The 57,671-nt window shown below is 41.0% G+C and carries 33 protein-coding genes and 7 pseudogenes; 26 read left to right on the top strand and 14 right to left on the bottom strand.

Annotated features, from left to right (window positions below):
* Positions 1–44: 44 nt before the first annotated feature.
* Positions 45–587, bottom strand: a complete 543-nt coding sequence (locus ACYRY3_RS12275) for an SH3 domain-containing protein (protein ID WP_460201948.1) — start codon at positions 585–587, stop codon at positions 45–47.
* A gap of 107 nt (positions 588–694) precedes the next feature.
* The gene (locus ACYRY3_RS12270; RefSeq protein WP_460201947.1) at positions 695–2,209 is read right to left on the bottom strand and encodes an AAA family ATPase; all 1,515 of its coding nucleotides are present in this window, start codon (positions 2,207–2,209) and stop codon (positions 695–697) included.
* Positions 2,210–2,354: 145 nt separating this feature from the next.
* Between ACYRY3_RS12270 and ACYRY3_RS12265 the strand changes: the two genes are divergently transcribed.
* The 3 genes and pseudogenes from ACYRY3_RS12265 to secA all read left to right on the top strand — a co-directional run.
* Positions 2,355–3,644, top strand: coding sequence for an ATP-binding protein (locus ACYRY3_RS12265; protein ID WP_460201946.1), 1,290 nt, complete (start codon positions 2,355–2,357; stop codon positions 3,642–3,644).
* The gene (locus ACYRY3_RS12260) at positions 3,644–4,714 is read left to right on the top strand and encodes a tetratricopeptide repeat protein (protein ID WP_460201945.1); all 1,071 of its coding nucleotides are present in this window, start codon (positions 3,644–3,646) and stop codon (positions 4,712–4,714) included. Before ACYRY3_RS12265 ends, ACYRY3_RS12260 begins: the two co-directional genes overlap by 1 nt.
* Positions 4,707–5,312: pseudogene (gene secA / locus ACYRY3_RS12255) on the top strand (preprotein translocase subunit SecA); the annotation flags it as partial. The gene ACYRY3_RS12260 and the pseudogene secA, both read left to right, overlap by 8 nt.
* Positions 5,313–6,073: 761 nt before the next feature.
* Here secA and ACYRY3_RS12250 read toward each other — a convergent pair.
* On the bottom strand, positions 6,074–8,713 hold the full coding sequence (locus ACYRY3_RS12250; protein ID WP_460201944.1) for an NACHT domain-containing protein: 2,640 nt from the start codon (positions 8,711–8,713) through the stop codon (positions 6,074–6,076).
* Positions 8,714–8,858: 145 nt separating this feature from the next.
* Between ACYRY3_RS12250 and ACYRY3_RS12245 the strand changes: the two genes are divergently transcribed.
* Complete coding sequence (locus ACYRY3_RS12245) at positions 8,859–9,050, top strand: hypothetical protein (RefSeq protein WP_460201943.1); 192 nt, start codon at positions 8,859–8,861, stop codon at positions 9,048–9,050.
* Positions 9,051–10,294: 1,244 nt separating this feature from the next.
* Here ACYRY3_RS12245 and dnaG read toward each other — a convergent pair.
* Positions 10,295–12,256, bottom strand: a complete 1,962-nt coding sequence (dnaG, locus tag ACYRY3_RS12240) for a DNA primase (protein WP_460201942.1) — start codon at positions 12,254–12,256, stop codon at positions 10,295–10,297.
* Between the two features lie 154 nt (positions 12,257–12,410).
* On the opposite strand from dnaG, the gene tftA reads away from it, so the two are divergent.
* The gene (gene tftA, locus ACYRY3_RS12235; RefSeq protein ID WP_460201941.1) at positions 12,411–13,682 is read left to right on the top strand and encodes a hormogonium tapered terminus morphoprotein TftA; all 1,272 of its coding nucleotides are present in this window, start codon (positions 12,411–12,413) and stop codon (positions 13,680–13,682) included.
* On the opposite strand, the pseudogene ACYRY3_RS12230 reads toward tftA, so the two are convergent.
* Both ACYRY3_RS12230 and ACYRY3_RS12225 read right to left on the bottom strand, forming a co-directional pair.
* Positions 13,609–14,169, bottom strand: a pseudogene (locus ACYRY3_RS12230) (cytochrome P450); the annotation flags it as partial. The gene tftA and the pseudogene ACYRY3_RS12230 sit on opposite strands and share 74 nt — an antisense overlap.
* Before the next feature lie 155 nt (positions 14,170–14,324).
* Positions 14,325–15,005, bottom strand: coding sequence for a hypothetical protein (locus tag ACYRY3_RS12225; RefSeq protein WP_460201940.1), 681 nt, complete (start codon positions 15,003–15,005; stop codon positions 14,325–14,327).
* 879 nt (positions 15,006–15,884) lie between these two features.
* Between ACYRY3_RS12225 and ACYRY3_RS12220 the strand changes: the two genes are divergently transcribed.
* From ACYRY3_RS12220 to ACYRY3_RS12175, 10 genes and pseudogenes are all read left to right on the top strand, one after another.
* On the top strand, positions 15,885–17,252 hold the full coding sequence (locus ACYRY3_RS12220) for an alkaline phosphatase family protein (protein ID WP_460201939.1): 1,368 nt from the start codon (positions 15,885–15,887) through the stop codon (positions 17,250–17,252).
* A gap of 655 nt (positions 17,253–17,907) precedes the next feature.
* Positions 17,908–20,109, top strand: a complete 2,202-nt coding sequence (locus ACYRY3_RS12215) for an anthranilate synthase (protein WP_460201938.1) — start codon at positions 17,908–17,910, stop codon at positions 20,107–20,109.
* Positions 20,110–20,228: 119 nt separating this feature from the next.
* Positions 20,229–21,068, top strand: a complete 840-nt coding sequence (trpC, locus tag ACYRY3_RS12210) for an indole-3-glycerol phosphate synthase TrpC (RefSeq protein ID WP_460201975.1) — start codon at positions 20,229–20,231, stop codon at positions 21,066–21,068.
* 117 nt (positions 21,069–21,185) lie between these two features.
* Complete coding sequence (gene trpA / locus ACYRY3_RS12205; protein ID WP_460201937.1) at positions 21,186–22,004, top strand: tryptophan synthase subunit alpha; 819 nt, start codon at positions 21,186–21,188, stop codon at positions 22,002–22,004.
* A 73-nt stretch (positions 22,005–22,077) separates the two neighbouring features.
* Positions 22,078–22,410: pseudogene (locus ACYRY3_RS12200) on the top strand (tryptophan synthase subunit beta); the annotation flags it as partial.
* Between the two features lie 42 nt (positions 22,411–22,452).
* Positions 22,453–23,175 (top strand): molybdopterin-dependent oxidoreductase, encoded by a 723-nt coding sequence (locus ACYRY3_RS12195; protein ID WP_460201936.1) that lies wholly within the window; start codon positions 22,453–22,455, stop codon positions 23,173–23,175.
* A 219-nt stretch (positions 23,176–23,394) separates the two neighbouring features.
* Positions 23,395–24,831, top strand: coding sequence for a bifunctional orotidine-5'-phosphate decarboxylase/orotate phosphoribosyltransferase (locus ACYRY3_RS12190; RefSeq protein WP_460201935.1), 1,437 nt, complete (start codon positions 23,395–23,397; stop codon positions 24,829–24,831).
* Between the two features lie 166 nt (positions 24,832–24,997).
* Entirely contained in the window at positions 24,998–26,092 is a 1,095-nt protein-coding gene (locus tag ACYRY3_RS12185) for an AI-2E family transporter (RefSeq protein ID WP_460201934.1), read from the top strand.
* Between the two features lie 178 nt (positions 26,093–26,270).
* Positions 26,271–27,791: a rhomboid family intramembrane serine protease gene (locus tag ACYRY3_RS12180; protein WP_460201933.1), complete on the top strand. Its 1,521-nt coding sequence runs from the start codon at positions 26,271–26,273 to the stop codon at positions 27,789–27,791.
* Positions 27,792–27,914: 123 nt separating this feature from the next.
* The gene (locus ACYRY3_RS12175) at positions 27,915–28,745 is read left to right on the top strand and encodes a hypothetical protein (RefSeq protein WP_460201932.1); all 831 of its coding nucleotides are present in this window, start codon (positions 27,915–27,917) and stop codon (positions 28,743–28,745) included.
* 18 nt (positions 28,746–28,763) lie between these two features.
* Here ACYRY3_RS12175 and ACYRY3_RS12170 read toward each other — a convergent pair whose 3' ends face one another.
* Both ACYRY3_RS12170 and ACYRY3_RS12165 read right to left on the bottom strand, forming a co-directional pair.
* Positions 28,764–29,825 carry a DNA cytosine methyltransferase gene (locus ACYRY3_RS12170; protein ID WP_460201931.1) on the bottom strand — a complete coding sequence of 354 codons (1,062 nt, stop codon included), beginning with the start codon at positions 29,823–29,825 and terminating at the stop codon, positions 28,764–28,766.
* A 113-nt stretch (positions 29,826–29,938) separates the two neighbouring features.
* Complete coding sequence (locus tag ACYRY3_RS12165; RefSeq protein WP_460201930.1) at positions 29,939–30,184, bottom strand: hypothetical protein; 246 nt, start codon at positions 30,182–30,184, stop codon at positions 29,939–29,941.
* A gap of 123 nt (positions 30,185–30,307) precedes the next feature.
* Here ACYRY3_RS12165 and ACYRY3_RS12160 point away from each other — a divergent pair, with 123 nt between their 5' ends.
* Positions 30,308–30,526: a hypothetical protein gene (locus tag ACYRY3_RS12160; protein WP_460201929.1), complete on the top strand. Its 219-nt coding sequence runs from the start codon at positions 30,308–30,310 to the stop codon at positions 30,524–30,526.
* 214 nt (positions 30,527–30,740) lie between these two features.
* Here ACYRY3_RS12160 and ACYRY3_RS12155 read toward each other — a convergent pair.
* A pseudogene (locus ACYRY3_RS12155) lies at positions 30,741–31,229 on the bottom strand (ATP-dependent Clp protease ATP-binding subunit ClpC); the annotation flags it as partial.
* 11 nt (positions 31,230–31,240) lie between these two features.
* Between ACYRY3_RS12155 and ACYRY3_RS12150 the strand changes: the two are divergent.
* From ACYRY3_RS12150 to ACYRY3_RS12135, 4 genes are all read left to right on the top strand, one after another.
* Positions 31,241–32,911 (top strand): condensation domain-containing protein, encoded by a 1,671-nt coding sequence (locus tag ACYRY3_RS12150; protein ID WP_460201928.1) that lies wholly within the window; start codon positions 31,241–31,243, stop codon positions 32,909–32,911.
* Entirely contained in the window at positions 32,908–33,972 is a 1,065-nt protein-coding gene (locus ACYRY3_RS12145) for a TauD/TfdA family dioxygenase (RefSeq protein ID WP_460201927.1), read from the top strand. The genes ACYRY3_RS12150 and ACYRY3_RS12145 overlap by 4 nt, the downstream gene beginning before the upstream one ends.
* A 56-nt stretch (positions 33,973–34,028) precedes the next feature.
* Positions 34,029–38,645, top strand: a complete 4,617-nt coding sequence (locus ACYRY3_RS12140) for an amino acid adenylation domain-containing protein (protein ID WP_460201926.1) — start codon at positions 34,029–34,031, stop codon at positions 38,643–38,645.
* Positions 38,646–38,733: 88 nt separating this feature from the next.
* Entirely contained in the window at positions 38,734–40,056 is a 1,323-nt protein-coding gene (locus ACYRY3_RS12135) for a condensation domain-containing protein (protein WP_460201925.1), read from the top strand.
* On the opposite strand, the pseudogene ACYRY3_RS12130 reads toward ACYRY3_RS12135, so the two are convergent.
* Positions 40,053–40,304, bottom strand: a pseudogene (locus ACYRY3_RS12130) (hypothetical protein); the annotation flags it as partial. The gene ACYRY3_RS12135 and the pseudogene ACYRY3_RS12130 overlap by 4 nt on opposite strands.
* A gap of 946 nt (positions 40,305–41,250) precedes the next feature.
* Here ACYRY3_RS12130 and ACYRY3_RS12125 point away from each other — a divergent pair.
* The 3 genes from ACYRY3_RS12125 (at position 41,251) to ACYRY3_RS12115 (ending at position 45,725) form a co-directional block, all read left to right on the top strand.
* A complete protein-coding gene (locus tag ACYRY3_RS12125) occupies positions 41,251–44,028 on the top strand; it encodes a TonB-dependent siderophore receptor (protein ID WP_460201923.1) in 2,778 nt (925 codons plus the stop codon).
* Between the two features lie 314 nt (positions 44,029–44,342).
* Positions 44,343–45,104 carry an iron-siderophore ABC transporter substrate-binding protein gene (locus tag ACYRY3_RS12120; RefSeq protein WP_460201922.1) on the top strand — a complete coding sequence of 254 codons (762 nt, stop codon included), beginning with the start codon at positions 44,343–44,345 and terminating at the stop codon, positions 45,102–45,104.
* 159 nt (positions 45,105–45,263) lie between these two features.
* Positions 45,264–45,725 (top strand): DUF1636 family protein, encoded by a 462-nt coding sequence (locus ACYRY3_RS12115; protein WP_460201921.1) that lies wholly within the window; start codon positions 45,264–45,266, stop codon positions 45,723–45,725.
* Between the two features lie 328 nt (positions 45,726–46,053).
* On the opposite strand, the gene ACYRY3_RS12110 is transcribed toward ACYRY3_RS12115, so the two are convergent.
* The 3 genes and pseudogenes from ACYRY3_RS12110 to ACYRY3_RS12100 form a co-directional block, all read right to left on the bottom strand.
* Positions 46,054–47,865, bottom strand: coding sequence for an ABC transporter ATP-binding protein (locus ACYRY3_RS12110; RefSeq protein WP_460201920.1), 1,812 nt, complete (start codon positions 47,863–47,865; stop codon positions 46,054–46,056).
* Positions 47,866–47,884: 19 nt separating this feature from the next.
* Entirely contained in the window at positions 47,885–48,694 is an 810-nt protein-coding gene (locus ACYRY3_RS12105; protein WP_460201919.1) for an ABC transporter ATP-binding protein, read from the bottom strand.
* Positions 48,691–48,870: pseudogene (locus tag ACYRY3_RS12100) on the bottom strand (iron chelate uptake ABC transporter family permease subunit); the annotation flags it as partial. The gene ACYRY3_RS12105 and the pseudogene ACYRY3_RS12100, both read right to left, overlap by 4 nt.
* A gap of 2 nt (positions 48,871–48,872) precedes the next feature.
* Here ACYRY3_RS12100 and ACYRY3_RS12095 point away from each other — a divergent pair.
* A pseudogene (locus ACYRY3_RS12095) lies at positions 48,873–49,571 on the top strand (class I tRNA ligase family protein); the annotation flags it as partial.
* A gap of 142 nt (positions 49,572–49,713) precedes the next feature.
* On the opposite strand, the gene ACYRY3_RS12090 reads toward ACYRY3_RS12095, so the two are convergent.
* Entirely contained in the window at positions 49,714–50,655 is a 942-nt protein-coding gene (locus tag ACYRY3_RS12090; RefSeq protein WP_460201918.1) for a ParA family protein, read from the bottom strand.
* A gap of 641 nt (positions 50,656–51,296) precedes the next feature.
* Here ACYRY3_RS12090 and ACYRY3_RS12085 point away from each other — a divergent pair.
* Together ACYRY3_RS12085 and ACYRY3_RS12080 are read left to right on the top strand one after the other, a co-directional pair.
* On the top strand, positions 51,297–57,293 hold the full coding sequence (locus ACYRY3_RS12085; protein ID WP_460201917.1) for a hybrid sensor histidine kinase/response regulator: 5,997 nt from the start codon (positions 51,297–51,299) through the stop codon (positions 57,291–57,293).
* A gap of 8 nt (positions 57,294–57,301) precedes the next feature.
* The coding region (locus tag ACYRY3_RS12080) for a response regulator (RefSeq protein WP_460201916.1) at positions 57,302–57,671 on the top strand (370 nt) is incomplete at its 3' end.

Here is a 57,671-nt window from a genome sequence, read left to right as displayed (position 1 = left end):
AATCAACAGAATAATATTGCAGTTAGAAGTCTACTGCAATTTGCTTATTGTTGTTGTGTTTGTTCCTCTTGCTCTGATTGCTCGGACTCTTCCTGTGGGTCAGCTTTTCGAGTATTCCCCGTTTTCACCCAACCTTCTTGATCGCTCCCTTCTATACGAATCTTTTGCCAAGCGCGATCGCTGCTTTCTTGCAAAACGATAACTCTAGAATTAAAGCCAACTCCACCAATACGTTCAGCTTCTGACAGTGGTTCTGCCCGCAAACTCAAGCCTTGAGGCCAGGTTACACGGGCATTGTAAGCTCCTGGCGGTAATTCTTTTGGTGATTCAGTAGGAGATGGAGTTGGTTGAGCAGGCGCTTCAGCTTTAGACTCAAGCGTGGAGTTTGGTTTTTTGGCTGCGCTTTTAGAAGCCACTGCTTTTGGCTTTTTCCCTTGCACTGGAGGAAAATCGTTGGCAAAAGTGGGTTTTGGCGGTGGTGCGGAAGTTCTGTTCATGAAATACAAAGCAGTAGCAACACCACCTCCCACCAGAATGGTGAGCGCTAATAAAATACCAAGTATAAATTTCAGTATGTTACCAATCATACATACACCCTCAAGGTCAATAGTTACTAGTCATTTGTCCTTTGTCATTTGCCCTTTGTCAAGACTAATGACCAACGACAAATGACTTATGACAAATGACTCATCTATTATTGCAGCTGGCGTTGAATGCGATTGCTCAAAGGACTGTGTTTGGAAGCCAGTCGCGCCCTACCCGCAGCAGCCCATTCTTGCAGTTTCTGAATTTGCTCAGTAGCGGTTCGAGCTAAGGGAATGATTTGGCTGGCGGACTCTAAAATATCATCGGTTGTAAAATCTCGGTTTTGACTAAATCCAATGTGCATGGCTTCAATCAAAGTTTGCTCAATTTCTGCCCCGGAAAAATCAGGTGTTTCATAAGCCAGTCTGTCAATATCGTAATTTTTTAAGTTATGGGGACGCAATCGAGATAAATGCACGGTAAAAATTGATTTTCTCTCGTCTTGGGTAGGAAGACCAACAAAGAAAATTTCGTCAAACCTTCCTTTTCGCAGCATTTCTGGTGGGAGTGCTTGGATGTCGTTAGCAGTAGCGACAACAAACACGGGTGAGGTTTTTTCAGCCAACCAGGTAATAAATGTCCCAAAAACACGACTGGTTGTTCCTGCATCACCTTTACTACCAAGCCCGGAGAATGCTTTATCTATCTCATCTATCCAGAGAATACAGGGAGCAAGGGCTTCTGCTACTTGTATCATTTGTCGCGTGCGGGATTCAGATTCACCCACCAAACCCGCAAACAATCTTCCTACATCCAAGCGCAGTAGAGGTAAATGCCAGTGATGGGCGATCGCTTTAGCTGTTAGGGATTTGCCAGTCCCCTGAATCCCCACTAACAACAAACCTCGGGGGTGGGGTAAACCGTACTGTCGCGCTCGCTCGGTAAATGAACCACCACGACGCAGCAGCCAGTCTTTGAGGTTATCCAATCCGCCAATATCGGAAATTTGCTCTGTTGCAGGGTAAAAGTCGAGAATTTGGGTTTGGCGAATAGTTTGGCGTTTTTCTTCCAAAACCAAGTCCACGTCTTCTGGTAAAAGTTCGCCGTGAGTTGCGATCGCTCTTGCCAAAACTCTGCGAATACGCTCCATTGATAACCCTTGGCAAGAACGCACCAAATCATCCATCACTTTACCAGTAAGAGAGTTACCAGTTGCTCCTAACAAGCGTTCTATTTCCCCTCTAATTTCAGTAGCTGATGGTAAGGGGAATTCCACAACTGTTAAAACTTCTGTTAGGTCGTCAGGAATCGCAATTCTGGGTGACAGCAAGACGATATTTTTTGGTTGTGACTTGAGAAGTCGGGCGAGGTTGCGGAGTTTGCGAGCGATGGCCACATCATCTAAAAATCGATGATAGTCTCGTAGAATAAATACTCCGGGTGCGGATGCAGGTATTTTTTCCACAAATTCCAAAGCTTGCAAGGGATTGCGACGACCAAATCCCGCGTCGTTGGGATTACCTTGGTAACCATCCACAAAATCCCAAGTATATACAGGTCGATTACCCTGATTTGCTGCTTCTTCGCGGATAGTGGCTTCTACCCGTTCCTCCTCATAGGTGGGAATGTAGAGTAGGGGATAGCGGGCACGTAGCAGCAGTTTAAACTCATCACGAAAGGTCATAGGTAACAGTCATGAGTTATTGGTTATGTAGTCATTAGCCATTAGTTGAGAGTCAAAAGTCAAGAGTCTAAAGACAAGAAAATGATTTGCTTGAAGGAAATGTGGGCTCGGATATGATATTTTAAGAGTCTCTGGAGGTAAAAATTTGGACAAAAGTTTGCTGGAAAAGTTTCGTAAAGCGTACCGGGATTTGGAACTCTTCCCGCTTATTACTTGGGAACAGATTGAAGCATTCCGGGTAGATTTTGCCAATGAGACCATTGCCCGTTTAGAGCAAGCTGTGGAAGATGCGCCCTCAAACGGCAAAATCATTTTTGCTGGGCACCGGGGTTGTGGCAAATCGACTCTACTGGCAAAATTTTCTGCAAAAATGATGGAGCAAGGCTATTGTGTTGCTTTTTTTTCGGTGGCTGACATGATTGAAATGTCAGATGTTAATCATGTTAACATTTTGTATGCGATCGCCCTCAATCTACTAAGCCAAGTTAAAAAAGTTGGAGTACAAATACCCCAAGCAACTGAACAATCCTTATTGGACTGGTTCACAACTACTCAAACAGAAACCGTGACCAAAGACTTGAAGTCTGAAGTAGGAGTGGGTGGTGACTGGTTTAAAATTATCACTGCCAAGTTGAAGAACGAAGCTACATTTCGCGAAGAAATCAAAAAGACGTATTCACGTAAAGTTTCCGAACTTGTCAAAAAAACCGATGAAATTGCCGGAATTATTCAAGCCTACACAAAAAAAGAAGTTTTAGTTGTTATTGATGATTTAGATAAACTAGATTTAGGGTTAGTTGAAGAAATTTATAAAAATAATATCAACTCTCTGTTTTTACCTAAATTCCGAATCATTTATACTATTCCTATTTCTGCAATCCGCAATAATGAATTACTGGCAACTTTACAATCAGTAGCATCCCGTGTTTATTTAATGAGCATCTGTAAATTCTTTAAAAAAGGAGATAGCCATAAAGAAGATGGAATTCCAAAGGAACAGGCAGTAAAATTATTTCTAAATATTCTGAAAAAGCGTGTTCCGGAAGAATTAGTTGAGCCAGATATTGCAAGGCAACTTGTTCTTAAAAGTGGCGGTGTTGTGCGAGAGTTAGTCAGAATTGCCAGGGAATGCTGCTCTCAGTGCTTGCTATTAATTCGTGCTGAACCAGAACGAACGGACATAAAGATTAATGAAGAAATTTTGCAATTAGCTGTTAAGGACTTGCGAAATGAGTTTGCTCGTCCTTTGGGTGAAAATTTGTTTAACATATTAGTAACAACATACGAAAATCATACCCCTAAAGATGCCAAGAGTGAAGAATTTCTCTCTCTGCTGCACGGATTATACGTGCTGGAGTATGAAAATGATGATGTTTGGTACGACTTGCATCCAATTGTGGTGGATTTACTTAAACGCAAGCAGTTGATTGCATAATGTCAACAATTGATGTCAAAGCTGAAAATCAACGTAATTATCAGAAGTTAATGGTTGCCTTGGAAGCAAGCCAGGGTATTTTAAACTTGCTGATAGCAGTTTGTGATGACCGCAATTTGCGCGAAAACCTCATTCGGCAATACGAAACGGAACTTCGACAGCAGGGCTTTCTTACCTATAGGGTGCGGGTACGCAGTCAAGATCCCAGTTTACGCTATGCTCTAGGGCAATTGGTAGAAAAAGAACCAAATTTGCAGCAGGGACAGCCAGCCGCAATCACGGTGTTGGGAATAGACGAGCTACTGTCAGTGAAGTTAGATGCACCCAAATCAGAGCAAGACAGGTTTTTTGGCTACCTACAGTGGACAAGGGAAGCACTGCGACAATTCCGCTTTCCCATTGTGCTCTGGTTAACCGAGCCAATATTGGTTCGTTTAGAAGAACGGGCACCAGATTTTTGGAGCTGGAGGGGTGGAGTCTTTTGGTTTAGGAGTGAGTTACCTTCTGTAGAAATACGGAATACTGCAATATCACCATTGCAGCACACAACTGCATCAGAGAAAACTAGCGGTTTACCGTTGGAAGAAATATTACGGCTGATTGAGGAAATTGAGGCACAAAATCAGGAATCTCCTTTACTAGCAACACTTTACGATAGTTTGGCACAAGCCTATAGGCAACGCTATGACAGCTACCAAGACCGTGAATGGGCAATTCAAGCATATGAGAAGGCAATTGCGTTACAAGAAAAATTAGGCTTAAAAGCTGACTTAGCCAGTAGTTTAGAAAGTTTAGGAGACCTTTATTTTGAACTGAAAAAACAAGTTAAATTAGCTGACGATTACTATCAACGGGCTTTGGAAATCTACCGTCAGATCGGCGATCGTTTGGGGGAAGCAAACACCCTCATAGCCATCGGCGATGTGTTGCAGTTCCTAGACCGCCGCGATGAAGCATTAGAACGCTACGAGCAAGCATTGGATTTCTACCGTCAGATCGGCGATCGTTTGGGGGAAGCAAACACCCTCAAAGCCATCGGCGATGTGTTGCAGTTCCTAGACCGTGTTTGAGTACGACGAAGTTATGAATAACCAACGTCGTGCTATCTACGCCGAACGTCGTCGGGTTTTAGAAGGTCAAGACCTGAAAGAACAGGTTATTAAGTACGCTGAAAAAACGATGGATGACATCGTTGACTACTATATCAACCCCGATTTACCTTCCGAAGAATGGGAATTGGATAAGTTGGTAGATAAGGTGAAAGAATTTGTCTATCTGCTAGCTGACTTGCAGCCAACTCAACTAGAAGATATGTCAATGGGTGAAATTAAAGCTTTCTTACACGAACAAGTAAGAATTGCTTACGACTTGAAGGAAGCCCAAATTGACCAAATTCAGCCTGGGTTGATGCGCCAAGCAGAACGGTTCTTTATTCTGCAGCGAATTGACACTTTGTGGCGGGAACACTTACAGCAAATGGATGCATTACGCGAATCCGTTGGATTGCGCGGTTACGGTCAGAAAGACCCGCTGATTGAGTACAAGAGTGAGGGTTACGAATTGTTCTTGGATATGATGGTTAACATTCGCCGAGATGTCGTTTACTCGTTGTTTATGTTCCAGCCCCAGCCTCAGCCAATGATGCAAACATCATCTGAGATGGTTTAAGGTTGTAGAGATATCATGTAAAGACGCAAAGGTATCTAGTATCCCTTTGCGTCTTTGTTTTAGGATAGGGCTATTTCATTCTAAATACAGCAGATTTCAACGCGGAGGAGGTACAGATTGTTGTAAGGGCGAACGGTCGAGAGCCCCTACGGGTGTACTTCATTTACCTGAAATGTGCTGTAAGTCCTTTTAGGATAATGAAATAGAATAAGTGTTTCCACTAAATAATAGCCACCAAAATTTTTGACTGGGTCTAGCTAATAGCAAATCCAAAAATAAACCGGGCACCTCTGAAGAAGAGGTCCCCGGTTTGGGTTGATATTTAGATTGATTTCCCAAAATTCTAGGTAATAGATAACCGCTCCGTCAAGAGAGCAATTAGTTAAGCTTTGTAAAAATTAAGAATTAAGCCCACTATCTATTTTCTTCTGACTTCTGCGTGAAGCCCTCAGGGGATGGTACGGGATACCCCATGCGTACTATTCCTTAACAGGCGGGTGAAGTCATATGCAACCGCAGAAGAGAACAGTTCTTTTCACAACCACGAGAAATTAAGACTTTGAGCCACTTATTCTACGAAATGGCTCTTATGTCGTTCTGAATATTTTCATTAAATAACAACAACAATGATGTTTTGGCAATTCCACCGTTTGAAAAGTGAGCTTTTGATTTTGGATATATAACTCTGACTTGCATTCCTCATTCTTACACTGTTGTTATCCGTGCCTTCAAGAGTATCAGAATCCTCGACTGAATAATTTCTAACTACTTATTTTTCTTCTCATCGTTAGCATTCTCTCCTGAACTGCCTCCCACTTCTCCCGAGACACTCTCACTGCTTCTACTCTGCATTTGACTATAAGTTCATTGACATACAAGTAGTTTGTTAGTGCCTTTATATCTTGTTTTGAAAAATTAGTCATTTGTGTAGTAAGGTTTAAGCTCTTTAGTAATTTCTGACGAATTCTCTCTACAAATGCTGGATTTACACCATATGAAATAACCTGAGTTCCCAAGTTTTTCTGCCTCCTCATAGCTTTTAATAACGAAATTCGTAATGCTTGCAATTCCCGATTCAATAAAGACGTAATATCCGAATTGAATATTGCTGATTCATTAATCATATAACTAAGTACACTAGCAATGTTACCAGTTAAATTACTCGAAGATTCTACGTTTTCAAGGCAAAGTCCAATTCTTTCTTTTGAAAGATTACGAATATTATTTATAGCACCTGACACAAGTAAATCAGAGTCGGACACAAGTAAATCAGAGTCGGATATTAATACTTGCTTGTTTTCATCATCAATTACTTCATCATCAATTACTTCATCATCAATTACTTCATCATCAGTTACTTCATCATCAATTACTTCATCATCAGAAGTATATTTAAGAATATATAAAAAAGCTTTGACATCTTTGCTAAAAGTAGAAAATGCTTGAGCCAGTGAATGAATTAGAGAGTGAATTTTCAAGCTATGACGAGCAAGGAAACTAGCAATACCATTAGCGTGGATAAAAGCTTCTACACTAATAGAGTTTTCGGCAACATATTCATTATCAACTTTAGAAACAAGTAGTAAGAAAGCAATAGCTAAAGAACGTCTAACAATAGGTTGAAAAGGACTATTTAAAATCTTTGTAGATTCGTCTGCCCAGTTGATAATATTCCTAATCAAAGAAGAGTTAATAATATACTTTTGTGATTCTACTTCCATCCATTCTATTAACTTATCTGCGTTACTTACTGACCCCGCAATTAGAAGAAAAACTTCTTGCCATCGCTCTGTTGTTAAATATTGCCCTAGTAACTCTTTGCTATAATCTGAGTCTTGACTAATATACTGAGCTGTCAAATATTCTTGAACAGTCAAATGTGAGAAAGAAAAAATATCTTCTGCTCGTTCCACGAGAATACCTTGTTGAATAGCAATAGCATTTAAGACGGCCTCACCGTCTAAGTACTTAGGTTTATCAACTGTATCTGCTAGGAACGTTTTTATCTTATCTATTATCTCTTCTTGTGTAAAAAAGAGTTGGTCGTTAATAAAACCTTCATGAGCTATTTCTGAAAGTAAAACCTTTTCCAGGTCCGGGTTTAGCCCTTGGTAAATTTCATCCCGGTAAACCCGTTTCTCCGCTGCCCACTCCTCCAACAAAATATCTAACGCCTTCTTGTATAATCTTCCCCGATTGATAGGGAAGCCTTGTGTGCGGTCATAGACCATGCAAAGAAATGTCAGCAACAGTGGGGTCTGTGCTAGTTCTTTAGCAGCAACATTACTACGATTATTTAAAGTTTCCCAGCATTTCTCAGCAGTTCCTGTTTCCCGATCTAGTTCTGATTGAAACCAGTTACGAATGAATTCCTGTATCTGCTCATCATCAAAGTCTGCCAGTTCAATATCACGGAAGCGATGCCATGTGCTGCGGTGGGCAGCGATGCGGCAAGATGCAATGTAGCGATTTTGATCGTAGCGAGTGACAAAGTCTTGAATTGCATTAATAACCGCAATCAAGTTTGCTTTGGGAACTTCATCTAGTCCATCTAGCAGGATCAACAGCTTACCCTGTTTTAGAAAATTAATGGCAAACTTTTGAGAAGAAGGGAAGCCAAGGTTTTGCAGTTCCTCGGCAATTACCTTATTCAAATCAATTATGTTAGAATTTAACCTTTTAAGCTCTACATATACAGGGATAGAGCGATGCTGGTATTTGCTCATCTTACCTTTCAGAGCTTCCAGCCCAATCCTTCTTAAAAAGGTGGACTTGCCTGCTCCAGGTCCACCTAATACCATCAGATACTGATATTCGTTAGCAACAGTGAAGCCATCAAGTGTTGCTAGCTCTTTGGTTTGGAAACGACGTTTCCGACCTTCTCGATAAGTTTGCTCCAGGGCTTCCAAAGAAATAAATTGGCGAATGCTTAACTCATCTAAAAATCTAACCTTTGTGTAGATGGATTCTAAAGAAGCATCCTGCTTCATACCTAAAATACGGATGCTACCATAGCGCGCAGTATATCGATTAGCATATTCGTTAAAAGTAGTAACATCTATTTGTATCTGGGCATCGATTTTTTCTTCAAGAGGGTAAGTTGAGCTAATTTTTTCAATTGGAAGTGCAGAAATATTGGCACTAACACTTGCTTTCTCTGGTGAACCAATTGAATCAGTTGATTTTTGACCAGTAATTTCTTGCCAATCTAGCCCTAACTTCTTACAAATCCTAGTAAAGATATCACTACTTACTGGTTTACCTTTAAAGAATTTATCAACTGGTTGACGGCTTACCTGTAGTTCTTTCGCTAATTTTTGCTGGCTCCACCCTTTGCCAGTAAGAGATGTTTTTGCCTTTTCTATCCCTACAGCACATGCTTTTAGCGAATTCTGTGGCATGGTTAAATTACGTTCATATAGAGTGAAAAGCTAAAGTCATACCAAAAGTATACAATAGTTATTCATTTCTCTAGCCATGTAACTGCTGAACTTTAAGTATCAAATTAGGAGACTGAGAGTGTAGTGATTCAAGGACAAACAGTCTATGAAAAACAGGACTCTACTCTCATCTTCAACCCCTAACCACCCCAGCGATAGTGAACCCAAAAAGCCCAGCGAGAAGAAACCCCAACATTGGAACTGGCGAACACTATTTAGAATCATGAGGGATGTTGGCTCGGTTCTTTCAGTCATTACGACATTCTTGAAAATTCTTCAGGAATTAGGTTTGTTGTAAATTGATCTGAACCAACTTACGGGTTGTGGGGGCTTACAAAAGTATCCTATTTTACAGATACCTTGACAAGCTCCCGACTTAATGTCCGAAACACTAGCTTATATCCCTTGGGTTCTTTTATGAAATAACCAGATGAACTTAAGATGCATACGATGGGCTTAACGCGCTACTGCATCATAGCTACCTTTACAGTACTTTCCCACTTATATAGATAAGCCAAGTAGTGTACAAGAATTTTAGTGATAAATACTTACTCACCACTTCGCTAGTTATATAAGGTCAATTGTTCCTGATTGGGGTGCAAGGAAAAATAAAAATTGATGAAGGAGCTTCAACGTTTGAAGTGTTGATTTGGATGATTAATCAGTCTATTGCCGTACTTCAACAGATTAATTGCCAGAAGAAAGAACAAAACGTGAATAACCACAAATAGATTTAATTCCTCTGTTCCCATCTGCTCAAGCCAAGCCCTTTCCTCCACGAAAGAGCCACAACGTGGAATAGGTGGCTCAAAGTACTAATTTCTTGTGGAGTGGCGTCACCAATCTTGAGTGTTTTGCCACTTAGGGTCAATTGTTGGTATTTGATCTGTGGCGAGCGCAGATTGTAATAGCGAAAATTAATCTTATGTCGCTTATAACGTCTAGAAAACAAACAAGGCAAGCGTTTTACGCTGTTACAATTTTCTACAGCGTTACCTTATTGGGTGAGATTCTACAACGATGTTCTTAACCTTAAGTGGTTCTGCGCTGTGAAAACTATACTTTAGTATACGTTGTTTATTTAACAAATATAAACAATTAACAACGTCATAGAATGCCCAAAATTTACAACGCTGTTGTTGTTGTTTTTATTTAGATTTTAATAAGACATAATGTGTCTTTTCGATATTTACAACACAGCATCGGTACAACACCTGGTGCAAATATGTTTCTTTTGTCAACAAAACAACTGTCAAACAATGTATGACAAGGAAGTGAGCGTTCTTGCCGACTCAATTCCTGTTGTTTTACAAGTATTTGTGTGCGATCGCCCTGAGTCAAGTGAGAAGACGTTGAACGGCGGCTAGAGTAAGCGGCTCTCCCCTTTCTCCAACGAAAACGTAGACATTTTGTGGAGCGCAAAGTTGTTTGAGTTTTGATAAAGCTTCAATTTCGTCTGGTGGCAGGGGGTGGGCTCTGTCATCACTGCCTTTTTTACGGGTACTTCCCAACTTTTCTAAATATTTTTTAAGGAATTAACGGTTACAACAATAAATCTGCTATTGTAAATTGCCGCTGACGGTCTAATTCTTGAAGCCGCATTTTTTCAGCGTAGAAAGCTTGATAATAGGATTGCCATTTTTCCGGCTCTACCTCAGGATCGGTGCGATCGAAAAGTTCTCGGAAGTAGCGGTAGCGCTTTTCTCTCATCACGGCTTCTATAGAGGCGGTCGCTGCCTGAATTAATTTCTCATGACGGAAGAAAATTTCTTTCTGAGTTTTTTCATTTAAATGAAATAAGTGAGCAACTAATTCTATTTCTTCAGGAAATTCCAGACATCTATCTTGTATTGTTGATAACAAATTTTGCTCTATTTCAGATGGAACTTCTAAAACCTGTTGCCATAAAAACCGATGATGGGAAAGGCTAAATTGTAAATCTCGCTCATCTAGTACTGTAGCGATCGCTTGACGATATTGTGGATAGTGTAAGTAAATTCGCAGTAACAAAGACTCTGCTTGTTCTAGAAGAATTTGTTCTGGTTTTGAAGCAGTAGAAACGTTGTCCTGAGTGTCTGTACTTTCTTGTAGATATGATTCTTGTCTTTGCCTGTATTGCGGGTTGCGTAATAGAGGTTTTACTGATTTTTTGGTAGATGAAGAAGGAATTTGAGACAGCAGGTTTTCTACTCTCAGCGGTACTAATCTGGCATCCCCTTGAGCTAGAATTTCCGCACAATAGGAAACATAATGATTTAATGTATCGCTATTACCGATATTCTTTAGTAATTTTACAAATTGTTGCGAAACCTGCTGAAAATCAGTCGCTTTTTTTAAGTCGCGGTCTTTGATAATTTGCTGAATTTGCCAATCAAGCCAAAGGGGTGCATTTGCTAGCAGCTGTTTGTAGTCCTCCGGGCTGCTTTTAAGTAAGTATTCATCAGCATCTTTACCATCAGGAATATTAAGAATCTTTAGCTGCACTTCGCCGGTGTATGCCAGTTCTGCAATTTCCCCAATTGCTTTTTCTGCGGCATTTGTTCCCGCTGCATCAGCATCAAAGTTGAGAATTAATTGTTTGGATTCCGTATAGCGCAAACAAGCGCGGACTTGTTCCATGCTTAAGGCTGTGCCGAGGGAAGCGACAACGTTAGTGATACCAGCAGCATGGAGGGCAATGGCATCAAAATACCCCTCTACAACCACAACGCGATCGCACTGGGAAATCGAGGCTTTGGCTTTGTCAAGGGCAAATAAAGTTTTCCCCTTGAGAAAAACTTCTGTTTCTGGGGAATTGAGGTACTTTGGTTGGTCATCTCCTAAAGTTCTGCCCCCAAAACCAATGACACGCCCGAGGACGTCGCAGATGGGAATCATCACGCGATCGCGAAACACATCATAATAACCGCTTGATTCTTTACGCGGTTTAATCAAACCTGCTTTTTCTACCAGTTGTACCGGGTAATTTTTATCGTTCACCAAATAACGGTAAACAGTTTCCCAACCAGCAGGGGCATATCCAAAACCAAAATGCTGAATAGTTTCTTCTTTCAGTTGGCGTTTGGATTGCAGATAGTGCATTGCTGCCTCGCCACTATACTTGAGAGCGTGCTGATAAAACTGCGCTGCTACCGCCAGAACTTCATACAGCTGCTCGCGCAAAGAAACCTGACGCTGTAATTCTTGCCATTGTTCGGGTTCTTGAGTCTTAACTGGCACTTGGTAACGGCGTGCTAAATCGAGCACCACTTCAGCAAAAGAACGCTTTTCCAAGTCCATCAGGAACTTAATGGCATTTCCCCCAGCTTGGCAGCCAAAACAGTAGTACATTTGCTTAGTCTGGCTGACGGTAAAGCTGGGACTTTTTTCTGAGTGGAAAGGACACAAACCTACATAATCTTTCCCGCGCTTCCGTAGAACGACGTGTTCTGAGACGACATCGTAAATATCAGCTCTATGCTTAACTTCGTCAATGGTATCTGGATGCAGGCGGGGGATGTGCATTGAGAAATAGTTAGTGGTTAGTGGTTAGTGGTTAGTGGTTGACTAATAACAATTAACTACTAACCACTAACTCCTGTATGGATATTATATTCATTGGTGCAAAACCGCGCTTAGTACAAAAACAAATTATCGTTATATAGGAAAATAGCTAAATATGGGACGTATTTTTATTTCAGCAGCTCACGGAGGCAAAGAAGCAGGAGGCATAGATCCCGGTTCAATTGCCGGTGGTACCAATGAAGCAAAAGAGATGATTCTCCTGCGAGATTTGATTGTTTCCGAACTAAGGGCACGTAGCTTTGAAGTTTTCGTGGTTCCCGATGACTTAAGTGCTCAGCAAACCATAACCTGGATAAATTCCCGTGCTCGTCAAAAAGATGTTGCCTTAGAAATTCATGCTGATGCAGCGAGCAATCCTTCTGTCCGTGGCGCTAGTGTTTTCTATATTACTAACAATGAAGACCGCAAGAGCCATGCCGAACTACTGCTTGTAGGGCTGCTGCGTCGTGTTCCCCAATTGCCTAACAGGGGAGTCAAATCAGATGCAACATCGGGTATGGGCAGTTTAACATTCTGTCGGCAAACATCTGTTCCTTCTTTGTTAATGCAAGTTGGCTTTCTCTCCAGCCCTGACGATCGCACTTTGCTGCAAACTCGCCGTCGTGACTTCGCTTTGGGAATTGCTGATGGGCTTGCATCTTGGAGTCGAGCTATTGACTCTGGTTCTGATGGTGCTCAAGTGACCTATCCATCTATCAACATCAACATCAACGGGCAAAATTATTCAGAGCAAGGAATACTGATTAACGGTAATGCTTATATTCCCATTGATTTAGTAGACCGTTTGCGGATTGATTTATCTAAAGCATCTAATGTCCGCCGCTTAAGCTATCGCCGAGTCGTGTATGTAAAAGCTGTTGAACTCCGGGAGTTTAATATTTCTGTCTCTTGGGATGCTAGTAATCGTACTCTATCTTTGCGCTCAATTTTACAAATTTGCCCCGGTCAAATTGACAGGATTATGTCACATGGTAATGCCTCGGAAGTGCAATTACAGCTATTTCTAAGAAATAATAACGACAATGCTATAGTACAGTTTCCCGACCTTCCAAAACTCTATCGAGAAGAAGCAACTATTGAGGGGGTAAATTATGATATTGCTTTCTGCCAAATGTGTTTGGAAACAGAATTTTTACGGTTTGGTGATGATATCAGACCCGAACAAAATAATTTTGCCGGTTTAGGTACTATTGGCGGAGGTGCAGAAGCAGCATCTTTTGAGAGTGCTAGAATTGGTGTGTTCGTTCCCGAACGAGCTCGTAAATCATTTCATCAATTTGTTGTAGCAGACGTACAACGCGACCCCAAGGACTCCAAGAACCTAAATCTTTCTGTAAAAATTGCAGAAATAAAGCTGCGAACATGAGGGGGGAATCCATAGAGTCCAGGAGTGAGGCAAGTAACCGTCGGATTTCTTCCAAACGCGGTCCCTCATCAAAGCCAAATACCACCCGCAAGATGACGCGCAAGGTGATTTCTTGCATCGACACATGAATACTAAAGGGCTTGCCAATCTCCCAAGAGTTGCTAACCTGCTGCGTAATTTCCCCGATAGTTTCACCGTAAGCCCGCATACGTTCACCATGAAAGGGAGGGGCTAACAGTTGGCGTTGGCGCTGGTGGGAATTGCCATCAAGTAAAAGTAGGGAATTCGCTCCCACCATAAATTTTAAAATCGTATTTCCCTTGCCAGCTTCTAACTGATTGGAATCAGCAGTAAAAATTTGTTGCAGTGCTTGGGGGTGACTGAAGTACACCTTGTGGGAATCATCTTGACCCCAGATGGTAAAGTTATCGCCATAGATTTTTGCAAAATCTTCCACGTATTCCAGTGGCTGAAAAATAAATTTCATCCACCGCAGAAAGACAGGCATTTTGGGACCATCTGGCAATTCACTAGTTGCTTTCATATGATACTTGGCTGGTGCTGTACAAAGGTTAGGCATTGCCTATGAAAATATGGTGGGCAGTGCCCACCCTGAGTTTTATGGGGTTTAAAGTCGCGAGGTTAAAAACCTCGGAGTCTCAACTTACGGTTCAGCCTCCGACAATACTGTCCCAGTAAGAAACTCAATCCAACAAATCCCATACCAATCAGCCCTGCAGTTGAGTTTGGTTCCGGAACGGATTTAGGCGTTTGTACGGAAAACTTCAGGACAGCTTTACCCTTAAACGGCGCTGTCAAATCCGTACTGGTCAATCTATCGTTTTGGGTAAAAGTTATCTGCCCAGTTGCACCCTTAAATATGCCTTCGCCACCAGTGAGGGTTATAGTTCCACCACCTTGTACTGTTCCATTGACAAAGTCAAATTGGGCTTGGTCGTTGGCAGTTCCATATAACTCATTGCTACCGCCAAAGTATCTGTCGCCTAGAACTGGTTGACCTTCTAATCCAAAGGTGGATGCATCTGCATTGAAATAGGAAATATTTGTGGTGGGGTCAAATCGACCGTAAGTATTGCTGAGGAAGTTACTCAGACCATATGGGGCGTCAGCACTTTCTCCTGTGATAGTTGCCCTAGTAATACCTAAATCTGGTCGGAAGGAGGGGTCAATGGTGACGACTGTATCGTAAGTGGTGCTAAACTCGTAAGTTGTTTGTGCGTTAACTCTTGTTGTAGTTAGTCCGACACTAACTAAGGTGACGGTTGCTGAAACTAACCCTAAAGCGTATGAACGTGAAATCATTGGCATCCCTTCTTTTACAAACTTGGATAAATATTGACAAAAATAAATTGACTGCTAAATAAATTGATACAAAATTGATACAAAATAAAGTTAACTGGTGATTTGTCATTGGCCATTGGTCATTTGTCTTAAGCAAAAAACAAATAACTAATGACTTTCAACACAGTTATATTTAATTCTTTTCTCAAGACGTAGGGTGGACACTGCCCACTAGCAAAGAACGTGCGGCGCAACCCTACATACAAAAATTGGTAATTTGAGAGCGGAAAAGGAGTAAGCTCTGGAGAGAAAGTCAACGCACTGCCTTCTCAATTTATTGACAGGGTTTACTTTATACTTCATACTTAATCCTTCATCCTTTGGTTGCCTCAATTCAAAACTTTTGCTACTTCTTATATAGAAAGGTTGTTTGGGGTTGGAGAAACGCAAGACTCATGATTTTCATCCTTCTTGAAAAGTGCGATCGCGAATCAAGAAATATAGAACGCGTTCCGATAGCTTTTACCTGTATAGCTGCGCTCTCAATCACCAAGTACAAGATACAAGCTTGATATTACAATGTTGAGAAGATTTACTTAGCTTAACCAAGTATCATCTCCTGTATAAACCTTTACGATAAAACTATAAGATATGTGAATTATAGAATGAATGAACAATTTTTTGATATATTTGTTAGTTCTTTAGCTATCTTTGACGTCTCAGGAAGAAAAATAGACAAAGGTAAGACATATGAATCTGTGTGATTTTATGGTTTCCTATATATTAGAGATAGTTGTTAAAAAATATTAAATCTGTAGGTGCATGACATTCAAATGCAGCGCTCTATGCATCATTCGTCATTTTAAACTTATCTAAGCGTCAAAGGATTTACACCAAATCATGCATAAAACTGTCGTTCTCAACGTAGTCGGATTATCACCCAGCCTATTGGAATATACTCCATTTTTATCAAAATGGGCTGCTTCTGGGAAAGCTGTTCCGATTGCCCCCGTATTACCAGCTGTCACTTGTACGGCCCAAGCAACCTATCTCACTGGAAAAATGCCCGATGAACATGGCATTGTTGCCAATGGATGGTATTTTCGTGACGATTGCGAAATCAAGTTTTGGAGACAATCAAATAAACTTGTTCAAGCACCCAAGGTCTGGGATATGGCCCGTTCTATAGATTCATCCTTTACCTGCGCCAATTTGTTCTGGTGGTACAATATGTACTCCACAGTGGACTATGCAATTACTCCTCGCCCCATGTATCCGGCGGATGGTAGAAAAATTCCTGATATTTACACATATCCACAAGAATGGCGTTCAGCACTTCAAACTGAATTTGGTCAGTTTCCCCTCTTTCATTTCTGGGGTCCCAACACCTCCATTCGTTGTAGTGAGTGGATAGCCTCTTCAGCTAAGTGGGTGGAACAAAAGTGCAACCCCACATTAACGCTCATTTATTTGCCTCATTTGGATTACTGCTTGCAAAAATTCGGTCCGCAAGACAATAGAACCATTAAGGATCTCCAAGAAATTGATGCGGTTTGTGGCGATTTGATTCAATACTATGAGAATCGAGGCGCTCAAGTTATTGTTCTGTCAGAATATGGTATTACACCCGTGTCTCAACCCGTCCACCTGAATCGGGTACTTCGGGAACAAGGCTGGCTAAGCGTGCGAGAAGAACTGGGGCGAGAACTGCTCGATCCTGGAGCAAGTAAAGCATTTGCTGTTGCTGACCATCAAATTGCTCATGTTTATGTTAACGACCCATTTTATCTACCTAAAGTTAGAGCACTGTTAGAAGCAATAGACGGTGTTGCTTCTGTTTTGGGTGATGAAGAAAAGTCAGTCTACCATCTCAATCATTCCAGAGCGGGAGAGTTAGTGGCGATTGCTCAACCAAACTCTTGGTTTAGTTACTACTACTGGCTAGATGACAATCTTGCTCCCGATTTTGCCAAAACAGTAGATATCCATCGCAAACCTGGTTACGATCCTGTAGAACTTTTCCTCGATCCTCAAATTAAGCTTCCCAAACTTAAGATTGGCATAAAACTGCTAAAAAAACAGCTTGGTTTTCGTTACTTAATGGATGTTATTCCTTTAGATGCATTGTTAGTGCGTGGGTCTCATGGTTGTACAACTGTCGCTCCAAAATATATGCCATTGTTCATAACTCAACAAACTCAATTGCTGGAGCCCGAATCAATAGAGGCAAGGGATGTTTGCCACCTCATTCTCCGACATCTTCATTAAGACATAGTAGATTTTAGCATAGATATAATATATACTGATAAAGTAGTGTAAATACCTAATCAAAAACCGCCATCACACAATATGACTCAAGCAGGAAAAAATTTCTAACTCATGGTGGAAGAGGGAATCACCTTCAGCCACTGTCTGGGCTTTCACTGAGAGCCGAAAGTAAAGAGCAAAAAAATTGACACATCTTACGAAAAAATGTTCATGTATCATTCCTTAACATTTAGTAGGCTAAACTCATACCAAGTAGCGTTCATTTATAAGTTTTTACAAGGTTTTGGCTGTTGACAGCAGACTGTTAGCGGTCAGAAGTCATCAGTCTAGCCTCTTACCTGTAGGCACGCTGGTATGGTATCAGAACATGATTTCCCTGCTAGTTTGTCTTTGACAATATGTGTAATCACGTTCAAGAAGGGCGACAGCATCCTTACAAATAAGTTCAATACCTCATATTTAGTTGCCCCGAATCGTATCATTCATGAATTGTCTAACTATGGTAATTCACGGTTAGCGATCGCGTATACTCTGTGCTTTAATGTCAGCTTTATCTATCTAGCACTCTGACTTAGTTTAAGTTGCGGTGTCTGCAGTCAACGGCAGCACCCATTAGATGCGATTAAATACCCCCTCAAAATTAAAAACATTGCCCATGATTGTTGATTCTCACTCATACAAAACTCTTGGCGGTATAGGTGTATCTCGCTCCATCACTGAAGTAAAGATGGACACAGCCCTGGCCGATATTTCGTTTAAGATGGACTCCCAGCGTGGAGGTTTGTTGAATAGCAGCTATGAATACCCAGGGCGGTATAAACGATGGGCGATTGGGTTTGTGAATCCACCATTAGAACTGACAACACGGGAGAGAGCTTTCACGCTGAGAGCGCTGAACAATCGAGGCAAGGTGCTTCTACCGATACTGTTAGTGCGCCTTTCCGCACATACTCAACTTCAGGAAGTCAACCTGGATGGCGACTATATTACTGGTTATGTAAAGCCGACAATGCAATTGTTTGCAGAAGAAGAGCGCAGTAAACAACCTTCTGCATTCACCGTTATTCGTGAAATTCTTTATATATTCTCTAGCAATGAGGACGAGCATCTGGGGTTGTATGGTGCCTTTGGCTACGACTTGTTATTTCAGTTTGAGCCAATTCCAAAGCGTCTGGAGCGTCCTGTAGACCAACGGGATATAGTGCTGTACCTGCCCGATGAATTGGTTGTTGTAGACTACTACCTGCAACGTGCCTATCGAGTTTGTTATGAATTTGAAACAGCGCAAGGCAGTACCCACAACCTTCCACGCACAGGTGAGTCTATTGACTATAAGGGAAAGTGCCTTGTTCCAGCAAAAGCTTCTGACCATTCACCCGGAGAGTATGCAAGCCAGGTAGAAGTAGCACTAGATTACTTCCGCCGTGGAGACTTGTTTGAAGTGGTTCCTTCCCAAAGCTTTTTTGAATCGTGCAACCAGCCACCCAGCCAACTTTTCCAAACCCTACAGCAAATAAACCCCAGCCCCTATGGTTTTATTTTCAATCTGGGCGGGGAGTATATAATTGGAGCTTCTCCAGAAATGTTTGTCCGGGTTGAAGGCAGAAGAGTAGAAACTTGCCCGATCAGTGGTACTATTAGCCGGGGACAAGATGCCCTGGATGATGCCGAACAAATTCGTCAACTTCTGAACTCAGGTAAGGAAGAAGCAGAGTTGACCATGTGTACTGATGTAGACCGTAATGATAAATCCAGAATTTGCGAACCGGGCTCAGTACAAGTGATCGGTCGTCGTCAAATAGAATTGTACAGCCACCTAATCCATACAGTGGATCACGTTGAGGGATTGCTGCGAGAGGAGTTTGATGCTCTAGATGCATTTCTTACTCATACCTGGGCAGTGACGGTGACAGGCGCACCCAAGCGCTCGGCAATGCAGTTTCTAGAAAAGCACGAACGCAGTGCCAGACGCTGGTATGGTGGAGCAGTGGGCTACCTCAACTTTAATGGTAATCTCAATACTGGATTAATTCTCAGAACAATCAGGCTGCAAGATTCAATTGCTGAAGTAAGAGTCGGTGCTACTGTTCTGTATGACTCCTTGCCATCAGCAGAAGAACAAGAGACAATGACAAAAGCTGCAGCGTTATTTGAAACAATTCGTCGTGCAAATCAAGGAATTACAACGAGCAACTGCAGACCAGAAAAATTGAGCAACTGTGTTCCAGATGTCGAGCCAGGGAAGCGTATTTTGCTTATCGACTATGAAGACTCATTTGTTCATACATTAGCAAACTACATTCGTCAAACTGGAGCAACAGTTACTACCCTACGTCATGGTTTCTCGGAATCCTTGTTTGACACTGCACGTCCGGACTTAGTTGTCTTATCTCCCGGTCCTGGCAAACCCAGTGATTTTAACGTTCCAGAAACTGTTCGCAGTTGTGTACGTCGCAATATCCCTTTGTTCGGAGTCTGTCTGGGATTGCAAGGTATTGTTGAAGCTTTTGGAGGACAACTAGGAGTTCTTCACTATCCCCAACACGGTAAGTCCTCACGTATTCTTGTGAGTGAATCTGAGTCAGTTCTCTTCAAAGGCTTACCGCAATCCTTTTCAGTGGGTAGATATCATTCATTGTTTGCCTTACCACAAAAGTTGCCAGCAGAATTGAAGGTAACAGCTATTTCAGACGACGAAGTGATTATGGCACTTGAGCATCAGTCACTTCCCATAGCTGCCGTACAATTCCACCCAGAATCCATCATGACTCTGTCAGGAGAAGTTGGGCTGGCAATCATCAAGAACGTAGTCCGTGCATATACTCAAATAAAAGAGTCATTAGTCATTAGTCACTAGTCATTAGCAAGGAGTCAGAAGTGGCGAATGAGGAATGGTCTTTTCCCTCACTCCCCCACTCCCTCACTCCCTCACTCCCCCACTCCCCCACTCCCCTCCAATCATCTCTTACAGACTTTATGAGCTACTCATCTGTTAGTTCTGGTGTCCGTCCTCGCCACATACTTGAAGAAATTGTGTGGCATAAAAGGCAAGAAGTTGCACAAATGCGGCAAGAAATGCGCTTGGCTTTACTGCAACAACAGTTAAATGCTGCTCCTGTAGTCAGAAATTTCTTAACGGCTTTGCAGCAAAACCCTCATGTACCCAGTCTGATTGCAGAGGTTAAAAAAGCCTCGCCCAGTCGCGGGGTGCTTCGAGCTGACTTCGAGCCCGTGGCGATCGCCACCGCTTACGAGCGAGGTGGAGCAGCTTGTTTATCCGTTCTCACTGACTCTAAGTTCTTTCAGGGTAGCTTTGATAACCTGCGTGCTATTAGGCAAAAAGTAGCATTGCCGTTACTGTGTAAAGAATTTATCATTGACATCTACCAAATTTACTATGCACGGGTTGCAGGTGCAGATGCTGTACTTTTGATAGCAGCTATCTTGACAGATGAAGAAATTCAGGATTTTGCACGCGTTATCCACGATCTAGGGATGAAAACTCTAGTAGAAGTCCACACCTTGGCTGAACTGGATAGAGTCCTCAAATTAGACAATATACGCTTAATCGGTATCAACAATCGCAATCTAGAAGACTTCACAGTAGATATCAAAACAACGCAAGAACTTTCACTCATTAGGCGATCGCAGTTGCAAAGCTACGGCATCACTCTTGTTAGCGAGTCTGGCTTGTATACACCTGCAGATCTGGCTAAAGTAGCTCAAGCAGGTGCTCGTGCGGTTTTGGTGGGAGAATCTTTAGTGAAACAAGCCGATTTAGAGCAGGCAGTAAAAAGCTTACTTAATGTAGGTTGATTGTTAGTAGTTAGTAGTTAGTAAGAAATGCAACTAAGCACTAACCACCAACCACTAACCATCAACGACTAACCACCAACGACTAACCAATAACCATATATTAGGTGCATTAATCACATGGCTTCTATTTCTGAACGTTTTCAATCTTTAAGAGATCGCAATCAATGCGCTTTAATTCCTTTTGTGACAGCAGGAGATCCAGACCTGGAAACAACAAAGGAAGCTCTGCGCGTATTAGACCGTAATGGTGCTGATTTTATTGAGTTAGGTGTTCCTTATTCCGATCCCCTTGCTGATGGTCCTGTCATTCAAGCAGCTGCCACTCGTGCTTTGTCTAAAGGAACTAAGCTCGAACAGGTGCTAGAGATAATTGCAGAAGTTAGCCCCAGCCTGCAAGCTCTTATTATTCTATTTACTTACTACAATCCAATTTTAAATCAGGGTGTTAAATCGTTTTTAGCGCAAATTGCAAGTGTTGGAGTTAGAGGGTTGGTTGTTCCAGACTTACCTCTAGAAGAAGCAGAAGAGCTGATTAACGTGGCTGCTGAATTTGGAATAGAAGTTATTTTGCTTGTGGCTCCTACAAGTTCCAAAGAAAGAATTGAGGCGATAGCAAGAGCTTCACGCGGATTTATTTACCTTGTGAGCGTCACTGGTGTGACAGGTGTACGTTCTGGGTTACAAGATCGTGTGAAGACTTTGCTGGGATCGATGCGAAGTGTAACCGATAAACCAATTGGTGTTGGCTTTGGTATTTCAGGAGCGGAACAGGCACGTCAGGTGAAAGAATGGGGCGCAGATGCCGTTATTGTTGGTAGCGCTTTTGTTAAACGGTTAGCCACTGGTAGCCCAGAAGAAGGGCTCCAAGCCATTGAAGAACTTTGCCAAGAACTAAAAGCAGCGATCTCAGCTGCATCGCTAGTTGCTAATTGCTAATGGCTAATTAGTCAGCAATTACTAACCACTAACCACTAACTACTAACCATTAATAAATAAGGAGTTTTTACCAGTGGTAAGCATTTCAGATAGAAACAATAAAGTTGCATCTGTTACCGCAGTTCCTGACTCTTTGGGAAGGTTTGGACGGTTTGGAGGTAAATACGTCCCTGAAACCCTAATGCCTGCTTTAAGTGAACTAGAAGCAGCCGCCGAGCAATATCGCAATGACCCAAGTTTCCAAGCAGAGTTAAACGAACTACTACATGACTATGTAGGACGTCCCAGTCCTTTGTATTTTGCTGAACGTCTGACTGCACACTATGCTAGACCTGATGGCACAGGACCACAGATCTATTTAAAACGTGAAGATTTAAATCATACAGGTGCTCATAAAATTAAGAGCAATAACAAATGAAAAATGACAAATGACAAATGACTAAATCCTATGAATCTAATTCGCGTAAATCGTCCCCAATTAACACGCCGCCAATTCCTAAAAGTTTCTGGAGTATCCAGTATCGGTTTTCTTTTAGGAGGTTGTGGTACACCCTTATTTGAAGATGTTGTAGGTAAACTTTCTGAACCGTTGAATCAGAAAGTTGAAGGCTTAATATTTAATCCGCAAAAGCCGGTACCAGAATTTTCTCCTAGTGAGATTCAACCAGAAGCATTATTAGTCAATAGCTTTAGGTTTACTCCAGTTATTGACCAAGCAAAGTTCCGCTTAATTGTTGATGGTGAAGTGAACAATCCTCTCAGCCTGAGCATGACGGATATTCAATCTTTGCCTTTAACTTCTATGATTATTCGCCATGTTTGTGTAGAAGGTTGGGCAGCGATCGTGCAATGGGCAGGTATTCGTTTGCGAGAAATTATTGCCCTTGCTCAGCCTCAGTCAAATGTCCGATATGCTTACTTCAAATCAGCTGATGGTTATTATTCTAGCTGGGATATTGCTTCAGCGTCCCATCCCCAAACTTTGTTAGCTTATCAAAAGAATGGTGAGGCTTTGCCAGTCGAAAACGGCGCACCTTTGCGGTTGGCTTCTCCAGTGAAACTTGGTTACAAGCAGAGTAAGTGGGTGACTCAAATTACGTTAGTTAGTCAGTTGTCGCTTTTTAAGGGGTATTGGGAAGACCAAGGTTATGAATGGTTTGCCGGGTTGTAGCGCCCCGGAGGCTTCTATCCTAGGACTACACGAACAAAGCTCGTCTGCATGGGGTATACAGCGGTTTTCAATTGCATCAATACAGTACTAATTTATTGTAGGATTTACTTCGTGAGGGTAGTTCCTTTGTTCTGAAAAACCTGCATAATTTTACTTTATATCCAAAAGCCAACTAAGAGAACAGCAAAGGCTTGGTAAAATTAGGCAAAAAAAGCAAATATGAACTTTTTTGATAAAATAAATGGGGCGATCGCACAAAATCAAAGTCTACTCTTTGTAGGGCTTGACCCTAATCCAGAAATGATGCCTGCTCGATACCAATCTCAAGATATCATGACTCGCCTGTGGGATTGGTTGCAATTTATCATTTCTGAAACTGTCGATAAAGTTTGTGCGTATAAGCCTACACTAGGCTTTTATGAAGCTTTGGGGATTCCCGGTTTAGAATTGCTCCACAAAACTCTAGAAATTATCCCCACCCACATTCCTATTATCCTAGATGCCAAACACAGTGACTTGAACACAAGTAGTATCTTTGCCCATACTGTGTTTGCAGAATGGAATGTTGATGCCATCACTTTGAGCCCTTATGCCGGACAAGACCATGTTGCACCGTTTTTAGTTTACCCGGACAAAGCTGCTTTTATTCTGTGCTGTACTTCCAACCCTGCTGCTATGAAGTTACAGCAATACCCTACAGATGAATCACCTTTTTATTTACAGGTGGTTAAGGAATCCAAAAACTGGGGAACTCCAGAACAACTGGGTTTGGAGGTGGGAACCACAAAGCCTGAAGTGTTAGCGCGGATTCGTGCAGCTGCTCCCGAACGTATTATTATAACTCGTAGTATCTGGGCAGAAGAAAACAACCTCAACCAAATTTTAGCCGCAGGTCTCAATGCAAACGGAGATGGTTTGTTGATTCCAGTTCCCCAAGATATGTTGGCACGGGAAGATTTATCAAATCAAGCCCTGTCTTTACAAAAGGAAGTCAATCAAGCAAAAACTGAAAGCAACCTGAATGCTTCTAGTTGTTCTATCTGGTTACCTGATGTCAGTTTGCTCAATCGCCATCCCCTACAAGATTTGATTTTGCAACTTTATGATATTGGCTGCATTATGTTTGGCAACTACGTACAAGCTTCGGGTGCCTCATTTCCTTATTACATAGATTTACGCACAATCATTTCCAATCCTCAAGTTTTTAATCTAGTTCTCAATGCTTATGAGGATATTTTAAAAACACTAAAATTTGATAGAGTCGCAGGTATTCCCTACGGTTCTTTACCTACAGCAACTGGTTTAGCTCTACGTCTCCATTGTCCCATGATTTTTCCCCGTAAAGAGGTAAAAGCACACGGGACTCGAAGGTTAATTGAAGGTGAGTTTTATCCCGGCGAGACGGTTGTCGTTGTTGATGATATTCTTATCAGTGGCAAAAGTGCAATCGAAGGAGCCGAAAAATTAAAATCTGCGGGGCTAAACATCAACGATATTGTGGTCTTTATCAATCACGAACAGGGCGTTATGGACAGACTGCAAAAAAGTGGTTACCGAGGTCATGCAGTTTTAACAATATCGGAAATTACAGAAACCCTGTACAAAGTTGGACGTATTAATCAGGAGCAATTGTTAGCTTTGAATGCCACAGAGTAGGTTTGTAGTTGCGCTTTAGCGCCATTCATCTTGCAAGATACCGCTGGGGGTGTGAATAAGTTCATACCCTCCTTTATAACTAAAGGGGGTAGCTTTTTTAGTATTATTAACATACTTAATACTATTAACAGGCATTGCTAAACCTATAGATTTTACTGAAAAGAATATGACTGTTTCACTTCAAAAATTACTACAATTGCTAGTTTTGACACTCATATTTCCCCTAATCTTCCTCAATGGATGGTTGGCGTTTCAATTATTTCAATATTTCCAACCTCTTGTTACAACTCTGATTTTGGCAACTTTACTAGCCTTCATTTTAAATTACCCTGTTTCTATTCTTGAAAAACGAAAAATTAAACGTAATTATGCAGTTGCGGTAGTTTTTATAGTGACTTTAGTCATTTTAGTAGCTTTCGGTTTAACATTGGTTCCTATTATCGCACAGCAATTTCATGAGATGGCTAAATTACTTCCAGATTGGATAAATTCTAGCAAGCAACAATTAAAAATCTTAAATAATTGGACAGTGAGCCACGGTTTCAGATTTAATTTTAATCAAATTTTTAATCAAGTAACAAATAGTTTGCCTAAGGAATTAGAGTATTTTGCAGATAAACTTTTTAGCTTTGTTATAGAAACAATTGATAGTATCTCTGAAAGTTTAATTACTGTAGTTATTACTTTTTATCTTTTATTAGATGGTAAAAGAATTTGGGAGGGAATATTTAAGAAGTTACCTTTGAGTTTTAGCCAACAGTTGCAAAAGTCTGTTCAGCAAAATTTCCAAAATTATTTAATTGGTCAGATCGCTTTGGCTTTACTGATGGGGGTTTCACTGACCGTAGTATTTTTACTTCTGAACGTTCCATTTGCTCTGCTGTTTGGTTTGGGAGTTGGAATTTTAAGCTTAATACCTTTTGGTGATGTTGCCAGTCTTGCCATAGTAATTTTAATCATAGCGTCACACAACTTTTGGCTAGCAGTTAGGGTTCTAGCTGTCGCTGTGGTTGTTGACCAGTTGATAGACCAAGCGATCGCTCCCCGTCTCTTAGGTAGTTTTACTGGGCTGAGACCAATATGGGTATTAATCTCTTTACTAGTAGGAACATATATTGGTGGAGTCCTGGGGTTATTAATTGCTGTTCCTGTAGCTGGCGTCATTAAAGATGCTGTTGATGGTTGGTCTTTGATATCTGATTATTCTCAGAATTCTGTTGAAGGTAAAGAATTAGCAGAAATCAAGGAGCCAACACTTTAAGAATAGTTAGTGGTTGGTAGTTACTGGTTAGTAGTCTTCCACTAACCACCAACCACTAACATCAAAAAGCAATCTATCATAGAAGTCGCTGTACCTCCAGGATTGCCTAATTAATAAAAATCCTATGGATCTCAATCACCTACTGATTTGGTTAGTGTGTTTATCATGTGTTTCAACCATGATAAATGCAGCGCTTATCTCTGTTGACAACAATCGTGGCTGGATTTTCGTCTCAGGGCTCATTTTGGTTGTTACAGCAGTCACTGCCCGCTTTCAACTCCCTATAGCTGGCTGGGTTGGTGGATGTCTGTGGGTAATTTTAGTGGTAGCACCCAATATTGGTAACAGAAAAGTTGACCGACTTACTACGCAACAACGTTTCGGTCAAGCCAGGAAGTTGGCTAAATTAATTTTTCCGCTACATCCAGCGGATGGTTGGCGCGAGCGACCAGAATTGTTACGTGCTCTAGAATTGGTTCAGAATGGGGACATAGCTAAAGCGACTGCAATTCTAGAAAGTTACAAAAACTCTAAAACACCCACAGGTCGATCTGCGATCGCAACACTATACCAAATTGAAGCTCGTTGGGAAGATCTGCTGATATGGATACAAAATAATCTGTCACCAGAAACATTGCGCCAAGATATTGATATCCTGAATTGCTACCTCAGAGCACTAGGAGAGACTGGCAACTTAAATGGTATGCTTCTAGCTTGGCAGCAATACGAACGTACTCTTGAGAAAACACTCAATCTCAGAACAAGGAACGTAGCACGTCTGTTTGTGTTTGCCTTCTGCGGTCAAACAAAATATGTCACAAGACTACTCAGCGGTCCACTTGTCAACTATTCTGACACCATCAAACTCTTTTGGTTGGCAACAGCTGACCAAGCGGCTGGGAAAGACACCATAGCCCGCGAGCAGTTCTTAAGTATAAGTGATAACAGCGATATTCGCATCCGCAATGCAGTCGCAAATCGTTTGTCAAAGCCTGTCGTGACTGCTGAAACAGTTTTAACTGAGAGAACCAAAGCGATTCTATTGAGTATCAGTACTGAAATGGAATCTGAGGCTACATATCACGGTACAATCAGCCTGAAGCCACGCAAAGCAATTGCCACATACCTGATTATCGGTTTGAATTTGTTTGTCTTTGCTCTTGAAGTGAGACTTGGGGGAAGTACCGACCTTGATAATTTATACCGTTTAGGTGCATTAGTTCCAAAAGAAGTCGTTGCAGGAAATTGGTGGCGTTTGTTAGCGGCTGCCTTTCTTCACTATGGATACTTGCACCTCTTATTCAATATGCTAGGTCTTTATTTGTTTGGTCGTTTGGTGGAATTTGCCCTTGGAGTCCCTCGATTTCTCCTGTTGTATTTTACAAGTGCGATCGGTTCAATGTTGGCTGTTACCTTTATGTCAGTTAAAGGTTATTCTCAGGCAAACTTTGCAGTTGGTGCCTCTGGATGCGTGATGGGTCTTATTGGCGCTTTTGCCGCTATTTTGTTACTCGACTGGCAAAGGAAAAAAACTCGCATTGCTGCTAGAAGTTTGCGAGGAATTGTAACATTAATTATCCTGCAAGCCATTTTCGATCTAAATACACCACAGATTAGTTTTGTTGGGCATACTTCCGGATTAATTGTTGGATTTGTTGTGGGGTTTCTTTTAAAGAATAACTGGTGGGGTAGAGGTTGAGCGAATTGTCTTCGTACATTGGCAAAATTCTTTTTTTCAATTACTCGTAGTATCAATGTTAAAAATTCAGTTAATTAATTTAATTAACTATTAGGGTCTCTACTATTATTTTGGAATTTTTTTATGCCAAATACTTCTAAACCCGTACAATTAGAAAATGCTATTGTGGCTTCTGCCAAACCAGGTACTTATCTGCCTAATGTATTACCTGAATGGATGAATAAACTAGGTTTCATACCTAGAGATATAATTGTTAGCTCCAATAGAATTGGAACTAAAAGCACAACTAACAAAACTGATGTTATCATCAAACTTAAAAACTCACCATCTCTCAAGATATCAGCAAAGTTAAGTAATGCAGACTATTTTGGTAATTGGTATGGGCATAAAAGATTTGTTGAGGAGTTTGGCGATAATGCTTTTGTAAAAATGACAGCTAAAGTTACGTCATGGGCAAATGATTGGGCTTATAGTCCAAACGCAAATCTCTTTGTAGGAGTTAGCATTTGTTTTGGATATAGAACTGGTAATACAGCCATTCCTTTTTTGGAAGTTTTTAATAATGTGGCAGAACTGATTAAAATTGTAGCAGGATTTGGGGAAGGAGAGGGCACTGCAAATTGTTTATATATTTCTGACGAACAACCATCAACCGTTAGAGATTTGATAGATAAACTTTTACCTATAGATTCTCAAGCGATCGTAGCACAAAGTGAGAAGATTAAAGTCATTTGCAGACCTGTCAATCCCATGACAGAAAGAAGTAATAGAGGTAAAAATGTTTACACAAAATTTCATCCCCATGAACGTTTACCTAATTTGATAACTGTACAAAAATTAAAAGACTTAATGACATTAGGTAAATTTACAGAGATTGAACCTAATAAAATTAACCACAACCATATTTTGAAAACATTAAAGGAAGATTATAATATTGAAATTCCTTGCAAGTAGACAGCATATTGGTCAATTCTAACTAAATACTAGGCTAAGTTGAGTAAACTCCTCTTTTTGAGGTTGCTTACTCTTTTCTTGCTTTTTCTCAAATAAATCTGTATAGATAGCTTGTGCTATGGCATAACTAAAATTTACAGGTACAGCATTGCCTATCATTTTGTAACCAGCAGTTAGGTCTTTATAGTGAAAAATAAAGTCATCAGGAAAAGTTTGAATTCTTGCACATTCTCTTACTGATAACCTTCTATATGGTTGTGGTGAATTCGGATCGAAAATCCACCGATCTTTTCCTACATGAATCATTTTATTTGCTTGTGGATGTATCGGTGCATGACGACCACCAGCCTGAATAGTAAAAGATGGCTCATCCCAAGACCGTACTCTGTTACGTGACATATACATACTGGAAAAACCACCAGTCATGTATTCATGGTTTGGTACTAAGCAAGACTGTCCATTTGTTTTGCTCTTGTCTTGAGCCGCAAGCGCGGATTCACGTAAATCCCAAATTGTTTCTTTTAAAGTGGGTATATGGGAAGCTTGCTTTAGCAAACTAAAATTAAAACGTTTTTTACAATTTACATGATAACCAATCAAAATGACACGCTTTCTGTCTTGGGGAACGTTATAACGTATAGCATTTAGTAGCTTAAATGATACGACATAACCAGCTTCTTCAAATGCAGCAATGATATTCTTTAATGCACAGGAGTGCTTCTTATGAAGCATTCCCGGAACATTCTCAGCTAGGAAAAATAAAGGTTGCTTATCTTTCAGAATCCGTACATACTCTAAAAACAACTTGCCGCGCTCATCATTAATTCCTCGCTGGCTACCTGCTTCACTCCAGCTTTGACACGGTGGGCCTCCTATAATACCAACACAATCAGGAATTTCTTTTGAGGATATTTCTCGAATGTCTCCCTTATCAAGAACTGTATCTAGATGGTTTTTCTCATAAGTCTCCCAGATATCTTTGTCGTATTCATTAGCCCATACAACATTAAAACCTGCCTTGCGGAAACCTAAGTCTAGACCTCCACAGCCTGAAAATAGAGCGACTATTTCTTGTTTCATGGCAACTCTAGCTAAAACAAACCACTAAATTAAACATAAGATGTGTAGTGTCAGAAACCCGATTTCTTAAAAAAAGCGAGTTTCTACATTTTACGTTTTTTATGTTGACCTAATTACTCTTCTGGTAAATAAATAGAAAACCTTGTAAAAATACGATCTCCTTGTTTTCGGTAGCTTAAAAATACCCGCATAACAGACATCAATAATTCTGGGTTTTCACAAAATTTATCATGAGCTTCTTCAGTAAAATCTAAATCCCCTTGTCCAATCGATTCATCTATTTCAACTAATATATCTTTTTCATCTAACCCGATTGATTCTAGGGAATTAACCAGTGTTTCCAGTTTTTCGTAATCCATACGGCTAAAAGTTTCTTAGGGTTTTTGGTGCGGTGCTTTTTTTATTTAATTAGCTAATTAGCTAGATGTCAAGGTAGCTCATTAGCTAAGTTATACTGTGGGTTAAACACACTTGAAATCAAGATGGCACCTACACAACGAAAACCCGTTTACATTCAGCCAGAACACCATGACATTCTCAGGCGGATTGCTTATGAACAGAACTGCAATCTTTCAGATGTATTGGACGCAGTCTTAGAGCAAGTAGACTGGAACAAGGTTGCAAAGCAGGCAAGTACTAAACCAACGCAAAGGGCTATGGAAAGAGGAGGACGGTACAAAACTGGATCTGAAAGCGCTTAGTCAACCCGTGTTAATAGAAAATTACATAAAAAATTCCCTGGTATCGCTACCAGGGTAAAGATTTATTACCATTTCACCAAATGTTTACCTTGACAAACCTCTAACACTCCTTGCGCTAGGCACGGGGAAGAGGGTGTTTAAATGTTACCAGAAAAGGGTGAAGTATAAAGGATAAAGGTTTTTCACACTTCATCCTTTACACTTCATCTTTCAATTAGCCAAGATTTGCGAGTAACAACTCTCGTTGCTCTGACTTCTGTACTGTCACTTGACCGTCGTCGTCAACATCTACAATAGCTGTGTCGCCTTCTGCGATCGCACCGGAAAGCATTGCCTCTGCCAGAGAATCCTCTAACAGGCGCATAATAGCCCGACGTAATGGTCTAGCACCATAGCTGGGGTCATAGCCTTCCTGTATAACACGCTCTTTGAAGCGATCGCTCACTTCGAGATTGATTCCTTTTTCAGTCAAGCGGCTAGCAACTTCGCGCAACATGATGTCGGCAATTTGCTTGATTTCGTCTTTCTTCAACTGAGTGAAGACGATAATCTCATCAAGACGGTTGAGGAACTCCGGACGGAAGAAAGATTTTAATTCCTCGTTCACTAAACTACGGATGCGGTTGTAGCTTGCTTCAGCTGCATCGTCCGCAAACTGGAAGCCCAAACCACCGCCACCTTTCTTAATCACCTTGGAACCAATGGGCTGAGGTGTTGGGTTTAGAACAAGTTGGAATTCACGACAACTTCTTTGACATCGGCGGACATTCTCTCAACGGAACTCAAGTGATTTCGCGGATCGGAAAAGCCTTGTCAGTCGAACTTCCCCAACGCGGTTTGTTTGAAGCACCCACCATCGCTGAACTCAGCGAACTGATTGAGGCTAGCCATCAGACAGACTTGAAAGTGCTTTCTCATGCAATCGAGCCAATACCCAGAACCGGAGAACTTCCTCTATCCTTTGCTCAACAGAGGCTTTGGTTTCTCGATCAACTAGACAAGAACAATCCAACTTACAACATTTCAGCTGCTGTACTTTTAACGGGGACGCTCCACTCGGTAGCATTGGAGCAAGCTGTAGCAGAAATTGTCAAACGTCACGAAAGTTTACGTACTACTTTTTCGATAATCAATGGGTCTCCAGTCCAAGTCATAGCACCTACCGTAACTACGGCTGTCCCCGTGCTGGATTTGCAGTCACTGTCGGGAGAAGAACGGTCTCATGAAGTACAACGTTTAGCTATTGAGGAAGCACGGCGACCTTTTGAATTAGGAAATGGACCATTGCTGCGAGTGACTTTGTTAAATCTAGCACAAAAAGAGAATGTGCTGTTGGTAACAATGCATCACATCGTCTCTGATGGTTGGTCGATGGGGATTTTTCTCCGAGAACTGTCCGTACTTTATGAAACTTTTTGTATAGAAGCCCCTTCACCCTTACCCGAACTTCCCATCCAGTATGCCGATTTTGCTGTTTGGCAACGTCAGTGGTTGAGTGAGGAATTATTAGAAACTCAACTCAATTATTGGAAAAAACAACTTGCTGGAATACATAGTTTAAAATTACCTACCAAGCAACTAGAAAATTCTGTCCAATCTTATTCAGGAGCAAGGCAATCTCTAGAACTATCAAAGAATCTGACTGACGAGCTTCAAACATTAAGTCGTCGGGAAGGGGTTACCCAGTTTATGACCTTAGTAGCGGCATTTAACGTTTTGTTGCATTATTACAGTTGTCAAGATGACATTGTCATTGGCACTGATTTAGCTAACCGCAACCGAACCGAAACTGAGGGAATTATCGGCTTTTTTATCAACCAACTTGTATTGCGTACTGACTTGTCTTGTAATCCCACTTTTAGAGAGTTGCTGGCGCGGGTTCGAGAAGTTGCATTGGAAGCTTACGCTCACCAAGATTTACCATTTGAAAAGCTGGTATCAGCCCTAAAACCAGAGCGGGATTTGAATCGTACACCACTATTTCAAACAAAATTCGTCCTTCAGAATGCCCCGATGCCAGCCCTAGAACTTTCGGGTCTTACTCTGAGCCTTCTAGAAGTTGACAACAAAACAGCAAAGTTCGATTTACTCCTAACAATGTGGAACACAGAGAAAGGATTATCTGGAATCTTAGAGTACACAACAAATCTGTTTGATAGTACTACTATTGCCCAGATGTTAGAAAATTTTGAAACTATTCTCTACACTCTTGTTGCACAGCCCGATATCCACTTAAGTGCTTTTGTACAAGTACTTGAAGAAGCAAACAGGCAGAGACAAGCCATCAAACAAAAAGAATTCCAAGAGGCTCGTCGGAGGAAATTAAAAAATGTTAAACCAAAGCTAATTGATGTAGCTAACTTGGAGGCAGAAGCAGAACTATGACAAGTCAAGATCTTTCCAAAAGCAATCTCAACAATTCGTGGGCTACGAGAAAGAAAACGTTTCAACCAAAAGCTATCAATTTATCTCAAGAAAACTTAATTGAAGTGTCTTATCTTCAACCAGGGGAAATGTTACCTCTGGTCATTCAACCTAAATTAGAGGATTTCAACCTGAAGGATTGGATTGAAAACGATCTAGAATTTGTAGAAACAAATTTGTTAAAGCACGGAGGTATATTATTTAGGGGCTTCAAGGTAAATACACAAGTTCATTTCGAGCAGTTTATCAGTTCTGTTTGTTCGCAGTTAATGCCTTATATGGAAGGAGCAACACCGCGTACTAAGTTAAGCAACACAGTTTATACGTCCACCGAATTTCCTCCAGACCAAACCATCGCTTTACACAATGAATTGTCATATGTCATTACTTGGCCTATGAAGATATGGTTTTTCTGCGTCCAACCTGCCACTCAAGGAGGAGAAACACCGATTGCTGATGTTCGGAAAGTTTACCAACGCATTCACCCTCGGATTAAAGAACGGTTTAGTGAAAAGGGATGGATGTTAGTCCGAAACTTTGGTTATGGATTTGGTCCCTCTTGGCAAGCCGCTTTCCACATAACAGACACAACTCTTTTGGCAGAATACTGCCATAATGCTAGCATTGATTTCGAGTGGAAAGATAGCCAACACCTGAGAACTCGCTCTTGTCGTCCGGCGATCGCAAAGCACCCAAAGACAGGCGAAATGCTTTGGTTCAATCATATTGCGTTTTGGCACGTATCAAGTTTAGAACTAAAACTACGTGAAACTCTTTTGGCAGAGTTCTCGGAAGAAGAGCTTCCTTACAATACCTATTACGGTGATGGTTCTCCGATTGAAGCTTCAGTGATAGAGGAAATTCGGGAAGCTTATTTACAAGAAACTGTGGTTTTCCCTTGGCAAGAAGGAGACATATTAATGTTAGATAATATGTTAGTGGCTCATGGACGTAACCCTTATGTCGGGCAAAGAAAGATATTAGTGACGATGGGCGAACCGATGAGCCGCAGAAATATTTAACCCAATCACTAATAGTGTCATATTTAATTATTTTAATATAGCTTAACACAAATATCATGATCGCTAATAAAATTGTTCAAGGCTTTCAACTGTCACCTCAACAAAAACATCTTTGGCTCTTGCAAGCAAACGAGTTGAGCCAACCTTACCGTTGCTTTTGTGCTATCCAAATTGAAGGAAATCTTAATATAGAAGCCTTAAAAAAAGCCTTATATAATATTATTAATAGACATGATATTCTTCGGACTAATTTTGATTGCTTACCAGGAATGGCTATTCCTCTTCAGGTAATTGCTGATACTAGCATACCGTTAATTCATGAGTACGATCTCAGAGATTTGGAACCTCAACTACAACAGAACAAAATTAATGACTTTTGTCAAGAGGCTAGGCACCTGTCCTTGGATTTTAACCAAGGTTCTTTATTACACATCTCTCTAGTCACGCTGTCGTTATCCAAGTATATATTGCTTGTTAGTTTACCTGCCCTTTGTGCAGATAAGACAGCACTCAAGAATTTCGTGCGTGAAATCAGCCAAGCCTACAAGGCATATTTATATAACCAAGAACTGTCTGACGAACCAATACAATATATTCTTGTTTCTACCTGGCAGAATGAATTGATTGCGTCAGAGGAAGCAGCAGTAGGAAGAGAGTATTGGCAAAAAAAGAATATCCCCCATTATCTCACGTTAAAGCTACCTTTTGAAAAACAACCTTCTGCCAAATCTAAATTTAACCCCCAAATTGTTACGCAGAAAATTTCTTCTGAATTAACTTTAAAGCTAGAAACTTTGGTTGAGGAATATAATACTTCAACCTCCTCATTATTATTGGCATGCTGGCAAATCCTACTATGGCATCTTACCGGACAATCAGGTATTATGGTTGGCATTGCCTGCGATGGTAGGATAGATGAAGAACTCGCAGGGGTGCTGGGGCTTTTGACAAAATATATACCCATTCATTGTGAACTAGAAGAGAATTTGGAATTTCGTGAAGTTCTGAAGAGGGTTGATGAGGCGAAACTGGCAGCGCAGGAGTGGCAAGAATGTTTTGTTTGGGAGCAAATTTTAGGAACAGAGGCACATCTGTCAAATTCGCCCTTTTTTCCCTTTTGTTTTGAATTTGAAGAACAATTTACCGAACTCTCAACAGCCGAACTATCTTTTTCAATATACAAACAATATGCCTGTTTTGACAAGTTTAAAATAAAAATTTCACTGATTCGTAATGATGATTCTCTGTTGGCAGAGTTTCATTATGATTCTGAATTCTTGTCAACAGAAGATATTCAACGTACAGCAGGACAATTTCATACTCTTTTAGAAAGTGTTATTCAACACCCGAAAGCTGTACTGAATGAATTAGAAATACTGAGCAATACCGAGCGGCAGCAATTATTAATTGAATTTAACAATACAAAAATAGATTATCCTAAAAACAAGTGTCTTCATCAACTGTTTGAGGAGCAGGTAGAACGCACAGCGAACAATATTGCTGTTGTTTTTGAAGAACAGCATTTGACCTACGCAGAACTCAATGCTCAAGCCAATCAACTCGCTCATTATTTACAGAGATTGGGAGTAGAACCTGATGTGCTGGTAGGTATTTGTATTGAGCGATCGCTGTTGATGGTGATTGCCCAGCTTGCCGTTCTCAAAGCTGGTGGAGCATACCTGCCACTAGACCCTGCATATCCTAAGGAACGTCTCTCTTGGATGTTGGAAGATTCCGAGACGCTACTAGTTTTGACGACTCAGCAGCTTGCAGAAAATCTTCCTTTAAGTCAAAAATACGTCATCTATTTAGACAGCACGTGGGAAGTTCTCAACCAAGAAAGTGAGGAAAACCCAGTTAGTGAAGTAGAAGCTGACAACTTAGCTTATGTCATTTATACATCGGGATCTACAGGCAAACCGAAGGGAGTCGCGATCGCCCATCAAGCGATTTGCAACCATATGTTCTGGATGCAGACATCCTTTCCCCTGAAGGAAGCAGATAAAGTTCTACAAAAAACGCCCTTTAGCTTTGATGCCTCAGTTTGGGAGTTTTATGCACCATTGTTAGCGGGAGCGCAGTTAGTGATGGCGCAACCGGGAGGTCATCAAGACAGTGTTTATCTCGTTCAGACCATTGCTGACAAAGGGATAACTGTCCTCCAATTGGTTCCAACATTACTGCAAATGCTTTTAAAGGAGAAAGAGATAGAAACTTGTCGCTCCTTAAAACGCATTTTTTGTGGAGGTGAAGCATTGAGTGTAGCTCTCCAAGAGGAAGTCTTTGCTCATCTAGATGTGGAATTGCACAACCTTTACGGCCCCACAGAAGCGTGCATTGATTCGACTTATTGGACTTGTAAGCGAGAAGCGTTTCCACAAATTATTCCTATTGGTCGCCCGATCGCTAACACCCAAATCTACATCCTGAATGCCCAACTTCAACCAGTTCCAATTGGAGTTAAGGGAGAAGCATATATCGGTGGTACGCCTTTGGCAAGAGGTTACCTCAATAGACCGGGCTTAACACGGGAAAAATTCCTTCCCAATCCTTTTATCCAGGAAGAGGGAGCACGCATTTATAAAACCGGAGACTTAGCCCGTTATTTACCGGACGGCAACATTGAGTTTCTGGGACGGATCGATCATCAAATAAAAATTCGTGGCTTCCGCATAGAATTGGGAGAAATTGAAGCAGTGTTAGCCGAGCATTTCCAAGTGCAGGAAGCAGTTGTTATCGCCCGTGAAGACCAACCGGGTAGCCAACGATTAGTAGGCTATGTCATTCCCAAGGAAGAACCGCCAACCACCACCGACTTGCGTCGTTTCCTCATGCAGAAACTACCTGAGTACATGGTGCCATCGGTTTTTGTGATGTTACAAGCTTTTCCCTTGACTCAAAATGGGAAAGTAGATCGCCGCGCCCTGCCTGCACCCCCAGATTCATCTCAAATAACCCGAGGCAACAGCTTTGTTCCACCCCGTACCCCTACAGAAAAGATTCTCGCCGATATCTGGGCTGGAATCTTGGGATTGGAAGCGGTGAGTATTCATGACAATTTCTTTGAACTTGGGGGAGATTCTATCGTAGGTATTCGGGTCATTGCCCAAGCCAACCAAGCTGGGCTGCAACTTGTTGTCAAACAGTTATTTCAGTACCAGACTATTGCCGAGTTAGCTACCGTAGTTACACCCATGACTGCTACTTTACCCCAAGCCGAACAGGGTGTTGTGACTGGGCAAGTACCGCTAACGCCCATCCAGCATTGGTTCTTTGCACAAAAACAAAGCGAACCTCACCACTACAACCAATCTCTCCTGCTGGAGGTGTCGCCAGACTCACAGCCGCAAACAGTAGAGGAAATCCTGCAGCATTTGCTAAGACAGCACGATGCTCTACGGCTGCGCTTTGAACTTTCAGACGTCGGCTGGCAGCAGGTGAATGTAGCTTTCGACGAGATATGTCCTTTTTCAGCGATCGATTTGTCCGAAGTCCCATCGGAGGAACAATTAACGGCTTTGGAGCTCGCTGCTGCCCGATTGCAGGCTAGTTTGAACTTGACAAAAGGGCCGCTATTGCGAGTCGTATTGTTTCGTCTGGGGAGCGATCGTCCCGCTCGATTGTTGCTGATTGTCCATCATCTCGCGATCGACGGTGTGTCTTGGCGAATTTTGCTAGAAGACTTAGTCACCGCCTACCAACAGATAAGCTGTGGCGAAGCAATTCAACTCCCATCCAAAACCACTTCATTTAAAGATTGGGCTCATCGGCTAACGACCTACGGACAATCAGAAGCCCTGACTACCGAATTGGACTATTGGGTAGCTCAATCGCGCTCTCAGATTGCACACCTGCCAATAGATTATCCCCAAGGCAAGGAGGTAAACACAGTTGCTTCATCTGCTTCGGTATCCGTGTCTTTGAATGAGGAACAAACCCAATCGCTTCTGGTAGAGGTGCCGTCAGCTTACAACACCCAAATTAATGACGTGTTGCTAACCGCCTTGGCGCAAAGTTTACAACAGTGGACTGGCAAAAGCACTTTTTTGGTTGACTTAGAGGGTCACGGGCGTGAAGAATTGTTTGAGGATGTAGACTTATCACGCACTGTGGGTTGGTTTACCACTGTCTTCCCCGTGCTTTTAGAGCTTGATACAGACCAGCCAGGGCAAGCCCTAAAGTCCATTAAAGAGGAATTGCGCCGCGTACCGAAACGGGGTATCGGCTATGGTTTGCTACGTTATATCAGCCAGGATACAGCAGTGCGCGGTCAACTTCAAGCGTTACATCAAGCCGAGATTGGTTTTAACTATCTGGGACAGTTCGATCGCGTCTTACCCAAATCCGACTTTGTGTTGGGGCTAGGCAACGAGTCCAGTGGATCGGTTTTTAGCCCGCAGGGAAAACGCAATTATCTGCTGGAGGTAAACGGAGTGGTTATCTCTGGCAGGTTACAGATGGAGTGGATTTACAGTGAAAATGTCCATAAGCGAGATACAGTAGAACGTCTAGCTTGGAGCTTTATAGAAAAATTGCAAGATCTGATTGCCCACTGTCAATCTACCGATGCAGGGGGCTATACCCTTTCAGACTTCCCACTAGCAAATTTAAATGAAGAAAAGTTGAAAAAAATAACCAATTTACTTAATCAAATTGAAGTTGATGAAAACTAAGGAGCAATAAAAACAAACAAGTGCCAAACAGTCATCCCAGAGGTACACGCCAGACATAGAGGGCAAATAAATTCCTGGAAATACTGATATGAAAAAAAACGTTGAGGATATATACACTCTATCGTCCATGCAGCAGGGTATGCTTTTTCATACCCTTTACGATCCACAGCAGGGAGTTTATTTCCAGCAGTTAAGCTGCAAACTGCACGGAAATTTAAATGTCTTGGCATTCAAGCAAGCTTGGCAGCAAGTCATAGCCCGCCATCCGGCTTTGCGTACCACCTTTCTTTGGGATGGTTTAGATGAACCACTACAAGTTGTGCATAAGCGTGTAAACTTGCCCTGGGTTGAAGACGACTGGCAGCATTTGAGTCCCAAAGAGCAGCAAGAACACTTAGAAGCTTTGTTGCAAACAGAACGCGAACGGGGCTTTGAACTAAACCGGGTGCCACTGATGCGCTGCACTCTGATTCAGATTCAAGAAGGAAGTTACTACTTTGTCTGGAGTCACCATCACCTATTACTTGATGGCTGGTGCTGTTCTATCATCTTCAAAGAGGTATTTGCTTTCTATGAGTCCTTCAAACAAGGCGAGTATTTATACTTAGAGACACCGCGTCCCTATCGAGATTACATTGCTTGGTTGCAGCAGCAAGACCTTACCAAAGCACGGGCATACTGGCAGCAGGCACTTCAAGGCTTTACCGCTCCTACTCCTTTGATTGTAAACAAAGATGGGGTCAAGGGAATTCACCAGCAGCAAGCCTACGACGAGGAATCTCTTCACTTTTCAACAGCAGCTACTGCAACCCTACAGTCCTTTGTGAAGGAGCACCATATCACTCTTAACACCCTAGTACAGGGGGCTTGGGCACTTCTGTTGAGCCGCTATAGTGGCGAATCAGACGTGGTTTTTGGGTTCACTGTCTCCGGTCGCCCTCCTGAGTTAATGGGGATGGAATCAATGGTAGGACTGTTTATCAACACCCTGCCCGTGCGGTGCCAGGTTCGAGCAGAAACTGAATTACTGCCTTGGTTGCATCAGCTGCAAGTACAGCAAGTAGAGCAGCAACAATATTCATATAGCCCATTAACTGAGATCCAAGGCTGGAGTGACGTTCCTCGGGAATTGCCATTGTTCGAGAGCATCATGGTATTTGAAAATTACCCAGTCGATGCTTCTTTGCAAGAGCGCAATAGTATAGAAATCAGTGATATTCGGACTTTTGAGCGCTCAAGTTACCCCCTAACAGTGATAGTGGGGTCTGATTTAGATCTGGTTGTACGGATTGGCTATGATAGCAGCCGCTTTGCTCAAACCGTGATTCGCCGGATGCTAGGGCATTTCCAAACAATGCTAATGGGAATTGTTGCCAATCCGGAACAACGGCTTTTAGAATTACCGAAGTAATCCAGCCCTGGTGGATAAAGTAATAAAGCTCTTTCCCCCGTCAAACCCCGTGCTTGTAATTGAACTGCTATCCTACGGGAAAGTCGATCCAATTGTTGATAAGTTAAAGCTTCTTGTTGTGTTTCACCATCAAGCAAAAAGGTAAAGGCATCTCGATCGGGCTGTATAAAGCTTCTCAAGCGCAAGAGTTCAACAACTGTAGAACACTCACAACAAGCCTCAAGGGATTGATTGGAAAATTGATTCATTTTTACCTTGATTAGACGCAACCGTGGTACACCTACCGTCCCTCTAGTTTTAAATATGGCGGTAGAAAAATAGACAGAAAAATTTAGGCATTAGAGCAAAATCTTTATTCCAGTGCTAGCGTATTAACCTTTGCTCTGAGATTCCTCACTTTCGGTAAACACAAAATCTTGCACTTTCTACCTCCTATGCCTACTACTACATTCTTACTGAAGATATTTTGTATCAATCTAGTAGTTAACCAAACCAAAGTTTATGAGTTGAGTCTAGGGAGTGTAGGAGTTTGTTTAACTTTGGTCTCAACCTTCGAGAGTCAGTTTAGCCAACCACTGCTAGTGCTAGAGTCCTACAGATGAGCGATACATCTAGCGCAACTCTTTCGCAAAATTATTGAAACTTATTTTCGATTACTCTTCAGTACTTTATCGAGAATAGTAGCTTTAGACAAGAGGAAAAGCAATTAATAAAGCCTATTGAATTTATTTTATTTATAAATAAAAATTATATATTTAAGATCTGTGCTTAAATTAGATAAGAAATGTTGATCATTTATACAAGGATAGGAGCGTTGCACCAAGTCAAATTGCTTCCGTTATACATGGGGGAATCACAGTTAGCTATATTAATTTTGATGGATTGCAAGAGCCCGGACAACTTCTGCAAGTCGGGCATCCAATCCATTTAAGCCTCAAATATCAATGCAATAGACAACTAGATAAGTTTCGTCTCATCTAGCGTTGGTGTACTCAACCGATATCCGCTCTGGAAAGAATTGCTGCTTGTCACAAATTATTGAAAAAACTTCTTAACTATCTTGTGTCTTCTATTACTTCATAATACTATTTAAACTAATTTCCACTTAAATGAGAATGACTGCTATTAATTCTCCTGTGTCTTCGAGAGTGTCTCGATTATGACTAAGTGGTGCGATCGGTTGTGGGGAAAATCATGAAACTGGATACAATGTTCCAAAATTTGTTAGTGACAAGCGTAGCTATTGTTTTTATCATCACTCCTGCTAAGGGGAAGGAAAAACCAGAGGATGTACAAGGCAAATCTTCTGCTATAACCCCAAGTCAACCCACATCCAATGACACAGGTAAAGTTACGAATAAAGCATTGGCAGTCACGGGCTCTTCAAGATTTGCCACTAAATCCAAGAAAATTCAAATTCCAAGTTCTCCGATTTCAGTTAACTCAGCCCAACCAACTAAAAAAATTCCTCAGCTAAGTGAGATTGAGCATTTTTTTAAGAGTGCGTCCGTCCTTGTACAAACGCCAACACCAAGCCCTCCCCCTGTAAATGAAGTTGTACCCATTACAGGAGTCAAAGCCAACCCCACTGATAAAGGTGTAGAGGTGGTTTTACAAACACCTTTAGCTCAACAATTGCAAGCCATAAATCGCAGTACAGGTAATAACTTTATTGTTGATATCCCTAACGCACAACTGCGGCTACCATCGGGTGATGCTTTTGTATTCCGTTCCGAAAAGCCCATAGAGGGAGTTAGGGAAATAACGGTAACAAACTTTGATGCGAAGACTGTGCGGATAACGGTGACGGGTGAAGCAGCATTACCAAAGGTAGAGTTCTTTGACAGTAATGAAGGTTTGATTTTTGGATTAACACCAGCTGGAACTGCGGCGCAATCACCGCAACCGACGGAAACACCGCAAGCTCAAGAGAAGCCAACAAGTGAAACCCCGCAAGTGAAACCCTCGGCGCAGCAGGATGAGCCGATTGAGTTGGTAGTAACGGGACAACAGGATGGATATCGCGTGCCAAATGCTACGACTGGGACTAGAACAGATACACCCCTGCGCGATATTCCCCAGTCGATTCAAGTTGTACCCCAACAAGTACTTAAAGACCAGCAAGTAAATACGTTATATGAAGCCCTAAAAAACGTACCGGGATCAACACAGGGTGATGGTTCATCTCGTTCACCCTTTGTGTCACCTCTCATTCGAGGCTTTAATGCCAACAATAGTATTTTGAGAGATGGATTGCCGGAAGTAGCAGGTTTTGTAACTAATTACGATCCTGCTAGTATTGAGCGGGTTGAAGTTCTCAAAGGGCCTGCTTCTGTTTTGTACGGTCAAGGTTCCCTTGGAGGCACAATAAATTTAGTAACCAAGCAACCACTGAGTGAGCCTTATTACGGTCTAGAAGCCTCTGCAGGAAGCTTCAATTTCTATTCAGGTGTGCTTGATTTCTCAGGTCCGCTCAATGATAACAGAACTCTGTTATATCGCCTGAACGCTGCTGCTCAAACGACTGAAAGCTTTATTGATTTCTTTGACAGACAACGTTACTTTATTAGACCTGCTCTAACTTGGCGAATTAGTGACAAGACAGATCTTACCCTAGATGCTGAATACTTCAATGTGCAGCAACCGCTTGAAACAGGTGTCCCAGCAGTAGGAACTGTATTAAGCAATCCCTTTGGCAAAATTCCTCGAGAACGCTACGTTGGTGAACCTTCAGATGAAGGTGATTATAATGTGTTTCGAGTCGGCTACAACCTGGAACATCGTTTCAGTGACAACTGGCGAATTAAAAGCATCTTTCGGAGTTCTCTATTTCATTACGAGCGAGAGTCTTTGATTGGCATAGGACTAGATGAAAATCGTTTTTTGAGGAGGTTGTATCAAAATAATGACTCAGAGGAAAACATTTACAATTTAGACACTTACACTGTTGGTAACTTCTCTACAGGCAGCATCCAACATCAATTGCTCACTGGTTTTAATTTATCTAGGCGAGATTCCAATCTCATAAATTTTAATCGTGCTGCTGCTCAACTCGATCTATTTAATCCTGTGTACGGTCAAGCTCTTGGTGACATTACCAGCAGACTTGAAACTTCCGACTCAACTGATATACTAGGCATTTATGTTCAAGATCAAGTTACGTTAGCAGAAAATTTAAAATTGTTGTTGGGATTGCGGTTTGACACTTTTAAACAAATCACAGAAGATCGGATTGCTAATACAGAGCAGGAACAATCTGATAGTGCCTTCAGTCCCCGTGTTGGAATTGTCTATCAGCCCATCCCAGCTATTTCGCTGTATGGCAGCTACAGCAGATCCTTCACTCCATCAATTGGAACTGCCTTTGATGGCAGCCAGTTTCAACCAGAAGAAGGTACTCAGTATGAAGTAGGTGCAAAGGTTGATTTAAGTAATAAACTTTCTGCAACGCTTGCCTTCTACGACCTAACACGCTCTAATGTCTTAACTACAGATCCAGTGAACTCTGACTTTTTTATCCAGACAGGTAAGCAGCAAAGCCAAGGTATTGAACTCGATATATCTGGTGAAATCTTACCTGGATGGAACATCATTGCTGGCTATGCTTACACAGATGCTCGTATTGAAGAAGATCTTGATTTTCCGGTCGGCAATTTTTTGAATAATGTTCCTAAACACAGCTTTAACTTATGGACAACATACGAAATTCAATCAGGCAATTTGAGAGGATTAGGCTTTGGCGCTGGATTCTTTTATGTAGGAGACCGAGAAGGAGATTTAGCAAATACCTTTGAATTGCCCAGTTATTTCCGTACCGATGCTGCTATTTTTTATAGGCGAGACACGTTCCGCATTGCGCTCAATTTTAAAAACCTATTTGATATTGAATATTTTGAGTCGGCCCAGAACAGGAACCGTGTTTTTTATGGCGATCCTTTCATAGTACAGGGAACCATTTCCTGGCAGTTTTGATCCCACCGGCACTCAAAGATACTAGCTGTTCAACACGTTAAAGCCAAGTTAACCCCTTCTCTCATACATTGAGAAGGGAACTAAATACAAATTTCACCCCAATGATGAAGAGAGTTAATATTGCAATTATACTGTTCTTAATTGTTAGTCTAACTATTTTTTGGCTTCAAAGCCACCATAGCAAATTTGCTTACACTGCAACCAATACAGACAGATCATTTCCCACTGTTAGCTGTCGGAAACTTCAACATACAATCGGGGAAATTTGTGTTCCTATAAACTCCCAATATCTTGTTACCTTAGATATATTCACTTTGAGCAATACACTTGCTCTTGGCGTTAAACCTATTGGAAGTGTTACTTCTTACGAGAAAGATAAGTTTCCTACATATTTAAAAGCTAAAACGAGGGGGATAAAGCTATTAGGCATTCACTATCAACCAAATCTAGAGCGGATATTGTTACTTAAACCTGATTTAATTGTAGGTTGGGATCGCGAGCGAGCAATTTATCCTCTACTTTCTACAATTGCCCCTACTATCCTGGGTAAGTGGCAAGGTTTTCCGTCTTGGCGAGAGTATTTTAATTTTATAGCTAAGGCATTAGGAAAAAAAGAAGCTGCACAACAAGCGTGGAATCACTATTACCAAAGAATTAAAGAACTTCAGATATCTTTGGGTGAAGGCTATCAGAATAAAAAAATTTCTTTTATCTATTTTTGCTGTCATGGGATAGGAAGTGATGTGAAAAACTCATTCATCGGTTCTATTCTAAATGATGCAGGATTGCAACGACCAGAAGCACAAGATGTTATTACTTTCCCCTATGGAACTATGAATGTTTCTGAAGAAGAATTGGATAAGGCAGATGGTGATATTTTGTTTGTAGCAGCTTTTACTGAAGATGACAAATCTTATTTAAAGAAACTCGAACAGAAACCACTCTGGAAAAAACTTAAAGCTGTTCAACAAAATCATGTATATTTTGTAAATGGAGATGCTTGGAGGGGGGGAAATTTGATTGCTGCAAATTTTGTAATCGATGATTTATTCAAATACCTCGTCAACACGCCCTAACTCTATCTATGAAAATAAGTTTTTTTATGTATTGCCCGGTTTGACTCCAACGATTCTTATAGGAATGGGGAGCGTAATGTGATGATATAGTAAAAAAGCAGGCTATTTGGTCAAAACTGAAAGCTGTGGAGAATAACCAAGTATACAAAGTAAATAAAGATGCTGAAGAAACTTTTGATGTTTATTGAGTCATTCATAACCTCTACAAATACCTCGTCAACACGCCCTAACTCCATACCCAAACCCACCGTCTTGGTCTGCAAATCCTGCCACCGCTCCTCTGAAGAAAGACCAAAAAATCAACTTGCCGACGGCTCAATCTTACTTGACAAAATAAATAGTTTATGCAGTGAAAAATCTCTATCTGACGAACTAAAAATTCAGCCTGTTGAATGCTTGTGGGCGTGCAATCACGGCTGTGTTGTTTCTGTCTCTAGCCCAGACAAGCTGACCTATCTATTCGTCAATCTTCCCCCTGAAGAAAGCCCAGCAGCTTTACTGAAATTTATGAAATTGTATATCAACAGTCGCAAAGGGGTAGTGCCTTGGAAACAGTTTCCTGAAGTTTTGCAATCTGCTATTTTTGCAAAAATCCCGTCTGTAGTAGTTGATGAAAATTGAAGGCAATATTCATAATTCAGTCAATATTATTAAGCTATTCCCAAACCGTTCTATAATTACGAATTCTTATTGATAGGGCTGTGCGGCACATTTGATGATGGTGGGCAATGCCCACCCTACGTCTTTAAGTAATTTTCTGGTGGAAAGGGAGATGTAAGGGCGAACGACCGAGAGCCCCTACCGATGTACTTCATCTACCTAAAAAATGCTCTAACTCCGCTCCGCCGCAACTTATAGTTTCGGGCTGTTCAATTTTACTGAATTTAATACACCTTCAATCCATACCCAACTGTACCCTATTTGTCTGCAAATCTTGCCAAGGGCTTTTTTATTTTACCCCCGACTGCACCCGCCACAAACTAGCATAAATTCCATTTTTTTCCAACAATTCTTCATGGGTTCCCGACTCCACTAATTCTCCATATTCTATCACATAAATGCAATCGGCATTGCGGATAGTGGAAAGACGGTGTGCGATCGCTATTGTAGTGCGATTAACAGTAATTCGTTCCAAAGAACGCTGAATCGCTGCTTCAGTTTCATTATCCACTGCTGATGTGGCTTCATCTAAAACTAAGATAGGTGGATTTTTCAAAACAGCCCTAGCTATGGCAATCCTTTGACGCTGTCCACCAGATAATTTTTGCCCTCGTTCCCCGACTATCGTCTCATAACCTTGGGGTAGCTGCATGACAAATTCATGAGCTTCAGCAATTTTAGCTGCTTTGATTATTTCTTCATTTGTAGCGTCAAATTTACCATAGGCAACATTCTCTGCAACAGTACCGTGAAACAAGAATACATCCTGACTTACCAAGCCAATGCTGCGACGCAAATCGTGTAAATTTAATTTTTGTACATCAATACCATCAATAGTAATCCTTCCAGAGGAAATATCATAAAATCGCAATAAGAGTTTTACTAGAGTGCTTTTCCCCGAACCTGTAGAACCAACAATAGCGATAGTTTTTCCTGCAGAAATATGTAACGATAAATTTTTAATAACTGGTTCTCTATCTTGATAAGAAAAAGTAACTTTTTGAAAGTCAATTTCACCACGGATTTTGTCAATTGGTAAAGATATATTTCCCGGAGTAATACTGATGGGAGTATCTAACAAATTCATAACACGATTAATGGAAGCCATTGACCTTTGATATTTATCAAATATTTCCCCTAATCTAACTAATGGCCATAACAACCACTGTATTAAACCGAGTAAAACACTGTAATTAGCAATAGATATCTTCCCTGTATATGCTGCCATTCCTCCCCAAAAGAGCAAGGCGATAAACCCTACTAAAACTATCATACGGATTAAAGGAATAAAGGCTGCAGATAGTTTAATTGCTTTGATGTTACTTTTTCTATAGGCTTCGCTTTCTTCTGCCAATCTAGCACTTTCATACTTTTCTGCAGTAAAACTTTTAATTGTGGAAATACCGCTGATATTATTTGCCAATCGTGAATTGATAAAACTGACCTTTTCTCGCACATCAGCATAACGACCTTCCAAACGCTTTTGATAAGTAAAAGATCCCAAAATAATAAAAGGCATTGGCAACATTGCTGCCAAGGTTACCGAAGGAGGTAAAATCAAGAAAGCAACACTCATCAAAATGATAATTGAGGTGGTAATTTGGATGATTTCATTAGCTCCAAAATTCAAAAAATCTTCTAGCTGGTTGATATCATCATTCAAAATTGACATCAAACCACCAGTACTGCTTTCTTCAAAGTAAACTGAATCTAATTCTTGTAGATGATTGTAGGCATCCAAGCGTAAATTATGCTGAATATTTTGTGCTAAATTACGCCAAAGTTTATCATAAGTATACTCAAATGTTGATTCTAACATCCAGACAATGATGGTAACTCCAGAAAGCAGAAAAAATTGCCAAAATATCTCTTTTACACCCAACTTTCCAATGACAGAATCTTGCTCCTTGACTAAAATATCTATTGCAATTCCAACTAACCAAGGTGGTGCCAAATCTAAAATCTTTTGAATGATAGAACATGATATTGCTAGCCAAATTTGCTGGCGCTGTTGGCGTCCGTAATTTAGCAAGCGGTGCAGAGGATGGGTTGAATGCCTACCCTTGTTTGATAATCGCCAAAATTTTGATGTTACTGTCATGGCTTGTTGTTCTTTTTAGCTATAGTTGAGATTTGCGTCCAATTGGTACACACATAGGCGTCCCCGCTACGGGGTCAGGAAAAATTTTACAGTCCAACCCAAAAACCTCCTGCACCATTGTTTCATTCATCACCTCTTCTGGCAAACCCTGAGCATATACACCACCTTTTTTGACCGCTACCAAATAATCTGCATAACGACAAGCTTGGTTCAAATCGTGCAACACCATCACCAAAGTTCTTTCCTGGCTTTGGTTCAACTCCCACAACAAATCTAAAACCTCAATTTGATGTGCCAAATCTAAAAAAGTAGTCGGTTCATCTAATAGTACAATATCAGTATCCTGAGCCAGTGCCATTGCAATCCAAGCCCGTTGTCGCTGTCCGCCAGAAAGGGTATCTAACTCCCGTTCGGCAAGTTCTTTCATTCCAGTGGTTTCTAATGCTATTTCTACTAAACGCTCATCTTCTTTTGTCCACTGCTGCAACCAATTTTGATAAGGATAGCGCCCACTAGCCACTAAGTCTCTCACCGTTAACCCCTCCGGTGCAACGGGTCCTTGTGTGAGAATTCCTAACTTTTTAGCAACATCTTTTGTCGATAAGTTAAACAAGTCTGCTGCATCCAGATAAACTTTGCCCTTTTGTGGTTTCAGTAATCTTGCCAAACCCCTCAATAATGTAGACTTACCACATCCATTTGCACCAACTAAAGCGGTAATTTTCCCTTTAGGTATCACCAAATCCAAACTTTTAATTATCGCAGCGCCATTATAAGCTAAAGTGAGGTTGCGAGCTGATAGTTGGTGGTGTGGTGTGTTTGACGTCATTTCGTGCGACTGTTTATTAATAAAAAGATAAAGTAGGGAGCACCAATTATAGCAGTAATAATTCCACAAGGAAGTTCCACTGGTGCAAACAGAGTCCTTCCCAAAACATCTGACAAAACCACTATCATTGCTCCTGTGATTCCTGCCACAGGAATTAATCCTTGATGATTTGCACCTCCAATTCTTCCGCTTTTTCCTAACGGTGCAAAATTTCTGCGTGGTAGATTTGTCAAACTTTTATCTGGATGTGGCAAAGGACAGGCTGTACATTAGTGCGCCCAATGCTTTCCGCCGCCGCAGCTGTCAAACAGTTCTGCGGATTGCTTTGGAAAATTTAGCACGTGCGATCGCTCCGGTGTTGTGTCATATGGCAGAGGATATCTGGCAATATCTTCCTTACAAAACTCCCTACAAGTCAGTGTTTGAAGCTGGCTGGGTACAGTTAGAGGAACGGTGGCAAAATTCAGAGTTAGCAGTAACCTGGCAACAATTGCGTCAACTTCGTACTGAGGTGAACAAGGTGCTAGAAGAAGCTAGGGTCGCCAAAATGATTGGTTCTTCCCTGGAAGCAAAGGTGTTGCTGTACGTAGTAGATGAGCAGTTGCGCTCTTGCGTGAAATCACTGAATGACAGCCAGAATGGAATAGATGAATTGCGTTATCTGTTCCTCACTTCTCAGGTGGACTTGTTGGATTCCCCAGAACCAGTGCAGGGACTGAAGTACAGTTTGCAGTCCGATACATGGGTTCTGGGTGTCGCTGAAGCAGAGGGTCACAAGTGCGATCGCTGTTGGAACTACTCTACTCGTGTAGGACAATTTTCCGAGCATCCTCTACTATGCGAGCGGTGTGTTCCAGCTTTAGCAGGGGAATTCTAGCTTAATCGCGTAAACGATACACATAAATTCTGTAGAGACGCTTCAAACAGCGCGTCTCTACATTATTGCGATGGCGCGTCTTTACATTAGCGATTTGTATCATCCATTTCGTAAAATAATATTACCCCATCCGTTGCAAATCTCATGTAGTAGCCAATTGCAAATTAGCTTGTTGCTGCTGCTTTTCAACCTCAACTTTCTCTAACTTTTGCAACAACTCTTGTGTCAGTTGAACAAATGCTTTAGAACCTGCTGATTGGGGAGTATGTAAAACAGCGGGCATAAAAGTATCAACTGCTTTAGCAACATTAACATCAGTTGGTATTTGAGTCTGACAGATTTTTGCATCACCAAAATCTTGATGAACGCGTTGCATCACCTGTTTGTAGTACCTCCCACTCAGAAAATTTGTGTTGGACATGGTAAAAACAATGCCCAGCATTTGTATACCTATATTTGCTTCTTGTTCGTGGCTGTCTTTTAACTGAGCAATACGTCGTTCCAGCAATTGAATGCCAACAATAGATAAAGGTTCTGGTTTAGCAGGAAGTATGTAGAAAGCACTGGTTGCTAAAGCACTACGAGTCAAAAGATTGTAACCGGGCGCACAATCCAAGAGAATAAAATCATATTCTTGAATAACAGGTTCTAAAACTTTCCCCAGTAGAACTCTTTCAAAACGATTCCAAATATTTTCAAACTCGTTTTCACCTAAGTTGACTGCTTGCTGATGTAGCATTTCTGAGACAGCATATTCATCATAAAGGTCAATATCTCCAGGCAATAAATCCAATCCTTGGAGATTGCAAACCTTAGTTTGAATGATATCGTGAATTGTCAATTTTGCTTTTGGTGACGGAGTGATAATTTGGTCGAGCAAATACCGCAGTGTTCGTTGTTGCTTGCGTAGCTTGGCAAAGTCCAGAGGCGACATCAGGCTGAGTGTGGCGCTGATTTGGCTATCCAAATCAAGAACAAGCACTCGCTTACCATAATTTTTAGTTAAACAAGTCGCTATGTTAACAGTGAGGGTGGTTTTGCCAACGCCGCCCTTCATGTTTGCAGTAGCAATGACATATCCCATCTGTTGTTTCCTCAATAACACATTAAGCCTATTTTTATCTGCATCATTACCTTCTTTTTCTATTAACAGGGTGTTCTTAGCGGTTTTGCTATAACGTTAACCTTTCACTGTTAATAGAAAAGTTTTGTTAAATTTAATCATTTTAATGGTAAAAAATGTTATCTCAGCAGTCCGTCCTCAAATAAAGTAGTCAGAATTATAGCAGTCTCAGGTATATTAGTGCGCGATCGCCCGACAAACTTTCTGTAAAGGATGAAGTTCCCAAGCATTGATTTGAGATGTGAGTAAATACTTACGATTCTACAGGATTATTTATTTCAATGCTTGATGCAAGCTAGGAGTTAGATGTAAATCCCGTATTCTACTCTTAGTCACATCATTTAAGATGCATCTAAGATAAGTAAGTTGGCAAAAATCAAAGCAGTTATGTTAAGGAATGTAAAAATATTTATAATCTTTGCAAATGACAAATGACTTTTGACAAAGGACAACTAAAACCCGTTAACTTTATTTGTACGAATCTACTTAGATGTAAACAATTCATTATTATACGCTAAATTAAATTAGAACAAATTTAGGATAAAGGTATAAGCAAACCATTTGGTTGCCTGTTAATAAAATTACATAATTAAATTAGAACAATGAATATCAGTATTGCAAATTATAAAATTACTGAAGTTATTTGTGATGGTGCTACAACTTGTGTGTATCGTGCTTTGAGGGAATCCGAACCGACCTCGGTGATTATAAAAACTCTTAAAGCTAAGTACCCGAATGTAGAACAACTTTCTCGATTAAGACATGAATATCAAATCCTCGGATGTTTAGACATAGAAGGAATTATTAAACCCATAGCTTTGGAAAGCTATCAAAATGGATTAATACTCATTTTAGAGGATTTTGGTGGGGAAAATCTAAAAACTTTAAGCGATACTCAAACTTTTGAATTAGATAAATTTTTGCCAATTGCTACTCAATTGTCTGCTATCCTGGCTCAGCTACATCAAAACAAGATTCTTCATAAAGATATTAAACCTCATAATATTCTGATCGATACAAAAACAAATCAAGTTAAACTTATAGACTTTAGCATTTCATCGCGCCTGTCGAGGGAAAATCAACCTGTTAGTCATCTGAATTTACTGGAAGGAACTCTTGCCTATATGTCACCGGAACAAACTGGCAGGATGAATCGCTCAATTGACTACCGAACAGATTTTTACTCATTAGGTATTACCTTCTATAAAATGTTAACGGGACAGTTGCCGTTTCAAGCTAGCGATCCATTGGAATTAGTCCACTATCATATTGCTAAAACACCAGTGTCACCAGAGGTGATTGCGGTAATTCCTAGGGCTGTGTCAGATATTGTCATGAAATTATTGGCAAAAACGGCAGAAGAAAGATATCAAAGTGCGTTGGGACTCAAAGCCGATTTGGAAGAATGTTTGAGAAGACTGGAAAGCACGGGAGGAATTGAAGATTTTACTGTTGGTCAGCTTGATTTATTCAGTCAATTTGCGATCCCCCAAAAACTTTATGGTCGCGAACAAGAAGTTGCGACTGTGATAGAAGCCTTTGAGCGAGTGAGCCTAGGAGCAACCGAAATGATGTTAGTCAGCGGTTATTCAGGTATTGGGAAAACTTCTTTAGTCAATGAAGTTCACAAGCCCATTGTGCAACGACGGGGTTATTTTATTTCCGGTAAATTCGACCAATTTAAGCGAAATCTTCCTTATACTTCCTTAATTCAAGCCTTTCAAGAATTGATGCGGCAAATTTTAATGGAAAGTGCCGACAAAATAGCAAATTGGAGAGCAAAACTTTTACAAGCTTTAGGTTCAAACAGTCAAGTCATTATTGATGTGATTCCAGAAGTTGAACGAATTGTGGGTTCCCAACCAGCTGTTCCTCAATTGGGCTCAACGGAATCTCAAAACCGATTTAATTGGGTGTTCCAGAAATTCCTTCACGTATTTTGCCAACCCGAACATCCGCTGGTGCTCTTCCTCGATGACTTACAATGGGCTGATTCTGCTTCTCTAAAGTTGATTCAGTTACTTTCTTGTAACCCAGACAGTCAATATTTATTGCTGATTGGAGCATATCGAGATAGCGAAGTGAGTGCGGCTCATCCGTTGGTGTTGGCTTTAGAGGACATTCAACACACGGGTGCTGTTATTAACAAAATTGTTCTCCAACCTTTGTGTGTTACTGATGTTACTCAATTAATAAGCGATACCCTCCATAGTAACACTTTAAAGACACAATCCCTAGCTGAGTTAGTCTTTCATAAGACCCTGGGTAATCCCTTCTTCTTAACTCAACTCCTTAAATCCCTGTACCAAGAGCATTTGTTAACCTTTAATTTTAGTGAAGGCTGCTGGCAGTGGGATATTGAAAGAATTGGCGGCATTGATATCACCGATAATGTTGTTGAGTTAACGATCGCTCAGATTCAGAAGCTCTCACCAACAACAATCGACATCTTAAAGTTTGCCGCCTGTATTGGGGACAAATTTACTTTAGACGTTTTAGCCATTGTCAATAAAAAATCTCAATCAGAAACGGCAAAGGATTTGTGGGAAGCCCTACAAGCAGGTCTAATTCTACCTCTCTCCGACGCTTATAAAATTCCGCTTGTATTTGAGGTATGTAGGTCAAAAACTTGCCAGGTTGAACAGCTAAAAATTGGCTATAAGTTTTTGCATGACCGGGTGCAGCAAGCATCTTATTCTCTCATTCCAGATTCGCAGAAAAAAGAAACTCATCTCAAAATTGGTAGATTACTACTGCAAAACACTACAATTGAAGAACGACAAGAAAATATCTTTGCTTTGGTCAATCAACTGAATTATGCCATTGATTTAATCACCCTAGAGTCGGAGAAATATGAGTTGGCTGAACTCAATCTTATAGCAAGTCAAAAAGCGAAAGCAGCGACGGCGTATGAGTTTGCTGACCGCTATCTCAGGGTGGGGTTGAGCCTGTTGACAGTTTCTAGCTGGCAAGAGCAATATGCACTGACGTTAACTCTATATCAGGAAGCAGCAGAAACGGCATTTCTGCTCGGTGATTTTGAACAAATGGAGCAGCTGACTGAGGTGGTGTTGCAACACGCCAAAACGCTGCTGGACAAAGTGAAAGCTTATGAAATCCGAATTAAAACTTTTGAAGTGCAAAGAAAACTACTCGAAGCCGTGAAGCTTGGTTTGCAAGTTCTGGAAATACTGGGAGTGAAAGTGACTGCATCACCAACGACCTTGGATATCCAGCAAGCTATTGAGGAGACAACGACAAGTTTAGCTCTGAAAGGAATAGATGATTTAATTAATCTGCCGCCAATGACAGATACAAGTAAACTTGCAGCTATGGGGCTCATAGCAAGTTTAGTTCCTGCTGCTTATCAGTCGGCACCTTCACTATTTATCCTTATGGCTTGCCAGCAAGTCAATTTATCCATTCAATATGGAAATACTCCTTTGTCAGCCTGCGGGTTTGCTGACTATGGAATAGTTTTCAGCGGATTATTTCAAAATATTGAAATTGGTTATAAATTCGGACAACTGGCTTTAGATCTAGTAGAACGGTTAAATGCTCGTGAGGTGAGAAGTCAGACTTTATTTAAAGTAGCAACGTTCATACTCCATTGGAAACATCATGTTAGGGAAACTTTACCACTTTTGGAAGATGCTTACAATAGCGGGCTAGAATATGGAGATTTAGTACATACTGGATATTCAGCAAGTAATAAGTGTCAATATTCATATTGGAGCGGTTTAGAGTTAAAAAGTTTAGAACAGGAAATGACTCGATATAGTCAAGCGATCGCTCAAATTAATCAAGAAGCCGCCTTGAAGTTACATCAAATATTTCATCAGCAAGTCTTGAATTTGATAGGGTTCTCGGAAAACCCTTGCCGTTTAGTTGGTGAAGCTTACAATGAAGAGCAATTTTTACCACTGCACATTCAATTTAATGAACGCACGGTAGTTCACTATATCTTTCTCAATAAATTAATTCTGTGTTATTTATTTGGAGAGTTTTCACAAGCTGCGGAAAACGCAACTCAAGCCGAACAGTATTTAGACGGAGTCATAGGATGGTTAACCGTGCCGTTGTTCCATTTCTACGATTCTTTAGCAAAACTAGCAATATATCCCTCAGCAACACTATTACAGCAAGAGGACATTTTGAGGAAAGTCGTCAAGAACCAAGAAAAAATGAAAAAATGGGCAGAGCATGCTCCAATGAATTTCCAACATAAGTACGAGCTTGTAGAGGCAGAAAAAGCGCGAGTCTTGGGTGAATCTTGGCAAGCAATGGGGTATTATGACCGAGCCATTCAAGGAGCTAAAGAGCAAGGATACATTCAAGAAGAAGCACTTTTCAATGAATTAGCAGCAAAGTTTTATTTTGAATGTGGCAGGGAAAAAGTAGCTCAGATCTATATAACTGATGCTTATTATGGATATATTCGCTGGGGAGCAATGGCAAAAGTTAGAGATTTAGAAGCTAGATATCCTCACATTTTTTCTCAAATAACAAATCCAAAAAACACAGTTATAGAGGTAAATAGAACTATTAATTCTACGACAACAGATAGTTCAGTAGCTTTAGATATCGCTGCAGTGATGAAGGCTTCACAAGCTATTTCTGGCGAAATGGTTCTGGAAAAAATTCTGGCAAAATTGATGCAAATTGTGATTGAAAATGCAGGAGCAGAAACTGGATTTTTAATCTTAGAAAAAGCAGGTGAGTTACTTATAGAAGCTTCAGGAAGTATTGCCAATGAGATAACCTTGCAGCAATCGATACCAGTAGAAACAAATCAGCAGCTACCAATATCTGTTATCAACTATGTACGCCAAACTCAGGAAACCGTCGTATTGAACGATGCTACCCGAGAGGGAGGCTTTACAAGCGATAACTATATTCTCAACCAAAAACCAAAATCAATATTATGTACACCGATTGTCAATCAAGGGAAACTTATTGGCATTCTCTACTTAGAAAATAACTTGATTGCCAGGGTATTTACGCCAGAAAGGTTAGAGGTTTTACAACTGTTGTCGTCACAAGCAGCAATCTCAATTGAAAATGCACGTCTTTATAATGATTTAGAAGAATACAATCGGACGCTAGAAACGAAAGTGGAAGAGCGAACGTTGGAGTTACAAGACAAAAATTTACAGTTGCAAAAGGAAATTGCTGAACGCAAGCGGGCAGAAGAAACAGCTGAAGCAGCCAACCGTGCCAAGAGCGAATTTTTAGCTAATATGAGTCATGAACTCCGTACCCCCCTCAATGGTATTTTAGGTTATACTCAGATATTAGGAAAAAATAAAAATCTCACTGCTCAGCAACAGAATGGCATAAACATTATTTATCAGTGTGGCGAACACCTACGGACACTAATAGACGATATTTTAGACCTTTCCAAAATCGAGGCTCGAAAAATGGAGCTTTGCCCAAAAGAGTTCCATTTTCCTGACTTTCTTGAGAATATTGCAGCAATATGCCGTATTCGTGCAGAAGAAAAGGGAATTCCCTTAATTTACAAGCCCCTTTCTCCACTGGCAAAAATAGTTCGCGCAGATGAAAAACGGTTGCGTCAAGTCTTGATTAACTTACTTAGTAATGCGGTCAAGTTTACAGAAACGGGAAGTATAACTTTTAAAGTGGGCTATCACGAAGAGAAAATTCGGTTTCAAGTGGAAGATACAGGTATTGGCATTGCACCAGAGCAATTAGAAGAAATATTTTTGCCATTCCAGCAGGTGGGTGAGGATAGCCGCAAAATAGAAGGAACAGGATTGGGATTGGCAATTAGCCGTCATCTAACTAGGATGATGGGCGGCGAACTTAAGGTAAGGAGTAATATAGGGGAAGGGAGTATTTTTTGGCTGGATTTAGATTTACTTGAAGTTTTCCAACAAACTGATGTCAAGAGCGTGAATGAACGTAATATTATTGGATTTATTGGACCCAAACGGAAAATTTTGATAGTAGATGACAAATGGGCAAATCGCTCTGTTTTAGTCAATATACTCACCCCTTTAGGGTTTGACGTTCTAGAAGCAACAGATGGTTTAGACGGGCTTAACAAAGCACGGGAATTTGAACCAGATGCCATTTTTATGGACCTAGTGATGACAGTGATGGATGGCTTTGAAGCCAGCCGTCGCATCAGAATGTTACCAGGCTTCAAGGAAGTGGCAATTATTGCTGTTTCTGCTAGTGTTTTTGAGTTCGATCGCAAGCAGAGTCAAGAAGTCGGTTGTAATGATTTTCTTCCCAAGCCAATTCGAGAAAGGGAGGTTTTAGAAAAATTAAGGCTTTACTTAGAGTTGGAATGGATTTATGAAAAGGATGAAGTAGCAAGGATGAAGGATGAAGCCAAAATGTCACTTCAAACTTCTGATTCCAAACTTCAGACTTCTATTATGCCTCCATCTAGGGAAGAACTTACAGTCTTGCTTGATTTAGCAATGAAGGGGGACTTAAAAGGCATTGCAGAACGAGCAACAAAACTAGAGGAGTTGAATAAAAAATGGATACCGTTTGCTACCCAACTACGACAATTAGCTAAAGGTTTTAAAGGGAAACAAATCCTGGAGTTTCTCAAGCAATATTAACAAATATTATGATTAATAATTCTACTGACAAGGGTGCAATTTTAATTGTCGATGATACACCCACTAATTTAGAAATACTGTTCGATTTGTTATCCAATTCTGGATTTACAGTTTTGATTGCCGAAGATGGTGAAAGTGCGATCGCAAGAGCGGAATATTCACCTCCCGATCTCATAGTGTTAGACGTACTGATGCCGGAAATGGATGGCTTTGAAACCTGTCAGCGTCTAAAAGCCAGTGAATTAACAAAAAACATTCCCATCATTTTCATGACCGCACTATCTGAAACAGTAGATAAGGTCAAAGGCTTGAGTCTTGGTGCTGTGGATTACATTACCAAACCTTTTCAGCACGAAGAAGTTTTAGCCCGTATTGAAC

The organism is Scytonema sp. NUACC21 (genome assembly GCF_054684315.1).
Note: the sequence above shows the minus strand (reverse complement) of the source record. Positions and strands in the feature narration are given on the sequence as shown.

Bases quoted from the DNA above. Each gene is read 5' to 3' on its own strand.
- ACYRY3_RS12175 (WP_460201932.1), top strand. From the start codon at position 27,915: ATGCCAAATACTTCTAAACCCGTACAATTAGAAAATGCTATTGTGGCT.
- ACYRY3_RS12270 (WP_460201947.1), bottom strand. From the start codon at position 2,209: ATGACCTTTCGTGATGAGTTTAAACTGCTGCTACGTGCCCGCTATCCC.
- ACYRY3_RS12215 (WP_460201938.1), top strand. From the start codon at position 17,908: ATGATTGTTGATTCTCACTCATACAAAACTCTTGGCGGTATAGGTGTA.
- ACYRY3_RS12105 (WP_460201919.1), bottom strand. From the start codon at position 48,694: ATGACGTCAAACACACCACACCACCAACTATCAGCTCGCAACCTCACT.
- trpA (WP_460201937.1), top strand. From the start codon at position 21,186: ATGGCTTCTATTTCTGAACGTTTTCAATCTTTAAGAGATCGCAATCAA.
- ACYRY3_RS12190 (WP_460201935.1), top strand. From the start codon at position 23,395: ATGAACTTTTTTGATAAAATAAATGGGGCGATCGCACAAAATCAAAGT.
- ACYRY3_RS12160 (WP_460201929.1), top strand. From the start codon at position 30,308: ATGGCACCTACACAACGAAAACCCGTTTACATTCAGCCAGAACACCAT.
- ACYRY3_RS12245 (WP_460201943.1), top strand. From the start codon at position 8,859: ATGAAAAACAGGACTCTACTCTCATCTTCAACCCCTAACCACCCCAGC.
- ACYRY3_RS12125 (WP_460201923.1), top strand. From the start codon at position 41,251: ATGAAACTGGATACAATGTTCCAAAATTTGTTAGTGACAAGCGTAGCT.
- ACYRY3_RS12145 (WP_460201927.1), top strand. From the start codon at position 32,908: ATGACAAGTCAAGATCTTTCCAAAAGCAATCTCAACAATTCGTGGGCT.
- ACYRY3_RS12180 (WP_460201933.1), top strand. From the start codon at position 26,271: ATGATAAATGCAGCGCTTATCTCTGTTGACAACAATCGTGGCTGGATT.
- ACYRY3_RS12195 (WP_460201936.1), top strand. From the start codon at position 22,453: ATGAATCTAATTCGCGTAAATCGTCCCCAATTAACACGCCGCCAATTC.
- ACYRY3_RS12275 (WP_460201948.1), bottom strand. From the start codon at position 587: ATGATTGGTAACATACTGAAATTTATACTTGGTATTTTATTAGCGCTC.
- ACYRY3_RS12185 (WP_460201934.1), top strand. From the start codon at position 24,998: ATGACTGTTTCACTTCAAAAATTACTACAATTGCTAGTTTTGACACTC.
- ACYRY3_RS12225 (WP_460201940.1), bottom strand. From the start codon at position 15,005: ATGATTTCACGTTCATACGCTTTAGGGTTAGTTTCAGCAACCGTCACC.
- ACYRY3_RS12220 (WP_460201939.1), top strand. From the start codon at position 15,885: ATGCATAAAACTGTCGTTCTCAACGTAGTCGGATTATCACCCAGCCTA.
- tftA (WP_460201941.1), top strand. From the start codon at position 12,411: ATGGGACGTATTTTTATTTCAGCAGCTCACGGAGGCAAAGAAGCAGGA.
- dnaG (WP_460201942.1), bottom strand. From the start codon at position 12,256: ATGCACATCCCCCGCCTGCATCCAGATACCATTGACGAAGTTAAGCAT.
- ACYRY3_RS12140 (WP_460201926.1), top strand. From the start codon at position 34,029: ATGATCGCTAATAAAATTGTTCAAGGCTTTCAACTGTCACCTCAACAA.
- ACYRY3_RS12090 (WP_460201918.1), bottom strand. From the start codon at position 50,655: ATGGGATATGTCATTGCTACTGCAAACATGAAGGGCGGCGTTGGCAAA.
- ACYRY3_RS12260 (WP_460201945.1), top strand. From the start codon at position 3,644: ATGTCAACAATTGATGTCAAAGCTGAAAATCAACGTAATTATCAGAAG.
- ACYRY3_RS12250 (WP_460201944.1), bottom strand. From the start codon at position 8,713: ATGCCACAGAATTCGCTAAAAGCATGTGCTGTAGGGATAGAAAAGGCA.
- ACYRY3_RS12085 (WP_460201917.1), top strand. From the start codon at position 51,297: ATGAATATCAGTATTGCAAATTATAAAATTACTGAAGTTATTTGTGAT.
- trpC (WP_460201975.1), top strand. From the start codon at position 20,229: ATGAGCTACTCATCTGTTAGTTCTGGTGTCCGTCCTCGCCACATACTT.
- ACYRY3_RS12110 (WP_460201920.1), bottom strand. From the start codon at position 47,865: ATGACAGTAACATCAAAATTTTGGCGATTATCAAACAAGGGTAGGCAT.
- ACYRY3_RS12135 (WP_460201925.1), top strand. From the start codon at position 38,734: ATGAAAAAAAACGTTGAGGATATATACACTCTATCGTCCATGCAGCAG.
- ACYRY3_RS12165 (WP_460201930.1), bottom strand. From the start codon at position 30,184: ATGGATTACGAAAAACTGGAAACACTGGTTAATTCCCTAGAATCAATC.
- ACYRY3_RS12115 (WP_460201921.1), top strand. From the start codon at position 45,264: ATGCTGAAGAAACTTTTGATGTTTATTGAGTCATTCATAACCTCTACA.
- ACYRY3_RS12170 (WP_460201931.1), bottom strand. From the start codon at position 29,825: ATGAAACAAGAAATAGTCGCTCTATTTTCAGGCTGTGGAGGTCTAGAC.